The following is a 57,671-nucleotide window of genomic DNA, read 5'->3' as shown; positions in this document are numbered from 1 at the left end:
TCGGTTCCTTCGGGGAAGTCTTGGTATCCCCAGATAATGGCACGCTTATCCCACTCACCTATTCCTACGGCATAGGCATCTGCTACATTTATTTTACCTTGGTTGTCCATGCTAAAGCGAGGGAAGGGATAATCCATTACCGAAGCCCTGTTTTTCGTGCTGGAAGTAAAATTATGATATAGGCCGAGCGTGTGACCAATCTCATGAGCGGAAAGTTGACGAATACGCGCGAGCGCAAAGTTCTGCATATCATCATTTACTTCTTTTCCATCTTCATATTGCTGCAAAAGCCCCTCCACAATCAGGTAATCTTGCCGGTGCCTGTCTGCCCCCAATGTCACTACACCTTTAATAATTTCACCGGTACGGGGATCTATATGGGACATACCGGTTGAAAAAGCCCTGGGGTTTCCGGTACGGTTAATCCAATTGACAATGTTATATCGAATATCCATGGGATCGGCACCTTCCGGCAGTTCTTTGATCTGAAAGGCGTTCTTATATCCGGCCGCCTCGAAAGCTTGATTCCACCAGGCACCTCCTTCGATGAGCGCTTTTTTGATCAGTGCGGGCGCACCACGGTCAACATAGTACACGATCGGTTTTACCGGCTCACTGAGCGCGGCTGTAGGGTCTTTTTTCTCCAGGCGTTGCCTACGAGTAAAACGTTTAACGATGGGTTCTTTCATGGAAGCAGAAAAATCCATGTAGCTATACATATTAAAACCGGAGCGCGGATCAAATTTACGGGGCTTATAGCCAGCTTCGGGCAGCTCCACGAATGATTGATGCATCTTCACGGTAACTGCATTGGGGTCCGGCGCGATACCGGGGCCCATCCCCCAACCTCTGCCCTGGATGCTGCCTCCTGTAAAAGTGATGATGGCTTCGAATTCTGTGTTTTTTGGAAAGTTTTTAGTATTGTCTAAATAGATGGCCGATCTGCTTTCATCAAAATTATAAGCCGGGCCCATCTGTTGTGAAGCACCAATATGGAGACCGGGAAGGTTGTTACGCCCAATACTGGAAGCTATCTTCTGACTATCTCGTACCAAGAACGGGCTCAGGTCAATGAGTACTTTCCCCTGCCCTACCGCCAACACTTTGAATGACCAGATAACGGACTGAGCAAAGGCGTTTTCTACGGCTTTTTGCTCGTCTTTATTATCGGTTATCGCCCGGTAAGCATAGTTGGGCTCTACCAGCAAGATCTTCTGGCCTACTTGGATAAATTTAGCAATAACTGCTGTTGCCTGTCCCCTTTCCGGCCCGCCGGAACCTACCCCATCGGTAAGCGAGGTGTAATACAAAAATTCAGTCCCTAGCTTGTCTATTTCCAGATAAATCTTATCATTTTTTTCATCATAATAGAAATTAAAATAACCGGGGTACGCTTTTAGATTTTTGATGAAATCGGAGATACTTCCTGTTACAACGGGAGTAGCTATCGATTTCTGTGCCCGAAGGGTTTGGTAGGGTAGCAATCCACCGATAAGGGACAACGTTATCAGGAAACACCTTGTAATCGTTTTTTTTAGACACATCATGTTCTTCTTGTTTATAAATCTTTATTAGTTAATAGTTCTGAATTGGGCAAGGGAAAAATATAGGCTTCTTCTGTTGGTGAAACAGCTGGAGCAGTGCCCTTTGCAGGAATAGTCTGCAAAGTACGCAACAGATCATTAGAACGCAATCCTTCGCCTAAAAACTCAATTCGGCGTTCATGTAAAATCGTTTGGATCAGAGCGTCTACATTATTGATGGCACTTGTTGGGAACTGATAAGATGCATCAGCTCGGTTTCTAACATATGTCAGCAGATCGCGTGCTTTATCAAGATCTTCCACATGCGCTGCCGCCTCGGCATAATTAAGTAACACTTCGGCGTATCGGATCACAGGAATATAATCTAAAAATGGAGAAGGCTTGCTGTATTTTTTGAGATACTTGGTAGCTCCACCGGTAATGAACAGTCGGCGTTGATCGTTTTCGCGCCACTCCGTGTCAGCAATGATGCCCAGTGGGTTTAAATTATACTCCGAATTTCCTGGCGAGGTATTGAGATTGTATCCTATGGACGATTGACCGGTGGTAGAATCTAAATCAGTCATGGGCATACTAAAGATAGACTCTGTTGTGGTATAATTATTTGATAAAAAAGGAATAGTAGCGTCGTCTTGTAGCGCATGGGCAACACCTGTTTCGGCTCGGTACGGTGCATTGGCCGAAACGATTTTCTGCGCTTCTTGTATCACCATACTGTAATTTCCCATCGTAAGGTAAACACGCGTTTTGAAAGCAATGGCCGTGTTGCGGTGAGCGCGCGTGGTATTGAGTAGAGGCGTACCATAGGATAACGGCAGGCCCGTTTCGGCTTCATCGAGATCTTTTAGTATTTGTGCATATACTTCGGCTACTGTACTGCGGGCTAATGAATTGTTGGCCGAGGAAGTTTCGGCCAGTAGACGTAAGGGTAAACCCGGCGCATTGCCATTGTTCTCGATATAAGGTCTTGCGTATAGGGTTACCAGGGCGAAATAAGAAACTGCCCGCACGAATTTAGCTTCGGCAGCGTATGCAGTAGCTGCTTCGGGATCTACTTTATCTGCATTGTCAACTAATCCCTGTAAAAAAACATTGCATAAATTAATGGTACGATATGCTGCAGCCCAGAGGTTTTGCACTTCGTTGGAACCGGCATTTAAGGTATGATTCCAGGAATCAAAAGCCGTAAAAAGATTGGCGGTTCTATTAATATATTCTTCACCTCGTACTTCGCAGTAAATGTAATAACGACCGCCATAAAATTGCTGGTCTTTCATACCCCGATATAATCCATTTACCAAAGCCAGTACACGTTCAGGGGTGTCAAATGTTTGTTCTTGCGGAATATAAGTAGTGGGATCCGGATGCAGGTATTCCTGCTCGCTGCAAGAAATAAAGCATAGCACGGTAATCATGATTGATTGAATACCCTGTTTTAAAGTCTTATATTTTTTATTGTTCATAACCTATAATTTTATCGCTTTTTTTTAAAATGAGGTCTTGCTAGAAGCCTACGTTGACACCGAGTGTGAAAGTGCGTGCCTGTGGTACAGAATTTTTATCAACGCCCGGCGTTAGATTGTCGTTACCATTGGAAGAAAGTGCCGGGTCAGAACCACTATAGCCTGTAATGATGAATGCGTTGAACACCTGACCATAAAAACGCACCGAACTAATGCCGGATTTGCCCAGCAGTTTTGTCGGAAGCCGATAGCCCAATGACGCGGTTTGCAATCTGAGAAAATCTGCTTTTTCCACATTTTCTGATATGGGATAAGATGAGCCGTTTGAAATAACATCGCCATACACGAGGCGCGGGATATCTGTCTGCTGGCCCGGGCTTGTCCACCGATCATAGATTTCGGTGTAATTATTCCAGAAGCGCTGATCGCGCAGGGTAGCTTTGGTGCCATTTTGGATATAATTACCACCGGAATATACAAAACTTAAGTTGAGGTCAAAGTTTTTATACTGAAGTGTGTTGTCAAACCCACCATACCAGGTTGGAAGGGCATTTCCCAGCAGGTAATAGTCGGCGCCCGAAATTGCCTGAGCAGGTGAACCGTCCAGATAGGTCCATCTGCTTTCGCCCGCAGCCACCGCATGACTATATTGCACCCGCTCGCCGGCGCGGTTGATGAAAATACGCTGTCCTGTTTCGGGATTTACACCATCCGTTTTGGCTCCATATAAACTTCCAACGGAATAGCCAACCCGGGTAATATTAGTGGCTTCTGCCGCCGTACTGGTAGAACCAACAATGTCGGCATTGCCTTCTGCCAAGGCTGTAACACGGTTTTTAATCGTTGTAAAGTTAAACGATGAATTCCAGGTAAAACCGTTTTGTTCTAAAACACGGGCATTGAAGGTGAATTCAAATCCGCGATTGTACATAGAGCCAACATTTAACATAATGCCGTTATTGGGTATTCCTTTCGACGGCGTTTGCGGAGCATTGAGAATTAATCCATTTACGTTATTATAGAAATAAGTCATTTCTACTTGCAAACGGTCGTTGAAAAAACCTAAGTCCGCTCCAATATTGGTCTGGTCACTGGTTTCCCACTCCAAACCGCTATTTCCGGCTTGATAGTAGTTTAACATAGGCGCATCTCCATACAGGGCCGATTCATAAAGATTGAGCGAGGCAAACTTGTTTGGATTATTGGCATTTCCTACCCGCCCCCAACTACCACGCAATTTTATACTGTTTAAGGTTTCCGCTAGAGAAGACCCTTTATAGAAATTCTCCTCTGAAAGTGTCCAGCCAATGGAAGCCCCGCCGAAATTTCCGAATTTTGTTTTTTCTCCGAGTATGGAATTACCATCTCTTCGGAAGTTGATCGTTAAAAAATAACGCTTGTCGAAATCATAGTTTATCCTCGAAATATAAGAGATCAACGAAGATTCGGCATCTAGCATACTTCCAAAGGGTATAATACGTCCATAGCTTCCCTCAAAATTTTCATAATACTCATCGGATACCTGTGTACGGGTAGCACCCCATCGATTGAAATAAAAATGCTGCACTTCATAGCCACCTAATAAGGAAAGGTTGTGCTGACCAAAAGCTCTCCTGAAGGACATCGTATTGCTCCAATTCCAGGTGTTGATATTGTTAATTGTGTTGACAGCATTACCTTGAGGGGTAAAACCCGGTCCGTGTAGGGCACTTTCGAATGTTTTGTTTTCCACTTTAGTCCAATCCAATGCATAACTTGTTTTGAAATCTAAGCCTTTCAACAAGGTTACCGTAGCTCCCACATTTCCAATAATATGATCATTCTGTGCATCGTATCGGTTCAAACCCAATAAGGCGGTAGGATTATAGAAATTACTAACTACTGTATTGTTTCCCATCCCCATCGAATTGGTATTGCTAGCTATATTGTAAGTGCCATCGGGATTATACGGACTAACATTGGGGGCCGTTAGCCAAGCTAAACGAGCAATACCGGTGAGTAAGAAAGCGTTCCCCCGGAGTGATCCCGTGTTGGGAGATTGATTATTACTGCGCGTATAATTAGCTCCTCCTGTTAGTTTTAACCAGTTCGTTAAATTATGATCTACATTGAAACGCACGCCAATTCTGTCAAATTCGTTATTTCGGATAAAGCCTTTTTGATCTGAGTAATTGGTAGAAAAGAAATATTTGGTATCCTCTGAACCCCCGGTCACATTAAGACTATGATTATGGGAAAAACCGGTGCGATAAGTTTCATCATACCAGCGTGTGTCCACTAATGATCCATCCTCCTTATAAGTGGGGAAGAAATACGCACTCGCGACATTGTCGTTAGCAGCGTTCCCACTTAAAATCTTCGAATTCAGTACAGCTTCGTTTTTTATCTCCATAAATTGAGCAGCATTAAGCATTGTTGGCAGTCTTACCGGGTTGGATATGCCCGTCCATCCCTCATAATTTACGCGTGCTTTGCCGGTTTTACCTCTTTTAGTGGTAATGATCATGACACCTGCGGCACCTCTGGAACCATAAATGGAAGTGGAGGCCGCATCTTTTAATATATTAACCGATTCGATATCCGCCGGATTGATATCTCCTAAAGGGTTATTAGTAACATTGGCATTCGATGAGACACTTTCTCCTGCATTGATCGGAATTCCATCCACCACAATAAGTGGATAAGAACTTTGAGAAATGGAGTTAACACCTCTGATACGGATAACGGGAGCATTGTTTAATACACCATTAGGTTGCGCTATATTGACACCCGATGCCCTGCCGGCTAATGCCTGGTCGAAACTCTGAACGGGTTGATCGGCCAGTTTTTCTCCTCCTATGCGGGTTGCAGAACCTGTAAATTCTTCTTTTCGCTGTACACCGTAACCTACTACCACTACCTCATTTAACTCTGCAGCTACCGGTTCCATTTGTAGGTTTACCTCGGCTTTACCGGACACAGGCACTTCCGTTGGTCTGTATCCCATATAGGTAATGATTAAAATTGCATCAGGGGGTAAATTATTAATAACAAATTGGCCTTTTTCGTTTGTACTCGTTACCAAGGTAGTGCCCTTTATTTTCACTGCTGCAAATGGAATGGGTTGCCCCTGCTCGTCTGTCACTACACCACGTACGCTTCGCTGTTGTACATTTACCGGCTTTGATTGTACGGCAGCTACCTGGCTCGGTATATTTTTTTCGATAATGACGAAAAACCGATCATTGTTCTTCTTGAAGCTTAACTTTCGGTCTGCTAATGCGCTCGATAAGGCTGCTTCGATCGTGGATGCATGCTGAAGTACGGACATATCTATCTGATTATTTTTTAATAATCCGCTACGATATGCAATGGAGACATGGAACTTTTCTTCCAGCTTTTTTAAAGCCTCCTCGAGACTCACCGTTTGAAAAGAAGGGCTGAAGGATTCAGAACTAGCTGCCATCAATTTTATGAGCTTTGGAGGCATAAACACACTCAATACCATTGTTAGACATATGATTTTTAGAATTTTACGAGCCATAATATTTGTTTTAGGATTGTTTGTTAAAAGGCAAAACGGTTTCATTAACCAGAAATGGATATTACTGATTTGGGTAGTACAAGGTCAATCTTACCTGTTCTGTTGCTAATTAGACGGTTGGCTTAGCAGCGCATAATGATGTTGATTAGTAATGATCTCATGTTTGTGGGTTTGAATGTTAAAAAAAGACAATAAAGAGCCGTTACGCACAAAAATGCGTGTAGCTTTTTGCAATAATGATGGCTTTTATCGACTCCTATTGGTGTGTAATGTGTTGCTTTGACTGAAATAAGAATCGATTGTTCATTCTCTTAATATCCAGATCGTATAATAATGCAATGTTAGAAATCATCTCTTCAATATCCACATTTAAGGGCATAGATCCTGAAGCATCTCTCTTTAGTAACCTGTCATCTTTTAGGACGATTTCTACACCTTGAGTTGCTTTTAATACGGAAATCACTTCGTTAAGTGTGCTGTTGCTAAGTAATAGCTTGTGCTTTTGCCAAAGAAAAAACGCATCGATGGCAACATCGTTTTTCAGCTGATAATCACGACTGTTTTTAGCCAGCATAAAATGCTGCCCCGGTTGCATCTCGATTTTATAACTGTCTTGTTTACTAATACATCGAAAATTGATTTTACCTTCGCGTAATGCTATCAAAGTTTGGTTTCTATTTTGCACATTGAATTCTGTGCCTAGGACCTCAATAGAGGTGCTGTCGGATACATGTACGCTAAACCGTTGATTGTTTTGCTTATGTACAACAACAAAGCTTGCCTCACCATTTAACCAAACTTCCCGGTGGGCGTTAAAATTTCTTTTACGATAATATAAACGGGAATGGCCATTTAATTTTACTTGCGATCCGTCGGGTAAATGAATCATTTTGATCTCGCCATAGCCTGTTGTATATGTTATGGTAGGACCATTTTGTAAGAATACAAAGACCGCAAATAATAAAATAACAGTAGCGGCACACCAAAGCATTTGATTCGAAGGTTTATACTTCTTCGGGGACGATATATTTGCGCGTGTTTTGATCTGGAATAACATATCATTGCCAAGCGCTTGCTTTGTTTGTGCAGAAAGTGTTTCGGTATATGCTTTACAGTGATCTGCTGCATTATACCAAGCTTCAAAACGCCGGGACATCTGGTTTTCTTCTGCTCTATGTATGTTATTTTGATCCATTCGGGATGTAAATACAATTAATAGTAAATTTAACAGGCATAGTACCTCTACTTTTTTTTCGATTATTTTAACAAGATGGTAAATAATAGCCAAATGAAGTGTTTAAGCTCCTTCCTGATTACTTTAAGTGCTTTGATAATATGTTTTTCTACAGTACTGGTTGATATTTTTAGAACAGCAGCAATTTCAGGATAGGTTAACCCGCCTTCCTGCTTTAATTTATAGGCACGCCGGGTTTGATTAGGTAATTTTTCAATACTTTTTTTTAAGGCTTGATGTAGGTCGATGTAATTTATCCGCTCTTCTGTTAAATTATTTGTTGAATGGGGCCCATGATGCTTATAGATGAATTGTCTATAACGGTCTTGTACCTGCTGTGATTTGTAGTAGTTGTATATTTTAAATTTTAAGGCCTGGTGTAAATATGACGAAAGGGAGGTATGAATTTGTATTACCTCTCTATTCTGCCACAATTCTGTAAACAATTCCTGTATGAATTCTTTAACAATTTCTTCGTCAGCAAATCTTTTATAGGCTTGATCAAAAAGTGCGGACCAATATTTATGATAAATCAGCTCGAAAGCTTTAGTATTGCCCGATTTTAGTTTTAGGAAGATATCGATGTCCGACATTTTCTTGTTTACTGACATAAAAATGGAATATTTCTTTTAAAAACATATCTTTTAGTCAGTTTAACGGGGTTTTTATCGGTTAGTTGACACGAATTTAATTTAATTGCCTTATAAAAGCAACAAATCTGTTTTCTTTTTTTACATTTTAATATCGATTATTGTTGATACAGGCCATCGAAAACGACTTGCAGATAGTAAAGGAGATGGCTTTTTATCTATTAATGGAATTTTGTTCAGTTCTTCTTTGCTAAATCTGCACGGACTTGAATGAAGTCAACGGATACCTCCTCGATTTCTGCAGCCTCCTCATCGGTTTTTCCTCTTATTTAAAATTAGCAATTCATTCCACTTTTCTCTACTTTTAAAGTAGAGAAAGAAGGAAAACTGAAATTGTATTTGCTTAAGTCAGATCATATGAAAAGAATAACATTACTAATCGTATTGCTATGCATGCACGTCATCATGCTTATGGCGCAATCGAAAAAACCTAATATTCTAATTATTCTGGCAGATGATCTGGGATGGGGAGATTTAGGATATCTGGGCGGCACCATCAAAACCCCTGTAATCGATCAGTTAGCAAAAGACGGAATTCGCTTAAACCGATTCTATACGGCGGCAGTCTGCTCTCCTACCCGTGCCGGACTGATGACCGGTCGTTATCCGGACAGGTTTGGTTTAAGAGAAACCGTTATTCCACCCTGGTCTAAATTTGGCGTGAACACTGACGAGACCTTTTTGCCCGAATATCTGGCTAAAGCAGGTTATAAGAACAGGGCAATTATCGGAAAATGGCATCTGGGACATGCCTCCTTAAAATATCATCCCTTACATAGGGGCTTCACCCATTTCTATGGTCATTTAAATGGAGCGATCGATTATTTTACGCATAAACGAGAGGGCGAATTAGATTGGCATAATGATTTTAATTCAAGCTATGATGAAGGTTACGCGACAGACTTATTTGCGGATGAGGCGGTAAAAAGGATTAGGCAGTACAGTCAGGAAGAAAACCCATTCTTTATGTACTTGGCTTTTAATGCGCCTCATGGGCCGTTTCAAGTAAAAGAAGAAGACCTATTAAAACCTCGCGGAGAAGACGATCTTAAAAAGCAAACTTATTCAGCCATGGTCAGGAGTTTAGATGAGAACATTGGGAAGGTCTTAGAAATATTGAAAACATTGAACATAGAAGATAACACCATCGTTCTTTTCTTTAGTGACAACGGGTATGCCCCGGATTCTCCCGGGTCATCCGGAGAACTGAAAGGGTCTAAATTTACCGAATGGGAAGGAGGCGTAAGGGCACCGGCCATTATAAAATGGCCTGCAAAGTTAAAAGGAGGAAAGACTATGGAGCAGGTAACCGGGTATGTAGATGTTTTACCAACCTTGCTGGATATAGCCGGAATTACAGAAGCACCCGAGAACCCGTTGGACGGAATAAGCATATACCCGGTATTAAATGGAAGCAAATCAGGCATACAGCGAGATTTCTACCTTGGGGAGGGAGCGCTGGTAAACAGTAATTGGAAATTAATAGAAGCTGGTAACAACTCGAGAATGAAATTACAAACGGATGTTTTATTTAATATATCCCGAGATATAGGGGAAATAAAAGATTTAAAAGATACAGAAACCGCTATTTATAGAGATTTAAAAACAAAATTAGAAATGTATAATTCGATCAAAAGTTCGAAACAAGTTCCTCCCTATGGGCAGGGCAGAAAGGGATTTGTAGCACCAAAAGAGTGGAGTGTAAAAAAATAAGATCCATGTCGCTTTGTTTAATTAGGATTACCAACTACTGTTTTCGGCTTACGCCATTTCCACGGTGCAATGGGATTATGGTCATGCCATAGTCCTACCCTATTTAATCTGGCCTCTTGTTCGAGTTTTCCGATCGAACTAGCATATTCAATACGGATTCGGCTTTCGTCAAAGTCATATTTCATATCCATCTTTCGAGCTTGCTTTGCATATTTGCACTATTGCCGAGAGCGCCATAACAGGGTAAATACTTTAGCGGTAGCGCTGCAAAGATCTACCTTAGGAGAGATTACTTATGAAGAGTTGATGAAGGCTTCTTCATAGAAATATATCAACTTTTTAAAAAGAAAATGGTTTACTACAAAAAGGACTTCTTTAATAAATAATTAAGTATACAAAATAATAGCACCTTTGTATATATATGATAGAGCTTTTAAAAGGAGATATTACAAAACTTGAGGTGGATGCCGTTGTAAACGCGGCTAATTCATCCTTGCTCGGTGGTGGTGGCGTTGACGGAGCTATCCATCGTGCGGGTGGCCCAGCGATATTGGAAGAATGCCAGCGCATCCGTGCAAAACAAGGAGGCTGTATGGTGGGCGAAGCCGTTATCACCACGGGTGGTAATCTCCCGGCGAAGTTTGTGATTCATACAGTAGGTCCAACTTGGAATGGGGGCAAAAACAATGAAGAAGCATTGCTCGCCTCAGCTTACAGAAGCAGTTTGGCATTAGCGGTTGAACATCAGCTCCAGTCGATCGCTTTTCCTAATATTAGTACAGGTGTCTATCGATTTCCCAAAGATCGGGCTGCCGAAATCGCAATTGATACCGTCAAGGAATTTCTCAACTTCAGTAGCGCAGAGATTAAAGTAACGTTTGTATGTTATGATGAGGAGAATTATTGGATTTATGAGGAGCTGATATAACTTTCCAAAGAAATCAATGAAAGAGACTTATCATATCAGTTATTTAAAAATTGCGCACAAAGGCAGTTCTTCGCATAGACAAGAAATATTAAGCAGCAAATTATGTGGCTGTTTTTATTGTAAAGAGACATACCCTCCATCTGAGATTTTCGAATGGATCAATGATATTAACGGCGAAACCGCGATCTGTCCGAAATGTGGGATAGATGCTGTTTTGAGTTCTAAATATCCTATTGAAGACAATAGATTCTTAAACGAGATGAATAGGTATTGGTTTTAATGGAGGGCTATTTTAAAAAACGGCAGTCAAAGCGTGATACCTTCTCAACCTCAACAGTTATTTAAGCTGATTTTCTGTTGGATTTGGTTAATTTTGACTAGAATTTTATAAGAAACACGCCAGCTTATTTGTGAGGAGCCGGCAACATATTAAAATGTGTCCATTATAATGAATATTGTATCGATAGGAGTTAAAGATGATAGTTACAGAAAGTGAAGTAATCAATATCATTCTAAACTGTAAACATGAGCCAAAAGTTGTTTTAATGTGCGGACTGTCAGGCTCGGGAAAAACGACATTCGCAAAGAAGCTAGAGGGTTATAATTTTCATAGGTTATCCATTGACGAAGAGATTTGGAATAACTATGGGAAATTTGGAATAGATTATGCCGAAGAAGAATATGAAAAATTGCAAGATTCAGCTGACAAAGCATTGTTTGTCAAATTTTTAGAACTCTTGAAATCCAAGCGAAACGTAGTTGTCGACTTTAGCTTCTGGCAAAAAGAAAAGCGTGATAGCTTTAAACAAATAGTAGAAAATAACAACGGAAAATGGTTTCTTATTTACATGAATACTCCTATTTCAACGATAAAGGCTAGACTGAAAAGTAGAAATAAAAGATTTGAGGCCAATGCAGCGTTTCCAATTACAACGTCAATCCTAAATAAATATCTGAGCAGCTTTCAAATGCCTGACCAAGAGAACCAATTTGAAATAATCTCTAATACTGTAAATTAGGCAAAACTTTTGGTATGGAACTTCCGTTGGTTAATTTTTCCGTTAGTTCGTTATAGTTGTAACGATCGTTACTTGAAACAGGTGAACCGCTTCGCTCAACGACGAGACGGTGGAAAGGTTAGAGAATAACAAACAACAGCTCCGAAACAAATCGGGGCTTTTATTTAATCACTACCTTCAAAAATTGCTAATTATTTGTTCACCTCATTTAATAGCTGCTGTTCTGTTAGTAAGTAAATTTTTATGTTGGTAGCAACATTTTGCTTTTGCCATTTTGGCAATCGTGAGTTTTACCATGGCCCTTATGTCTGTTATGGATCAACTTATAGTCAATCTAGTACTTATTTATAGTTAGTTAAAAATACTTATTTACGGGTATTGTATCTAATAAGAATGTCTCTTTAGATTTGCGCTTTATATTAATCTATGTACGAGGCTCATCTTAGGCTGGCTTTTATTGATTGCGTCTACTTTTATTAGAAACTATTTTTGGGCTAAGTCAAAGGATCCAAATTGTATTTTCATGAAAACAAACAAAATAACGAACTTCTCCATTATAATATGCACACTATTTATACTTGCCGGACTATCCGCCTGTAATAAAAGCGATGGCGATATTGGTGATTCTGCAGAGAAATACTTGATTTGTAAGCTAAATGGTAAAGAACATCGTTTTAACTATCATGTAAATGCCAATGATAAACCCGCTGAAGAAACCATACATTTTGTGGTAATTAGCGGCTGGGAAGAAGAGAATACAGCGACATCTCCCGGTTTTGGTATTGATTTGGTTTTACCGGAGGGCGCAGAAGAAAAGACCTATTCGGTAGCCGGTGGAAGCACTCCAGAGCTGGATGGTCAGTACTATATACAGCATGCTAAGGATGGAAAGACTTGGACCACTGTATATAGTGGCGGCAGAAGCACGGGTACCGAATTTACACTTAACATCACAAGCTTGACAGATTGGGGCGTAAAAGGAACCTTTTCGGGAAAATTAAGGCTATCCGGCGGTGATGAATACATAACCGTAACTGATGGAAAGTTTTCGGCTCCTTACAATGGTAATTAACTTTATGAAAATCATTTTAGACAAAGTCTATCAATAATTTCTGTATGAGCAGGATACCTGTCAATTAACTTATCTTTTTCTCCAAGCTCGAATTCTGAGAATTCAAAACCTGGAGCAACCACGCAGCTTGAAAGAGAAAAACCACGGCGGGTGGGAATTTCCGCAGCAAACCATGCCCCGGCTTCGATGATTACAGATAATGACCCTGTCTCATTAATGGAGAGTTCCTTCCTTTCATATTGGCCATCCGGTCTGAGGATATGAATGTGAAGTGGGGAACCCACATGAAAGTACCATATTTCGTCTGATTGAAGTTTATGAAAACTGGAAAAATCAGCATTTTGTAGCAGGTAATGGATGGAAGTGCACGAATTTTTTAGTTGACTTTCTCCCTTCCTTGTTACTTGCTGCTCCGAGCGGAAGACTTCATTGTAATATCCTCCTTCCGGGTGTGGTTTTAATCTTAAATGATTTATCCAGTAATCTGCTTGTGCCGAATTCATGCTCATCTTAATTTTAGTAATATGCTGATGTTGGTGTAAAAATACTTTTTTCGACGAAAATCATAAGTCTCACCGGCTTCTACTTCCTTATAATCATCATTTCATTTTCTATTGTAACTACCGTTCCGGTTGAACCACTAAAGCCTATTGTTCACAACTTAAACAACATACTGTTCATCGAGCTTATATCAGAGAACAACAAAGCCGTTTAGAATACGGCTTTGTTGCAGCAAATCATTCTTTGTATTTTATAAAGGTTGCCCTGATTTTCTTTTCTTTTAAATCCATAGTGGTACTACTTCCAACAACGGTTGTTTTGTTCTTCTTTTTTTCATTTACGCTACCACCAGTTGAACTGGAGGTTCCAAGAACCTCTTCTTCAATCGAAAAAATGATACCATCAGCTCCTTTTTCTTTTGCCAAGTCGATAATTTTCTGCTGTGTTTTTTCCAATGAACGAAAACCTTTTGCAAGCTCAGTTTTCCCCATAACCGTGTATTCCTTTTCAACATCGGCAGGATCATAAAACTCATCGACATTTTTTGTAGCCGTGTAGGTTTTTCCGAAATACTTTTGTGCATACGACATGTTAAAAAAGAAGAATCCCAAAAAGACGCTTAAAATTGCTTTTTTCATTTTTCTTAAATTTTGTGTTAATATTAAGGCACAAAAGTAAACCTCCTCTCCATCGAGAACAGTTACTTTTTTGGTGAAGTGATTAAAGTTTAGCATAGAGTGGCGGATTGACACAGCAAACTGTAAAAGCGCAACGATACCTCGAGGAGTAACTTAGCCGATGGAGAAAGCGTTAGTTAATAATCTAACCACGATTTAAATAAAGGAGCTTTGGTTCTACTTACGATAACCTCGTCTGTACTGTCTTTTATGTGAAGCTTTAATTTGCCATTGAAAAAATTATAGACCTTTTCAATGGAGTTGACGTGAATGATGTATTGGCGGTTCGCCCTAAAAAAAAACCTCGGATCCAGTTCCTGCTCCAATGTTTCCAGGGTCTGCGGAACTACCACTCTTTCTCCGTTCATTAGATTGGCAAAACTGACGTTCATATGCGCATAAAAAAAAGCAATGTCCTCGACTTGAATCTTCCTATAACCATCACGATATGGAAGAAGAAAACGTGCGCGGTATACTTTCGGCTGGATATGGTTAAGTAACCCTTCGATTAATGCATACTGCTGGTATGGCTGCTGTACGGTGTTTTCAAATTTTAGAATGGCAGCTTCCAACTCATCCTTTTCTATAGGTTTGAGCAGATAATCCACACTATTATATTTGAATGCCTTAACTGCATATTCGTCGTACGCTGTTGTAAATATGACCGGGCATTTCACGTCTGTTAGGTTAAAAATCTCAAAACTTAGGCCATCTGCCAGTTGAATATCCATGATAATCAAATCAGGATTATCGTTTTCGGCAAGCCAATCCACGGTCTTTTTAACGCTAGGCAAGACATTGACAATCTCGATTTGTGGTCTTATTTTGCGCATTAACCGTTGGATTCGTTCGGCATTTAGCTTTTCATCCTCGAGGATCAATATTTTTCTTATTGTATGCTTCATGTGATAAGGGGTACTTTTACCGTAAAAGTTTTATCGCTTTGCTCCACGGAGGGCACTCTGTCGCTCAATAGCGCATAGCGACTGATGATATTTTTTAAACCTATACCTGTAGAATGAGGCTTTTTTATCAAAGGCAATAGGGAATTGGATACCACCAACTCGTCCTGGTCATTGGAATAAATATGGACGACCAAGGGATCTTCCTCCTCTGTACGATTATACTTTAGTGCATTTTCGATGAAGATTTGAAGTGTAATAGGTGGAATCAACATGTTAAGCTTCGATTCATCAATATTGATCTGAAAGACGCTCCCACTCCCCATGCGATTGTGAATAAGAAAGAGATAGGCATCTAGAAATTTAAGTTCTTCGGACAAAGGAACTAGCTTCTTTTTCGAGTTGACCAATAGATACCGATAAACTTTTGTAAAATTTTCCGTATAGGCGTACCCTAACTGTTGGTCTTTTAGTATTAATTCTGAAAGCACGCTCAGGTTATTGAATACAAAATGTGGATCAAGTTGTAACTTTAAGGCTTGCAGCTCAATCTCAGCTGCTAGTTGTTTGTGCTCTGCAGCTTTTATTTTATAGGCTGCGGCCGTCATTGTGGCGGTCTTCCAATTGACAAGTAAATAATATCCTGTGTTTAAACCGCTGACCATTAGCGCCCACAGTATGACCGCGATAACCGTATATAACCCTTCTCTTAGGCCTACATAAGGTGACTGATTAGTATTTTGTTTACCAAACACATAATAAAGAAAAACCAAACATATGATGAGGAACAGGGTGCCTAAGATGTGTAATAGTGTTTGGACCAGTAAGCGCCTTATAGGATGAGTTATCCATGATATTTTCTTATTTAATATGTGATCGATAAAGAGACTTAACTCTACGATTACCAAACAAAATACTAAATTGATCAACACGTCAATGACGAGCGAGAAAATTGGCATGCCGAAATAACTTTTCCAATAGGCATAGGGAAATATAGTGAACGAAGTTACATATGAACAAATAAAAGTAAACGCAACCAGAATAAACCGCTTTGCCTTACTTTTTCCTTTTACATGAACTGTTTCTTCTTGATTGCGCATCATTTTTAAAAGACAGAAAACCAAATTACCATTTACTTCTTGAATAAAACGATTGTCTTGTTGAAATATATTTCGCAAAGCAAGCATCTTTTGAACAAATTTTTAAATGCAATGAATTGAAGTGTCTGAATAGTGTATTGAAATGACTTTCAGCTTTATTAAAGCGAAATACTGAGCGTTGATCTTGATAGATGCCTTTAAAGGTCTGCTTACCTTTTGTTTACTACTACAATAATCAGGAGAAATCGAAACAAACCGAAAGGCCCCCGATTGCTATGTTAGGTTTCAGGAATGGAGTATATTGTATCTTACCCTACCTAGTTAAGAAAAGGAGCTTGCAAAATATCTGTTAAAAAGACTGGATAAAAAGTTGAAAGAAAATTTGCGAAACCGAAAAGTTGCACATATATTTGCAACCAATTGGTTTCTTAATTTAATAAAAAAATGAGAAGGGATGTTTTCCAAGCTATAGCCGACCCAACAAGAAGGGCTATCATAACGTTAATTGCCATACAGGCCATGACACCTAATGCGATTGCCGAGCATTTCGACACAACTCGCCAGTCGGTTTCCAAGCACCTGCGCATCTTGACAGAATGCGAACTCATAAAACATGAACAAAGAGGCAGAGAAATCTATTATCAGCTTGAGATTGATAAAATGAAAGAAATAGACAAATGGCTGGAACACTTCCGAAAAATCTGGGAAAACCGCTTTGATAATCTCGATAAATTATTGGCAAAAATGCAAAATAAGTAACCGATGGAAAACAGAAACAACTGAGCACATGAAATGACGAGAGCGGTAAAAGTGCTGATTGACCTCATTTGGAGTGTGTGAAAGAGTTAAAAAAGATGGATTTAATAGATTTTGAACGACGCAAAAAATATTTGAACATAAAAATGGAAATCATGAACAGCAATTTATTATTTGACTTTACCGTCAACAAGGAAAACATGACAATCGAAATCAAACGTGAATTTAATGCCGGCTTAAAATTAGTCTGGCAAGCGTGGACAACCCCGGAATTACTCGACCAATGGTGGGGACCACAACCTTGGAGGGCCGAAACGAAGACGATGGATTTTCGGGTAGGTGGCTTTTGGCTTTACGCTATGGTAAGTCCTGAAGGCGAAAGGCATTACGCTAGAACGAATTTCATTTCTATTGTAAAAGAAAAATCATTTGCGTCGAAAGGTGGATTCAGTGATGAAAACGGCACGATAAATCCTGCATTTCCCGTAAATTTATGGGAGAACAATTTTATAGAAGTGGGTGATAAGGTCCGTGTAGACATGTTACTGACCTATGATTCACTTGCCGACCTCGAAACGGAAATTGAGATGGGCTTTAAAGAAGGAATGACCGTAGATTTTCAGCAGTTGGATGAATTGTTATTGACCTTAACAAAGTAAGCGAATTAGCTTATAGCAAACCGGCAACTTGATTTTCTCGTATTTCTCAACCTACTGCTATCAAAGAGGACGCGTGTTGATTTTAATACGATAAAAAATTCATCTTTAAGTAAAACGACACGTTGCGTATTTGCTTTAATCAGATGTAATGATAGGACAAACAAAAGCAACATCTTGCGTGATTCAGGATGTTGCTTTATCGAACACCTTGGTTATGGTGCTGGAACAGGCATGTTGTTGTCACTCAAGGACCATGACTACGTCACAACCTTCTCCTGCAGCTCGGACAGATAGTATGATATCGCGTTCATTAAGCCTTATTGTACCTATCTCTATTAAAAACTCTTTACAAATTGTCTGACAGGTTCTATCGTGAACTTTGTTTTAATCGCATTAGTCATCTTTCAATATATAATATTTCTCAAGTTTTCATATTAAATTGTATACCATATTTAGGTTGTTTTATGGCTATCTTAGATAAAAACCTTATGAAAGCCAAATTTAACCTACCTCCACCCGGAATCAGACGTCTTCTTCTCGTTATTGGAGTTGTCCTTTGGATATCGCTTTTTGTATGGACTATTTCTGTGCGAAAAGAATTTTTGGTAGTAATCGTCATGCCAACCTTTTTCACTTTATTATATGGAATCTTAGCGGCCGTTGGCTTATGGATCTATGATGTTTTTTCTAAGGAGTAGCTAGTTCGAAGCCAGCTTGTTCATTTGAAAAATCTTAAAGGATTTATTAGTCTATGAACGATTGCGACGCAAACCTTAAAATGCGCTACTTGATGGTACAGCCAAATATCATTCTAATGATGTAGAAGTTTCTATCTCCGGTTATATAATTGTTTTACGGAACCGATGACATCGGCACCGAAGAACGGGTAAAAGCAAATATAAACCGAATGAGGTTGTTAATTATAACAAGAAACGCCTTATCGATTTTTTGGCTTAGATCTATTTTGCTTCTTTTATCTAAATTCGTTTTTGTTCGACCGGGGATGTTTCTCTGAAAGAAAGCTACGAAATCACCCGATCATCATTTGACTTATAAAAAGATTATTATGGCAAAAAGTAAATTACTGCGGATGGATAATATCGGCATTGTGGTAGAATCCCTCGATGAGACCATTTCATTCTTCGAAGAGCTTGGCTTAGAGCTCGAAGGGCGAGCCACGATTGAAGGGGAATGGGCAGGCCGCATTACGGGACTTGGCAACCAGCATGTAGAGGTTGCCATGATGGTCACACCTGACGGTCATAGCCGCCTTGAAATTTCACGTTTTCTCAGGCCAGCCGTCATCTCCGACCATCGGACCGCTCCAGTGAACGCATTTGGTTATTTACGGGCTATGTTTACCGTAGACGACATCGATGAATTACTCACTAGGCTACGACGGCACGGCGCTGAGCTTGTCGGCGAAGTAGTCCAGTATGAAAACAGCTATAGACTGTGCTATATCCGCGGACCGGAAGGACTTCTCATAGGATTGGCCGAACAACTTGATAATAAGTAAGAAGGAGATCTCAACTATTCCGTCTAATGAATAATTTGAGTTTGAGAGCGGGAAAGCAATGCTGATGCGAGTCAGTATAATTGATAGCAAAACGGTCGATATTGGGAATGAAACAGCGAACAGCCTTGTGGGGTATCAAAGAATATCATGTTTCACATTCATTTATTCTGGTTACCTTTGTCATCGACTTAATGTATTGAAAATTCATGGCTCCGATATCAAATCTTGTTGTAGAAAATGAGATTAAGAACTCTTTCTCCATCGAATATTTTACGGATAAATTGCACGATCAGCCTACGGTATACCGCTTTATTTATCACCATATTTTACTAGTTTGCTCAGGCTCGGGGGAAGTTAAGATAGACGAACAGTCCTTTGAAATTTCCTCTGCCAGGTTATTTTTAATTGCAAAAGGTCAGCTCGTTTCCTATAAAAAAAACTCGAATTTTACAGGATATGAGCTTAGTTTCGGTGACTGCTTCTGGGAAAAAACTCCTTCAAGCGCAAACAATTGTAAGGCTGTTCTTTTCAACAATGCTTCTGCAAATCAGACAATACCATTAATTGAAAATGAATTTCTGGATCTCAGTTTTCTTTTTAGTGCGCTGACGGCGGAATTCAAAAAAGACGAGTATATCAATAAATTAGACGCAATGGCCGCTTATCTGAAAATTATCATGATAAAAATTGCCAATTACAATCGATCCTTATTAAAAGGACCTGACAGTTATGAAAATCGGCTATATGCGCGGTTCCTTGAGCTGATTAGCACAAACTATAAAACTACACGCGAGGTAAATGATTATGCAAATCTTTTGGGAATCTCTACCAGAAAATTGACCGATCTTTCGAAACGGTGCGGCAACCGCCGAGCCAAGGAATTGATAAACGGACAAATAATAGCAGAGGCAAAACGTTCATTACAGTTTAGCTCTGTTCCGATAAAAGAGATTGCTTTTGAACTGAACTTTGCAAGCCCGGAACAGTTCAGCCATTTTTTCAAAAAAAACGTACGTATATCGGCCCATGACTACCGGGAGCTTTTCCTGAATTTGGGAACTTAGTCTGTCACAGCATCAATTGCAATTATTGACATGTGATCATCGGAATTTGACATTTCCAAAAGGTACTGACATGAATACCTTTGACAAAACAATAAAATATGTCAGTAAATAGATTAAAAACAGTCGCAGGAATAGCCATTCCTGATAGCTCAATTGCCAAACAAGCTACAGAACTCCTTTTAGAACATGGAACAGCGTTTATCTACAATCACTCGCTTCGTGTATTTCTTTTTTCGTCATTAAATGGCCAAAGAAAACAGCTTAAATACGACGCGGAATTGTTGTATGTTTCGTCTGTTTTTCATGACCTTGGTTTAACAAAACATTATAGCAGCCCTGACCTTCGCTTTGAAGTGGATGGTGCAAATGCCGCACGTGACTTCCTGAAAGGTCACGGGTTACCAAAAGAATCGCTTCAGTTAGTTTGGGATACAATCGCTCTGCATACCACGATAGGCATAGCCGAGCATAAGGAACCGGAAGTGGCCCTTATGTACTCAGGTGTTGGACTTGATGTAATGGGAGAAGGTTATGAAGACCTTAGTGATGCGCATCGAAACCAGATATTGGAAGCCTTTCCACGTACCGATTTTAAAAAGAATATTATACCTACATTTTTTAGCGGGTTTGAGCATAAGACAGAAACGACTTTCGGAAATATCAAGGCAGATGTTTGTGCCTACATGATACCTAATTTTCATCGCAAGAATTTCTGCGATTGTATCCTCCATTCGCCATGGAAAGATTAGCTCTTCACCTAAGCGAGTATTTCATTGGCGACTGTTATTGAAAAGCAAGGCTTATTTGAAAGTATTGCAGGTTAACTGCGAGGAGTTTCTTGATTTTTCGATAGGCGATGCCAACGCTTCTTTTTTTAAAGGAAATCTTGTGCGAAACCGAACAGAATGCGTCCGATTTCGCACAGGACTTTTATTTTATTTAAGCATAAAAACATGATTTACAATCACTTAGTTTTATGGAAGTATTTTGGTAAGGTATTTATTGAATAATTGAATTTAACCAATACTGTATATATTGGACAATAAGACTAATGATCTAAAACATACCGATTATTATCCAGATAACTAAAGCGTTATTAAATACAGAGATTATGCTGAAAAATTACTTCAAAATCGCTTGGCGAAATATATTTCGATATAAGGCTAACAGTCTGTTCAACCTGCTGGGGCTAGCCTTGGGCATCGTATGTACGCTATTTTTAACATTATATATTAAAGAGGAGCTCAATTATGACAAATCATTCCCAAAACACGACCGTATTTACAGAATGGTATATACGGAATGGTCTAAATCCGCTCCACCTTTGGCTGAGGGATTAAAAAATTATTTCCCTGAAATAGAGCAAACGACACGCTTCGCACAGGCCGGAACTAACGTCGCGCGCACAAATGATAACAACCAGATGGAAATAGAGGGTTTCTATACCGATAGTTCCACAGTCCATATGTTTGATTTAAACAGCATTATCGGAAATGCTTTTCAAGCATTGAAAGAACCTTCCACAATCGTATTAACCAAATCCGTTGCTAAAAAGCTGTTTGGTAAAAAGAACCCTTTAGGAGAACAATTGATCTTTCAGGACGAGGAAGCTTTTCGGGTTAAAGCGGTGATAGATGACTTACCCGAAAACACCCATCTTAAGTTTGATTTTCTTGTCTCCATGCCCACTTTTATGTCGCTTGTTGAAAAAACTTATCCAGGATGGACGCAAAGCAAGGGATGGATATTTGGGTGGACCTATGTGCAGCTTAACCATAAGGAGTCTATTAAACGTATTAAGCGAGACTTGACGCAATTTTATGTAAACTACCTAAAAGGAGAGGCTAGTGATGAACAAATAGCGGAATTTGCGCAGAGCGCTCGGGTACAAGCACTCACTGATATCCATCTTAAATCGAATTTAGCGCAGGAACTGAGCCCAAACGGTAGCATGACTTATATCTATATTTTTATTGCTATTGAAGCGCTTGTTTTGCTTATGGCCTGTGTCAATTTCATTAATTTATTCACCACACAAGCATTAAAACGCTTAAAAGAAGTCGGCGTCAGAAAAATTGTAGGCGCTAGCCGAAAACAGCTCATTCTGCAGTTTCTTTTAGAGGCCTTCTTACTCACCTTCATTTCTACCCTGCTAGCTGTTGTGGTATATTGGCTGATCCTTCCATTTTATAACCAATTAACCAGCAAATCCAATACGCTTTCGGATATCATGCAACACGGAAATTTATCAATTATACTAGCGATTCTTTTTACAATTACCTTAATTTCAGGACTATTTCCCTCCTTGTTTGCGTCTTCTTTCCTACCGGTAAAAGCTTTGAAATCGATTAAAACACCAAATACAACAGCAGTATACGTCAGGAAGTCTCTTGTTGTATTTCAATTTATCATAGCAGGCTTGTTGATTACTTCAACTTTATTGATTTATCAACAAATGCAATATTTTAGAAACAAAGAATTGGGATTTGATAAAGACCAAGTCATTGTGGCCAAATTATACGGAGATTTTAAAAAAACCTTAGAAAGTAACTCTTCGTTATTACAAACTGAGTTTCTCGCTAATCCAAATATTCTATCCGTCGCCAGAACATCAAACATAATCGGCGACCCCCTGAGCGTTGAGTTTATTGCTCCTACTAAAAACCCGGAAAATAAGGACTTTGGAACTTTAAAAGTGGTTCGCGTAGATGATAATTTTTTGAACGCTCTTAATATTACGTTAAAAGAAGGTCGAAACTTTTCAAAAGAATTTGGTGACTCAAGTGCTTTTATTCTCAACGAGCAAGCCGTAACGAAACTTGAACTCGAAAACCCGGTTAACCAGTCGCTCACGAATCACACAATTGAAAGACAAGGCAATATTGTGGGTGTTATTAAAGACTTTAATTTTGAATCCTTACACCATCAAATTGAACCGCTTGTATTGGAATATGCACCTCAAAAAACAGGTACCATGCTCATTAAAATAAGGGGAGGAAACGTCGAAAGTACGCTTGCTTTCCTTCAAAAGAAAGTGAGGCAAATAGCTCCCAATACCTTATTCTCCTACACTTTTTTAGATGAAAAGGTGAATTCTCTTTACAAGAAGGAAAATACAATGACATCTATTGTGTTGGCATTTACATTGCTTGGAATCATAATCTCGTGTTTAGGGTTATTAGGCCTTATTGGTTATACGGCTGAAATTCGGACGAAAGAAATTGGAATTCGCAAAATAATAGGTGCAAGCATCCAAAACTTGGTAACGCTTTTATCGGTAGATGTACTATTGATGGTTACTATCGGCAATGTGATCGCCTGGCCGCTAACTTGGTATTTTATTCATCAATGGCTTGAAAATTTTGCCTATAAGAGTCCCATCAATTGGTGGACATTTGCTATATCTTTACTGATCACCTTCATTATCGCTTTTACAACGGTTATCTGGCATTGCTTAAAAATCGCTTTTGCCAATCCGATACACGCTTTAAGAAATGAATAAACTTTAAGAACAACTACATTTATAGAACTTAACCAAGTTTTTTTCTCAACCATTTCCGCACAGGCTCGTCATACCATTTCAGGGCGACATAAGCCAAAACGATGGAGCCGCATAAAATAAGTAAGGCGTATGGCCAGGCCTGTAGAATGGTTACCCCCTTATTGTTACTGATCCAAGCAACATAAAAGTAAACAAAGGGATAATGCACCAGATAAAGTGGATACGAGATGTCGCCAAGAAATTTACATAGCTTACGTTCCGTTTTTGTAGAAACAATGCCACTAGCACCCAGATATACAATAAGGGGAAAAACGAAGATGATACATACAGATTCATAAACACCGTTCAGCCAAAGATGTTCCGCGCCACCAATCCTTGGCATATACAGTACCGTGGCTACTAAAATACTGCACCATGTAAAGGCGTTTCGGATGCGGGTTGGTTTCGCTACACGGGAAAGTAACAAGCCTGCAAAAAAGGGATATATTGTTCGTGTAATCCCAATGCGCATGTGTTCGACATTCAACGTCCAGCCGCCGCTTACATCACCTTTTGGGCTGGTAATAGCAAAATGAGCAAGTGCTACTGCTGCTATGAAAACAAAAACCGCTAATGCCTTATTTGAGAATTTTCTTACTATCGTGGCATAAAGGATGTTAGCAATATATTCAAAAAACAAAGACCAACCGACACTGTTGAGCGGATGCATTTCCTCCCAACCTCGAATATCGAGAGCTAATGGTACCGGTAATATTGTATATCCTATCAGCATGACCAGAAGTAACTTCCACAAGGGAACCGTATGGATAAGTGGCCAGATTGCCGAATCGGTAAAATAGAATCCGATCGCTCCGAGGGTCATTCCCAGAATTACCATAGGGTGAAGTCGCTCGACCCGACGTTTTAAGAAGCTTCCGAGCGTCATTTTATGCCAACGATCGTCATAAGCATAGCCGATCACAAAACCTGATAACAGAAAGAAAAAATCAACGGCCAGATAACCATGGTTCACAAGGTTGTCCAGATTTCCGGTCGACAGGGGTTCGCTCAAGTGAAAAGTAACTACAATTATGGCTGCAATACCTCGTAAACCGTCTAATATAGGGTAATGGGGTTTTGTGAAAAGATTATTGTTATTCATTGATTTTGGGAATAGAAACTAATATCGGCCATTAGTGAGCTGCTAAAATTAGATAAAAGGGATCACCGGATCTTACAAGATCTTATCAAAGTTCAGACATATTGTCTCATTTTGAATGGCATGCGAATAGCTCTCAGGCCGAATAGAAGAGACCATGAGAACTCAATGACATTAGCCACAAAAAAATAGCCTGAAGTTATGATTGCATCCAGCAGAAATTCTTTAAATTTTAAAACAATTGTTTCAAAAATATTTTATCTTTGTTTCATCATGGCAAGATTGATAGAATTCGATGAAGAACAAGCCATACAGAAGGCAATGGAAGTCTTCTGGAAAAAAGGTTATGCGGCTACTTCTATGCGCGACTTAACTGATGCTATGCAAATTAATAGTAGCAGTCTTTATAACACGATAGGCGATAAACATCGCTTGTTTGTTAGGTGTATCAAGCATTATATAAAAATGCGAATTGATGCGGTTGAGCAGCGTTATATAAGTTTCGCCTCGCCGATCCAGGCTCTTGAAAGCTTTATTAAAGATGCAGCAGACATCATTACGACTGAACCGAACAGCTGCCTGTGCGTAAAGGCGACTTTTGAAATAGAAGGAGACGACCCGGAAATACAGGCGATCATAACATCCTATGATAATTTTACACACCGGTTTTTGAAAGATTTAGTAGAAAAAGCACAAAGCCAGCATCAGATTGGTCAAAACGAGAACGCAGATACTGTTGCGGATTATCTTGTTAGTACATTTATCGGTTGGTACAATTCATTCATTTTACATCAAGATCGAAATAAAATTTTAAATATGGCAGATTTTATCATTCGCCAATTAAGGTGTTAAATTTTTTTTGACTTATTTTAAAACAAACGTTTCAAAATTAATATAAACATTCAATTCAAGTATTCATTATGAACAGTTTTTTAGAAGGACAGATTGCCTTGGTAACAGGCGGTACAAAAGGTATCGGAAAAGCGATCGCGGACAAATTAAGCGACGGAGGCGCTCAAATTATTGTAACTGCCAGAACCGAACCGACGGAAAATCCAAACGGGTATTATTTTATTGCTGCCGATCTTGCTCAACCCGAAAGTGCAAACATCGTCGCAAAAGAAATTTTGGATAAATATGGAAAAATCGACATTATCGTGAATAATGCTGGGGGTAATCTGGGACCTGGTGGCGGTTTCAGCACACTTTTGGACGAGCATTGGAACAATGAATTACAATTGAACTTAATGTCCGCCGTCCGTATTAACAAAGCATTATTGCCGACTATGATTGAACAGCAAAGTGGTGTAATTATCAACATTTCCACTTATGTTGCACAACAGCCGATTTGGGATATCACAATGACTTATTCTGTAGCCAAAGCGGCATTAAATGCATACAGTAAAGCATTGGCGAACGAAGTTGGCTCAAAAGGTATACGTGTAAACACTGTTTCACCCGGAGCGGTGAGAACTCAATTGATGCAGGACTTTATTGAAAATTTAGCAAAGTCATCAAATACAACGGTAGATGAAGCCTTTAAACTCGTTATGAGCAAAATTGGGGATATTCCGTTGGGCAGAATGGCTACCCCAGAAGAAATTGCTAATTTGGTGAGGTTCCTTGCGTCTCCGGAAGCACAATATATCACAGGTTCCAATTACCTGGTAGACGGCGGCGTTAGTTCGGCAATATGATTTAACCGTTATCTTCCTGCCCGCCTGGTTGCGGGCAGGGATATGTTGGACTCAGTTTAGCAAATTGCAAAATATAGGCTTCCAGCCCTTTCATAGCAGCAAATTAGTAACTGGTCTACACACTATCATCATTTGGTAGAACAACTTCCTTAATCCTCCGGTTTCTCGCGTGCATCTGCCATTCTGACTATTCTTGGCTCAAATTTAGCCAACACGTCAACCAGATCATGTTGAGCGGCCATTACTGCATGGATATTCTTATATGCCATAGGTGCTTCGTCGAGATCGCTTCCCAGCAAGGTGATGCGTTTGTCAACTAAGTCAGCAGCAACGACCGCTCTATCCAACGTTTTTAAAGCTGCGCTACGACTCATGGCCCTGCCCGCGCCGTGACTGGCCGAGTTGATGCTTGGCGCATGACCTTTACCGCGTACTAAAAAGCCGGGCGTACTCATACTACCTGGAATAATTCCCAACACACCCTCACCTGCCGGCGTAGCACCTTTACGGTGTACCATTACTTCGGTACCATCAGCCAGCTGCTCTTTCCAGGCAAAGTTGTGATGGTTCTCGATCATCATGATGGGTCTAAGTCCTAAGGCCCGTGCTATTTTGTTATGGATTTCATGATGGTTGGCACTGGCATATTCCCCTGCCAAGTTCATGGCTATCCAGTATTCCTGTCCTTCGTCTTTATCCAGATCAAGCCATGCTAAATGTTTAGCTTCGCCTGGAAGTTTGGTTTTAGTCATCGCTATCCTACTGTAATGATTTGCAATTGCACCTCCAAAGCCCCGAGAGCCGGAGTGCGAAAGCAGCGCTAAATACTTACCCGCCGGTATATCATTCAAGGCACCTTCGCCTAAGGTCAGTTCACCCCATTCTACAAAATGGTTACCGGTTCCACTGGTTCCTAATTGAGCGTACGCCTTATCCTTTAAACTGCGGATTATCTTGGTCTCTCCCCAGGTTTTACTATCGAATAAGGAGCTATCAAAATATGATTTGGTAGTACAGCCCATACCAAAATAGGTGTGATCAACTAACAGATTCTTTAATTTATCGGTTTCGGTATCGAGTGTCTCAGCAGGTAGATCAAATATACTTAAACACATACGGCATGCAATATCGACACCCACAGCAAATGGAATAATCGTGTTGGCCGTAGTGGCCAACACTCCGCCAATGGGAAGCCCATAACCTTGATGAGCATCCGGCATTAAGGCACCGGCGACCGCAATCGGTAATTGTACCGCTGTCCGCATTTGTGATAAGGCTCCTACTTCAATCTGTTCCAAGCCCCATACCGGGAAGTCAACTATTTCTTCTTTCAGTTTAAAGTTGCTACGTTCTTGTTTAACAAACTTACCCTCTTTTCGCAAAGCAATCACATCTTCTGCCAGGTTTTTGAATTTACCACCTTTCTTTAATGTATATGGCATAGGATCATCAATTAAAGCTTCTAGATTAGCCAATATTTCGGGTTTATTCATTACGTTATGCTTTAACAAACCATTGGCTACGCGGCTAAAATTGACTAGTACTTCCACAGCATTGATCCCTAATGCCTTTAACTCGTTGTTGCTTATCTTTTCCTTTTCCATATCTATTAATTTTATTGTATGCTTAAAGTCTCTAAACTAATCTCGCTTTTCCGGTTTGGAAACGGAGTTTCATCAAATGTCTCTGCTTTTGATAATACAAAGAGAAATAACAAGTACGCAATCTATTTGCGCAGTAAAGAAATATTATATAAATTCATTCAAAATATTTGCTGATACTATGCCGATTAACCGCAACGCCTTGATTCGCTACCGCACGATCGATCAATGTCTCCAAAATCGTTTTAAAAAGTGGACACTTGAAGATTTGATTGAAGCTTGTAGCGATGCCATTTATGAATACCATGGAATCGATACGGGCGTAAGTCGTCGTACCGTGCAGGCGGATATAGCCATGATGCGCAGTAACAAGTTAGGTTACGAAGCACCTATTGTAGTGGTTGATAAGAAATATTACACCTACAGCGACAAGAATTATAGTATTACCAGTATCCCGCTGAATCAACAGGACATGGAAGTGTTGAGTGAAGTGTCCGGATTATTAAAACAATTTAAGGGCTTGAACCATTTTACCGATCTGAACGAACTGGTAAGTAAATTGGAAGACAAGATATATTCGCAAAAAACGCAAAGTACGCCTGTAATTGATTTTGAAAAGAACGATGGCCTGAAGGGTCTGGAATGGCTAGAGGTAATACGTAAAGCGATTGCAGCCAAGAAAACCATCTGTATTACCTATCAATCCTTTAAAGCCCGGGAGGCTAGTAGCTTCTGCTTCAGTGGGTACCTATTGAAAGAATATCGCAACCGCTGGTTTGTATTGGGCATGCCGCATAAACGGAATGCGCACATTATGAATTTGGCTCTGGATCGGATACAAGCCGTGGAAGAACGCGAAGAACCGTATAGGGAAAATAGAACATTGGATCTGGCAACCTATTATGATAATTGTATTGGTGTAACGAAAACACCCGACCAACGGGAGTGCGAAGTAGTTTTTTGGATCGATGCAGATAATGCACCTTATGTTATAACTAAACCCTTGCATCACACGCAAAAACTATTAAGCGATCAAGATAACGGTAAGATCTTTAGTATCAAGGTAATTTTAAATTTTGAGCTCGAGCGGGAATTATTGGGTTTTGGCGCTAAAATAAAGGTATTAGGACCGAAAATCTTGGTAAAACAGATAAAGCAGCAACTAGTAAAAGCATTAGAACGATATGGGGTAAAGGAAACTTAAGACGAAATCAAATCCTTATGCATTATACACGTTTCACTTAACTCCTATAAAGATAATTGATTGCATAATTTGATAAAATTGGTATTTGATTATGCCAAATGGCCGCAAACTCTTATATTCGTAGCATTTAAAATAAAAGACTCTGTTATTTTGAAACGTCTGGCCATTATATTTTTAATTCCAATTGTGCTATTGCAAAGCTGCGCCGGACTATTCATCATGACTGCATTTTATGCCAACCGATCCTATATAGCTAATAATCTGTGTGAGAATAGAAACACCGCTATGGCTCCGTCTTGTGCGGGGACATGTCTTTTGATGAAAAAGCTGAAGAAAGAACGCGAACGGGAAAACAAAAACCCTGAGCTAAAATTAAAGGATTTTCAGGTGCTTACAGCTCCGATTGATTTCAGAACAGTGAAACATCCTGTCACCACCGTCAAAAAGGAGACCTTCATCTATGGGGGAAATCTGCTATACCAGCCCCCCGTGCTGGGGTCCATCTTCCACCCTCCTCTCAGCTAAACAATTTTTCTTTTATTCGTCCATGTATAAAGACAACCATCCTTTACATGGCTGCGTAGCTTTTTGTTTATTTATATTTTTTCGTCAGCTGCAATTCGGCTGATCGAAATCGCTTTACACACTGGAAATGGTCAGAAAAACACTGGTCTATCTGTTATTATTTACATTGACGTTTCAATGTCTTGGAAGTCTTGGTGTATTGACTTGGTTTCAGGTTAACAGAAATTATATTATCCGGGCTCTATGTGAAAATCGGGATAAACCTGAGATGCAGTGTAACGGACAGTGTGTCCTGATGAAAAAACTGAAGAAATTGGAAGAGTCTGAAAAAGGTTCGCGGAGTGCCGCTACCTCTAAGGCGGAAGTTACGATGGTGGTTTCAGAGATGCTCCATTTGCAAAGTCCATTTCCGGTACATCTATCGGAGAACCATCCGTCCTACGGCATCCTCTATAGATATCTCTATACAAACAAGCCATTTTTACCTCCTAAAATAATCTAACATTCCTCAATTTATATTTTTCGAAAGCATTATGTAGGTTATACCGGTTGTACAAGCCTATTGCCTGCACGTGGATAATTCATGCCTACTTACGTTGGCACTGAACCCCTATGCCTATACGCTATTGAAAGAATCGATTTTTAACAAAAAATTTAATAATAGAAAATGACAAACTTAATAAAATGGAAAATGATGGCATGGATAGGCTTATTCATGCTAACTGTAGTCAGTTGTAAGAAGGTGGAATCTCCGGATATCGATAGCACGAAAACGGGTGACTTTTCGATCGAGTTCGATAACCTAGTGGGCGATTACGGATTACAATTCAACAATACCAATAAACCGTATATAAACGCCAAAGGTGAAGCCTTCACTGTATCCCGTGTACAATATTATATCAGTAATATTAAGGTAAAAAAGGCGGATGGATCGGAATATGCCGTGCCTCAGGATCCGGTTGAAGAAAGTTATTTTTTGGTATATGGTGATAATCGTGGCTCCCGTTTTGCAAAAGTGAAAGTTCCTGAAGGGGATTATACTCAGGTTTCTTTTGTATTAGGCGTGGATAGTGCGCGCAGTACCATGGGGCTTGATGCACGCACAGGCGTACTTGACCCGACCACAGGTGACCACGAAACGCAGGGCATGTACTGGGGGTGGAACAGTGGCTATATTTTCTTCAAGTTTGAAGGTAATTCGCCGGTAATATCAGATGATCAACAGGGCGACCCAACAGGACGGAAGCAGTTTAAATATCATATCGGTGGCTTCGGCGGATACAATGCGCCTACCTTGAATAATATCAAGACAATTACGATTGACTTAACAAAAGCAGGCGTTGCGCAGGTAAGGGCTGGCTACCGCAGCAATGTACATCTTTTTGTTGATCTGATGAAAGTGTTTAATGGCACACATACTTTCAGCATCGCTGAACACCCTAATGTTATGTTCAGCGAATACAGCCAATACATCGCCGATAACTTTCTGGATATGTTTACGCATGATCATACCGAAAATGGTGTAACCAGTGAGGATCAATTATAATAAAGCCATGAAAAAATGGATTGTTTTAATCGGGCTGGTAATTGTTGCATATGCCTGTAAAAAAGCGAATGAAACCTTGCCAGACGTTGACGAATTATTTCCCGGTTTTTTAAAACCGGGACATTTTCCCGAACCTGTTTACAAATTCACCGAAAACGAAGTAACGGAGGCTGGTTTTGAATTAGGTAAGCGCCTGTTCCATGAACCACGTCTATCTCGCAACAATACGATTGCCTGTGCCAGCTGCCATATTCAATCGGCCAATTTTACCCACCACGGACACGATGTTAGTCACGGGATTGACGATCAATTGGGTATCCGTAATCCCATGCCTATCATGAATCTCGCTTGGAACAAAGCGTTTTTTTGGGATGGTGGGGTGTTTAATCTCGACCTCCTTTCCATTGTTCCTATTGAAAACCCGGTTGAGATGGATGAAAGGGTGCCGAACGTACTAGTAAAGCTGAGAGCGCACCCGGATTATCCTACACTTTTTGAAAAGGCCTTTGGAAGCAGAGAGATCACTTCGGCGAAAATGTCTAAAGCATTGTCTCAGTTTATGCTAATGGCAGTTAGTGATAACAGCAAATACGATCAGGTGATCCGCGGGGAAAAGGGTATCTCTTTTACTGAGTCGGAACAGCGTGGCTACCTATTTTTCCAGAACAATTGTTCTCGCTGCCATAGCGAACCGCTGTTTACTGATGGCGATTTTCATGACAATGGACTGGGACGAAATCCAGCAGGTGACGAGGGGCGCTATGCCGTAACCTTGAACCCTACAGATAAACTAAAATTCAAGGTACCCAGCTTGCGTAATTTAAAATGGTCGGCTCCCTATATGCATGATGGCAGTATTTATACATTGAGCGGTGTACTGGACCATTACCGGAAATTTATGCAGCATACGGAAAATCTGGACATGGGTTTCCGGCACATGGACGGAACACGAGGGGTTGCTATGACAGATGTCGAGAAGGAGGATTTATTGAATTTCCTTAACACATTGAATGATGAAACTTTTGTAAAAAAACAACTGCTATCGGAACCGGGCGGTGGCTTTGTTATCAATTAAAGAAAAATGAGAAAACTACTTTTGATTTGTATTATGGTTTCATGTTATGTTTCCGCAAAAGCTTGTGACATCTGTGGCTGTGGTGTCGGAAGCTACTACCTGGGCATTTTGCCTGACTTTAATAAACGCTTTATTGGCTTGCGGTATCAATACAATACCATGCAAACGCATCTTGGCCCTGAGGGCCGGCATACACCACTCACTGCGGATGAAACATATCAGATAGTGGAGCTATGGGGCGCTTACAACTTTGGTGATCGGGTCAGGGTGATGGCTTTTCTACCGTTCAATTTCAACCAACGTCGGGTTAATGCCATGGAAGAGTCCGGTGAAAAGAGCGGATTGGGCGATATTGCGGCAATGGCCTATTACCGTATCTTTGAAGGGGGTAACACCACCACCAAATTCAAGCTGTTCAACCACTCCCTATGGGCGGGCGCAGGCGTGAAAGTGCCCAGTGGCGAATATGATAACTCCGAACGTGCAAGCGTCTCCGCCGATTCGCCCAATAATTTCCAATTGGGAACAGGCAGCACAGACTTCACGTTCAACGTAACTTACGACGCGCGTCTGATGGACATGGGATTTAACCTGAACTTATTATATAAATTCAATACCGAGAATCAATACGAATATCGCTATGGAAATAAATTCACCGGTAATGCGCTTTTTTACTACAAATTCTTAATCGATCAAAAGCTTAGAATTGCGCCGAATATAGGAATACGTTACGAAAAAGCGGAACAGGATGTATCTTATAGACGCTTTTATATAAACCAGTCGGGAGGAAACCTTACCTCGGCCATTGCAGGGCTTGAGTTAAACATTGGCAGATACGCTCTCGGTGTTAATTATCAGCTACCGGTTGATCAGCACTTGGCAGATAAGCGCGTTCACGCGGGGAACAGATTAATGACTCACCTTTCTGTCTCTTTTTAAGCAACAAGGAAAATGAGGCAATTAAATAAAATCCAAAGGTTCAGTCCTAATGGTCGCCTGCTATTGATCATCCATTTGTTCGCCATGCGCCTACATGAGGAAATCTATTGATTGTAAAAATAGACACGGCTTCATTCACGATTATAAAAAACTGTTTGCCGGATAATTAAGTGAATCAATTATCCAGCAAACGTCTGTGATAATTGATTTGCCCGAGGTGATATGAAAGATGCATAGCAAGATGTGTTAAGAAATAACCGTTCGTAACTTTCTGATCCAATACATCTTGTGGATATTCTGCTGTCAGTTGCTCATCACTTAATTTACTGAAAGCAATTTCTATCACCGATATGGTTTCATCAATGCGCCTGATCAGTTCGGATCTTGGCACATCCTTAGCGGAAAACTCAAGTGGGCGATTCCGAACATAGCCCGTTTGCGCAAATTCGGCACCTATGTAGGTATTTAAATTGCCTATGAGGTGCAAGCACAGATTACCGGCGGTATTAGCAATCTGCTTTTCAACATGCCATATTCTTTGCTCGTTTTGGTATAAGGTTATTTCTGTTTTCAACTTGCCGAGGTCGCGCAAGAACAATTGTTTCAATACAGTTACCATCATTGATATTTGAATGGGCAAGGTAATAATTTATAACAATTAAAAAAACCAGCGATAAGTCAAAAAAGGCAATTACTGAAAAATCGGAGGCTGGTTTAGAAATTCATTCTAAATCAATACAAGAAGAAAATCAAAAGCACCGCTAGTAAGGACGGTTTTTGTTTGTTATTTTCGTTTACGTAATCAAAACTGACAGTATATGACCTTTAGGCCGCGCGATCAAAATCAACCCCCGATTGAAGAAATGTATCAAATTGCGAAACAATACTCTCGTCGGCCGGAAGAAGTGGATGATTTGGTACAAGACCTGCTTCTTGAAGCGGTTAGAACGGGAAAGGATTTCCTGGACGCTCGTTTTATGGCTTGGGGAAGAGGTTTTTTACGTAACCATGCCGCTTTCATTGCCCGTACAGAAGGCCGGCGTAGAAAGCGGGAAGAAGGGTATCAGGGTGATGATCCGAACCGTACTGATACTGATATAGGTAGACTTCCGGAAAACTTTATTGTTCCGCTCCGCCCATCCCTCCGAATACTGGCACGACTAATCAACGGCGGCCTGAGCAAAAAGGAAATTTTATATCTACTGGACATTCCGGATACCGCCCTGCGCCAGCGATTAACCGCCTTACGAAGAGAATGGAAAACTTATGCCACCGTAGGTTTTGAATCGGAAGGACCTGAAATTTTAACGCATACTCTACCTAGCGGATTAATGCGCCAATCTCTTTTACAAACATTCAAGCATGCCAACGATATAAAGCAGCAATTATTCGGGCGAGTTATTGGCAGCCACGACCCTGATGGACATCTATTTAGAATATCTTCTTCTCCTGCTCACAAAAAAGAATTTCCCGGCAACAATGACCATGATAAATCGGGTTAAGATCCTGGACAATATTTAAAACTTTAAAAAAATCAACATGGGAGTAAAACTTAAAAAAGGTATCGCAGTTCTTTTCAACGTGGGCGATATCAGTCGTACCGAACGTTTTTACAGAGAAATTTTGGGAATCGAAGTGGAACGCCAACCTGGAGGCGATGAACCGGATTGGCTACTGGCTACGATAGGTAATGGTGTCGAACTACTTTTTTTTGAAGGAAAAGAAGAAATCGGCCGTTCGCCGATCGTAGTGTTCGAACTGGAAGAGGGTTACATTGAAACGGTGGTGGAAAATCTGGCTAAAGAGGGCGTAGAAGTGGTTACGCCGGTAACGGAAGCTCCGGGTGGTTGGAGCGCCGATTTCTCGGATCCTGACGGTCATCCGCTCGCATTTTACCAGTCTGGCGACTTGCCCTTAAGAAAATAGCAGGCCATACCAAATTAGTACTCTTATGAAAAGCCCGACAGACTTCGGTATGTTTCGGGCTTTTTTCCCTTAACTTTCGAATGAATGTCTGCGAGACAGCTTTCTCCTACTTGTTGTAACCGTTACACCTCGTTCGTAACCCTTGCAAACCTATTTCTATACTCAATGGGCGTAAGGCCAGTAATCTTTTTAAATATGTCTCTAAATGCCTTTGTATCCGTATAGCCTACATCAAACATGGTTTCTGTCACATTTTTTCGTGATGCTTCGAAGAATTTTTTTGCAGCTTCTATTCTTACTCGTTGTATGTACTCAACAGGGGTATTGTTGGTTGCATCTTTAAATTTTCTTTCAAAAGTTCTACGACTTGTATTGATTAGGTTTGCCAGCGTTTCAATGGTTATTTTATTTTGATAATGTTTCTCGATATAATCTTGCACTTTTTTAATATCATCATCACCATGATTCCGTTGACCTTTAAATATTGCAAACTGAGATTGACTATCTCTCCCTATATCTAAAGCAAAATATTTTGAAATCATGATGGCTGTTTCTCTGTCGGCGAACTTTTCAACCAGATATAATATTAAATTCCACAAGCTGCTTGCTCCGCCGCTGCTGTAGATGTTGTCATGTTCGGTTATTATCGCACCATCCTCTACCTCCACTTCGGGATATCTTTCTTTAAATTCGTTGATATAAGCCCAATGTGTGGAGCATTTTTTCCCATTGAGTAAACCCGTTTCTGCTAAAAGAAATGCACCGATACATAAGCTGGCAATACTCGAACCTTTTTCATGCAATTTTTTAAAATAAGGTATTGCTTCTGCGTTGGCTTGTACGCCCTTGGCAGTGTCACCATAGGCAGGCGGGATGATAAGTAGGTCCGTTTTCGACACATCTTTGAGCAATCTATTGGTTTTGATTGTGTATTCGCCGTTATTGGCAGGTACATATTCTTTTAAACCTACATATTCAACCTCGAAGATCGGCTTTTTACCAAAAGTGTTTAAAAACTCATTAGCAGTATTAAAGGTTCTAAATGGTGGTGTAACCGCTTCAATTACGCCATACTCCGGTACAAAAACAGAAACTTGCATAAATTAAATCCTTACTATTAAGTCGCAAGATAAAAAAAAGTTTGTCACAATTCACCCCTAAAGTTGTCATTTTCACAACAGCCATAACTGGCTAAGCCGTTGTAATTTTGGATTATAAGATTTTAACAAATAAAAATTAAAAACAATGACACAGGCATCAAAAATTACAGTAGAAGCAACAGCAAATGCTCCCTTGGAAAAAGTTTGGAAAGCATGGAATACACCAAATGATATTATGCAATGGAACACTCCTGATCCAAGTTGGCATTGTCCAAGCAGTGAAAACGACTTGAGAACCGGTGGTAAATTCAAGAATAGAATGGAGGCTAAAGATGGCAGCTTCGGATTTGACTTCGAGGGTGTTTATGACAAAGTGGAACTACACAAGGAAATTACTTATACCATGGCTGATGGAAGAAGAGCCACTACACTGTTTACCGAGCAAAATGGTAAAACGAATATTGAAACTATGTTTGATCCTGAAACGGAAAATGATCCCGAATTTCAGAAACAGGGATGGCAGGCTATCTTGGACAATTTTGTAAAATATGTTGAATCGATCCATTAATTCATTAGCAAAGTGAAAAAGAATAAAACAATCTTTTGGGTAGCAACCACCATCATCATACTTTGGGAAGGTGTAATGCCCCTTGGCACCCTACTATTTGCGCCGGAATATGTAAACGCGGGTACAAAACCGTTGGGTTATCCCGATTACTTTGCCTATACGCTTATTATCTGCAAAGCACTGGGAGTGTTGGCGATTTCTCTCCCCAAAACACCGAACAAGCTAAAGGAATGGGCCTATGCAGGGCTTACCTTTAATTTGGTTTTCGCATTCATCAGCCACGCATGTGTAGATAAAAACATTGGTTTTATGTTAATGCCATTGGTGGTACTGGCTATTCTAGCAGTTTCTTACATTTATAACAACAAAATCCATGCAAATGGCTAAGACCAATTATCAAACTATTGATGAGTATCATCAGGATTTTAGCGGTGAAACCCTCGTGCGAATGCAAACCATCAGAAAAATCATTCACGAATTGGTGCCTGATGTAGCGGAAAGTATAAGCTATCAAATACCTTGTTTTAAATATAATGGTTACCTGATCTACTATTGCGCTTTCCCGAAACACATCACCTTGTCGAATCCCTACAGCGAAGTATTTTGGGAACATTTCAAGGCTGATCTCAAAGGGTATAAAACCAGTAAAGCGGCCATTCAGATTCCAATGGATAAACCACTACCCGAAGCATTGATTAGAAAAATCGTATCATTCCGAAAAAAAGAGAATGAGGAAAGGGTGGAGGATAAAAATGGCAAGTAATATGATTTCGCAACGTAAGCTAACGAAGGCAAGCCCCGAGAAGGTGTTTCAGGAATTTGCTACTGGCAAATTAGTGTCGGCCATTTTCATTACCTTTTCGGGTAATTGCAGAAAGGCCCTCACTTTTTATCAAACCTGCTTTGGTGGCAGATTACAATTTGAAACCTTTGAAAAAGAATTACAAGGATATACAGAAATACCGGTAGTTGTAGGATCGCTCGTTTCCGACAACATCATTATTTACGGCTCCGACTTGGTACACAACGAAGGAAGGACCATTGGAAATTATATATCTATTTTTCTACATTGCACCAACGTTTATGAAAGAAAAGCGCTGATAAAAAAATTGTTAGCAAATAAAAAGGACCGGATTATACCCGATCCTGACGATCAAAAATTAATCGAAATAACCGATGCTTTTGACGTGGGATGGGTATTGGGCATCTGACTTAGCGCCATCCCAATTCCGGCGCTACATGTTCCAATATCGCGGACAAGAGATGTACATTATAATCCACTCCCAGGGTATTGGGTATCGTTAGAAGAAGTGTATCCGCTTCTTGGATAGCTTCGTCCTGCTCCAATTCCTTGATGAGTTTATCAGGTTCGGCTGCATAACTTCGCCCGAAAATTGCACGTTTATCTTTTTCAATCATTCCAATTTTATCGTCACGACTAACTTCCTGTCCGAAGTAGTAGCGATCTTGATCGTTCATTAAGGCAAATATTGATCGGCTAACAGACACCCTTGGTTCACGTTGGTGACCCGCCTTTTTCCAAGCTTCTTTGTACAACCGAATCTGTTCTGCTTGCTGAACATGAAAGGGTTTCCCACTTTCGTCGTATTTCAAGGTAGAGCTTTGCAGGTTCATACCATTTTCGGCGGCCCAAACGGCTGTACTGTTGGATGCAGCGCCCCACCAGATCCGCTCTCGTAAACCTTTAGCATGTGGTTCCAAGCGTAACAGTCCCGGTGGGTTCGGAAACATAGGATATGGATTGGGTTGTGCAAAACCGACACCGTCTAGCCTTTTCAAAAATTCCAGCGCTTTACGGCGTCCCATATCCGCATCAGTTTCTCCTTCCATCAATTCATAACCGAAATAGCGCCAGCCGTCGATTACTTGTTCCGGCGACCCCCTACTGATTCCCAATTGCAACCGGCCACCTGAAATAAGGTCGGCAGCACCCGCATCTTCCACCATATACAATGGGTTTTCGTAACGCATATCGATTACACCGGTGCCGATCTCTATTTTTTTTGTTTTAGCACCAATGGCTGATAGCAATGGAAAGGGGGATGCTAATTGAGCAGCAAAATGATGCACACGGAAATAGGCTCCATCCAGGCCAATCTCTTCCGCAGCTACAGACAGATCGATGGATTGAAGCAGGGTGTCACTAGCTGTGCGAGTGCTATATGCCGGATGATTAGACCAGTGCCCGAAGGATAAAAATCCTATTTTTTTCATAAGTAACTATAGTAAAAACGATCTCAATTATTTTCGTTACTGCCAAATATACTCAAATACTGCTTGCTACCGCAAGCTCGCTTTGTTAAACGAGACATTTCCTTTACAAAAATACGCTCGTTAGATTTTAGCAAAATTAATCTTTCTAAAGTGAACGGTGCTCTCCCAAAGTGACTCTTTAAAGACAGCATCATTTTGATATTCGAGACGAGGAAGGATTCTGTACTCAAGGGTAAGCTCAAATTCGTTATCCGTAAAAGGCCAGGGATCAACACTTAATATACTACCGCTTTTGTCAAAAACATAATAACTGCGGGCTTCCGGACCCTGACTGACTTCCAACTTTCTCCCTTCGGGGGGAATCTGATCTTGGCAAAGGATCAGTGATAGCGCATCGCACCATTGCAAAATCGCATAATGGGCTTGTACTGTATTCCTATCGATCCCAAGCTCCGCCATCCATTTGTGCTGCAACGGTTGTAAACTTTTACAATATTGCGCCGATTCATCGGATTCAGTTGCATACAAGAATTGAATATGAAAAGATAACAAGAGCGCAACGTATAGACTTCGGGTAAGACCTTTCTTCAATAAAGCCTCACAACGTTGAAGGTTGAAGGACTCCATTTTGAAATCTTTTGGCCCTTTAAACCGGTTGATAATCCCTTCAACCTCGAATTCATTATAGGTGTCGTCGTGTATTCCCGTCGCAAACAGCACATCCAGTTTGAAAGGATCTGCTTCTAACCATTTAAGCTGATTTAAAATGGCCGCTGCTAATCGCCCGTGATGCCTTTGGAGTACAATTTCGAATCCCCTATCGGTATAAGTTACAATCATTTTATTCGGTAATAAGTCTATTCACTTCGCTTTTTTTTTTTCGGTGTCGAGTTTTCTGCGAGCCACCGCTTCTCTTTTTCTCCAAGTGTTAATATGCGGATCTTCATAGGTAGGCCTTCCTTTGTCATCCAAGAGGCCAAGTGATTTAGCAAGGCTTCGGCTAACGGTAGCAGAGCGGCGATTCGCTTTCTTCCAAGCCATCTGATCATCCCATAGATCTTTTTCATAGGCATCAATGCCCTGCTTGATAACAACGAGTTCATCCCGATATTGCTTCTGTCTTCGATAGATAATCATCAGGCGATTGTATGCTGCCGAGTGTAGTGGATCGGTTTGTATGATGCTCTTATATATCTTGACAGCGGCGGACATATCTCCTTCACGCTCTAATTCGCGGGCTTTCGTCATCTTTTCTTTTACGGACAATTTTTCTTTGGTCATTCGATATAAACGTGATACTCAATCAACAAGTATCGGGCAAAGATGTTTATGTTATGATCTATGCTGGGTAAAAACGTCTTTAGTTGCTGTCCCTTGCCAACTCTGTTGTTCGACACGCATTCGAAGGCTTACCTTGAAGTGCTAAACAATATGGATTGGACGACGTTTATTAAGTCATATGGATCATGAGCTTAAAATAACAGTTGCCATTGTCGGATCGGGTGCCAGTGGTGTTACCTGCTTTATACAACTTGTATTAAAATATATAATAACCAAGCCGTCCAAGATACTTTCGATTATACTATTCGAAAAGAAAGGTGAATTTGGCACTGGTTTGGCCTATGGAACCGGACAAGAAGGACATTTATTAAACACAAAGGCTGGTTTAATGGGATTGTTTCCGCAAGAACGATTGCATTTTGTACGATGGATGCATGATCATAAAGACAGGATTGAGCAGGAATTCCCTCAAGTAAGTCCTCATCCCGATGCCTACCCGCCGAGAATGCTTTACGGTAAGTATGTTCAGGCCATGCTGGACGAGTATTGGCAGCTAGCCCGGCAAAAGGGCATTGAGGTGAGTAAACAGCAAGTAGAAATCGTTGATGCCGAAGTGCAGAAAGATAAGCGTGTTATATTGAGATCGGCCTCCGATCATAGCTACCTTGTCGATTATGTTATATTGGCGACCGGCACGCCCGAAGCGGCAACTTTTGAGAACCTAAAGGGCTTGGAAAGGTATATCGGTTCCCCCTGGCCCTCAAAAAGAATTATACAAACCATTCAGGATAAATATGCGAAGATAAGTATTGTGGGTAGTAGTCTGACAGCCATTGATGCTTTGATTACTTTGGTTGCAAACGGGCATAAAGGTCCGATTACGTTTTTTTCATTGAGAGGGCTTTTACCGCGGGTACAATCGGCATCGGAAAAACCATTTCAGCGAAAAGTGTTAACGCTATCTACTATCAAGACCCTGATCCGTGAGAATCGCCGGTCATTGCGAGTTAAGGATTTAATACGCCTATTCCGGAGTGAAGTAGAAGGTTATCTTGAACGCAAGCTGGACTGGGCGACCGAAGAACGAGTCAATAAAAATCATCTTCAATTATTAGAAGAAGACATAAGACAAGCTATGAATGGTGACAGTTTGTTTCAAAATATTCTGTATTCTTTACGGGAAGAGACTTACGCTATATGGAAATTATTACCCGTTGATCAGAAAAATTTGTTCGTTAAATGGATAAAGCCCTATTTTGACATTAACCGGCATGCGGTACCCATGGAGAATGGCATTAAGATAATGAACCTATTGAAATCAAAGCAGTTGGAGGTTATCGGCAATAGCGAGGACATCAAATGGAAAGGAAATAAATTTGTATTGAAGACGGAGGACGGCCATACTTACGAAGCGGACTTTGTCATCAATGCCTCCGGACCGGCGAGCGTCATTCATAAGATGGAAGATCAAAAGTTGTTACAAGCTTTATTAAGCAAAAAGTATATTCAAGAGTATGGCGCCGGTGGACTGATAGTGGATCTGAATACGCTGCGGGTCAAAGACCTTTCATCAGAGGAAAGGACGCCGTTCTACGCGCTTGGGTACCCACTTACGGGATTGCAATTGGATGTAAATTCGTTATGGTTTAATGTGGAACAAGCAGATCTCCTGACGGATGATCTCATTCGTCAATTTCAATAATGGAGTTATTGCAAGAACTTCTTAACAAGGTACTACCTCTCTACGGCTTCATTCTTATTGGGTTCTTTGCTAAAAAAAGATGGCAGTTGGGCAGTAAATGGATTTCAAAAATTCTTTTATACCTTTTAATTCCCTTACTTATCATTGAAAATATGCTCCAGGCCGAGCTATCGGAAAGCGCTGTGGTTGGATCTATAATCTTTGTTCTTGCCTTGGCAATGAATATACCTGCTATTATCTGTAAACGTTTTGTAGCAAAAGATTTTAATGGTAGTCTTTTGAAAGGTAGCTTTTCCTACTATAACATTGGATGGTTTGGGATCCCGGTTGTAATGGCTCTTTTTGGTAATGAACAAATGCCATTAATTATCAGCGCGTATGTAGGCAATGTATTTTACGGTGACACCATAGGTTATTATCTGATATCGCGCACGAAAGGTCTTCCTGTGAAAGAGGCTGCGAAAAACGTTTTTCGTATACCTGCTCTGTATGCCTGTATTATCGCGGTGCTATTGAACTTGTTTAGCGTGAACTTATCTCAAAGGGCTGAACTTATTGGCGATGTGGTAGGCTGGACAGTTTCGGCTTCCGGAATGTTCATCATTGGCCTCACGCTGGCGGACATCAATTTCCAACAGATACGATTATGGAATTTTGCCAAAATATTAGGCTTGCGCTACATCTCGGGCGCGGTACTTCTGGTCCTGTTGTTATGTCTTGAAAAACAATTTATGCAAATACTTGACGATGATAAATCGAAATTAATGGGGCTGATTGCTAGTTTTCCTATTGCTGCAAACCTTGTGGTCTTCGCGTCCTTTCTGGAAACTGAAAAAAAGAATTCAGCCCTATTGGTTGGGATTTCTTCTATCATTTCACTTGTTTTGGTTCCTATATTGTGCTTGCTGCTATTTTGATTCGGCGAATAAATCAAAAACAGCCGTGATGCTAATTCTTTTTTTCCATAATCTCTTTTAACTTACCAGCCAGTTCAGCCACTTTATCAGGATATTTGCCGGCTAAATTTCGTTGTTCCCGGGGATCGTGCTTTAAATCATATAACTGCGGCTCTTGTTGCAGACCCGTTTCAACCGTTTTATTATCCAACCAATCGGGCGTTTTTTTGGAGACCGGTTCAATATACTTCCAGTTCTCCTCTCGAATAGCCATCGTAAACGATTCCTGTAACATAACGCGACGCCCTTCCTTTGACTTTCCCGTTAATGCATCAAGTAAGTTTTCGCTATCAGGTGCGATTGTCTCTCGATCGATTTTAACTCCAGCAAGGTTTGCCAAGGAAGCAAAAAAATCGATCTGATTAATGACCGCATCGCTAATTCCGGGCTGTATCTCATTTGGCCAACGAACAATCATCGGCATCCGCAATCCGCCTTCGAAGGCGCTGTACTTCCCTCCTCGGTATATACCGGCCGGCTTATGGTTGCCAATCAATTCTTCTGCATGATCGCCATAACCATCGTCAAGTACCGGCCCATTATCGCTACTGAAAATGACGAGTGTGTTTTTATCGAGATTTAAATCTTTCAGCGTTTTCATAATCTCCCCCACCATGGCATCCATTTCAACAATGAGGTCTCCCCTAGGTCCCATGTTGGTAGTGCCCACGTATTTACTATTCGGCATACGTGGCACATGAATATGTGGCAGTGCATAATAGAGAAAAAAGGGCTCATTCTGATGTTGATGGATAAACGCTTTCGCCTTATCTGTAAATACGTCAGCAAAATCTTCATCTTTCCAATAAGCTTGATGCCCGCCCGTCATATAACCTATACGGCTGACTCCGTTAACAATAGTTCCGCTGTGTTGGGTGTCAGCCGCCATCTTCAGCATTTTGGGATGTTCGAGACCAATGGGATCTTTTCCTATTTTTTTATTATAATCCACCTGGATCGGATCTCGATGGTCTAAATTAACAACACGACGATTTTCTACATATACCGTAGGCACACGATCAGCCGTGGCCGGTAATAAAAAACTATAATCAAAACCTATCTCCAAGGGCCCAGGCTTTATGTCCGCATTCCAATCCGGACTTCCGGTGCCCAAACCTAAGTGCCACTTACCAACTACGCCTGCAGTATAGCCAGCCTTCTTCAACATCGACGCCAAGGTTTCACGATCGGGTTCAATGATCAAAGGTGCATCACCGGGTAAAATAGCCGCGTCGTTTCGAAAAGCATATCTTCCCGTCAGCATCGCATAACGTGATGGTGTACAGGTTGAAGCCTCGGAATAGGCATTGGTGAAACGTAAGCCTTCCGCTGCCAGTCTATCTATATGGGTTGTTTGCACTGCGCTTGCTCCATAGCAACTTAAATCGCCATAGCCAAGATCGTCTGCATAAATAATAATGATATTGGGCTTTTTTAACGGCGAAGTGTTCTTTTGCTGGCAAGAGCTGAATACAATCGGGATGACAAGGGTGTAAAAGATATTTTTTATCATCTTCTTTGAATGAAAATCAATGCCTAATAGTAAAAATTCATATTCTTCAGGTTATCTTTAAACCAAGCCTGCTTTTAGCAGGAAACAAATAAGCATCCTTGCTGTTCATCATTTCTCTGAATTAACGGTTGAATAGAAATCGGCTGCGGCTTTAATATCAGGCTTTAGTCGATTGTCTTCCCACTTTACAGGCACAAGAGCGGGGCGGCAGGTTTGGGAGAATTTCTTACCCATAGCGCCGCGTGGATTAAAAAAGATGGTTGACCACCAATGGCCGCTTTTATCCTGAAACAGATTATTATGTCCTCCTTCCAAAATAGCGGGGTATCGCGGTCCGTAAGGTCCGTAAATATAATCCGATTCTGCCACGACCACATCATAGCTATGTAATTGTTCACCGGGTGTTTCCTTTCTTAAATATGTATAGCGACCATTGGAAATCGGTACAGACCATACCGTTTGTAATAACTGGTATTTGCCATGATGCTTGGTCAACCACACGCCTTCGATATAAGGTTCTTTAGCATAAGGTGTTTCTTTAAGTTGCTTAAAAGGCTCCGCGATATCACTCAGATCATTCTTCATACGAGCGATATAATGATCATGACCGACGAGATAAACCTCGCCGTCCTCATCTTCGAAGGCGCTGAGGTCAATGTTATCGAAAATAGCATGCTGTTCATTTCCTTTGATATTGCGATAAGGCCCTTCCGGTTTTCCTGAGATACTCTCTAAAACGAAAGATCCCTGATTACCATTTAAACAGGCAATGAGCAACCATTTCTTCTTGCTTTTTATATAGTGTAATTCAGGCGCCCATACGGCTCGATACATTGAATCAAGGGGATCGCCGTTTAGGGATACTGATCCCTTTTTGATGGGTTTACCAACCCTCTGCCAGGTAGCGGCATCCTCGTCGAACGACCAAATTCTACCCATTGATTCCCAGTTCTTAAGGTCTGGTGAACGCCATAAATATAGACCATCATTATAGTCCCAGCAATGCACTTGTCCGGCAAACCGCCTCCCCGGGGAGGCGGTTGTTCCAGTTAAATAATAATTCCCGTCAGGTCCGAGCATCACATAAGTATCACGCATCCATACGTCTAACAATGGTTTTACGGTTGGAGGAACTGTAAGCAATGGATCTCCCACGGGTGCGCAAGGATCACTGAAAGATTGACGCTTGCTCCGGTTTTGAGCGTGACCAATGCAATAGCTTAAACATAATATAAGGAGTATGAATTTTATCCGTTTGGTTAACATAGCCGTCTTAGTGTGTTAATAAAATCTCTAATTATACCCCTTGTTCTGTACGCAAAGTTTATTCGCTTGGATTTCGGATTGTGGAATGGGGAATAGAAGTTTATCTGGCGTTGCTAAAGCAGCTGACACTCCCCTTGCTATTGCTGACGACAAGAAGGTTCCTTGCCGGATTAAATCTTCCCTCCTTTTACCTTCAGAGATAAATTCCCAGCCTCTCTCTTTAAACAGAGCTTCTCTGAAAAGTTCTTTTGTTCCTGCTTCGGTAAGTGTTAAATCGGGCAAACCGGCTCTTTTGCGTATCTGATTAATAAGTGTAAATGTTTCTTCCGAGGGCCCGGATAGCTCATTCAACGCTTCTGCGCGCGATAATAAAATATCTGCGTAGCGCAATACAGGCACGTCGTTTCCGCTGTTATTTCCGATGGTGCTGTTATCCCAATATTTAAAGCTTCGGGCATTATCGTCATTGAGTATATTTACTGTTACGTTGTTATTATTTACATAACTGGTGCAGATCAACGCACGCCGCTGGTCGTTTTCCGCCATACTATTTACAAAGGCAGTCCTTAAACGGTATTGGGTTGCGAAGTTAGACATAGATGCCTGGTAAACAAACTCAGGAAGTTGAGCTGTGCTTTTAAAATTTGGCGGAAGGGCTCCGGCCATAAACCAGTTTCCGAAATCTACTTCATTACGACAAGGTAATACTAATAGCATTTCGCGGTTGTTCATTCCTTCGTTTTCTACTCGAAAAAGATCTTTAAAGGCATATTGACCGATGCTATAGTAATTAAAATCAATAATGGTTTTACAAGCATCTGCCGCTTTTTGCCATTGCTTAGTATTTAAGTAAAACTTTGCCAAAATACCGCTTGCGTTTCCTTTATTGAAGCGACCAAAGGCTTCCTCCTGTCCTGGATCCGGTAGATCGGGGATCGCTGCAAGAAATTCTGATTCGATGAAGTTTTTTATTTCTTCCTCAGTTGCTCTTGCTAAATCACCTGTTTGTTCAGTGGAAAGGCGAAGAGGTACCGGCCCAAAGAAATTATATAAAATAGCAAAAGCCTGTGCACGCAGTGCGCGCGCTTCCGCTAGAATCAATTTCTTACTTTCTTCCGAAGCATTTACTCCCTCTATATTTTCAATTACTCCGTTAGCGTCGCGGATACAGCGGTAATTCGGTGCCCACATATCACCTTCAAAAGTACCTAAAGTAGGCTCCCAGCTAAAATTAATTAAGTGTAATAATTGTCCGTTTTCTGCTCCGCCCGAATTGAAAGCCATATCAGTGCATACCTCCGAATCGTTAATAATAAAGCGCGAATTCTGCTGCGTTTGTTGTTGCGCATAGGCGGAAAATAAAAGTGACTTGATACCAGCTTCTGTTGTGAGCACGTTGCCTGGTGCAAATTCAGAATTCGGCGTTACATCTAATACATCGCTACAGGACGAAAGGCTTCCCAAAAGCAACAATGTAATATATTGAGTGATTTTTTTCATCTGCATAAATTTTTCTATAAAAAATATATTTACATACTTTACCAAACTAAAACTGCACATTAATCCCCGCCGTAAATGTCCTTGTAAGTGGGTATGAATTATAATCTACCCGCAGGATATCATCTCCGATTGCATTAACCGCAGGGTCTACTCCTGAATAGCTGGTAAACGTGTATAAGTTCTGTCCGTTAACAAATACCGTTGCCTTGCGAATAAATAGTTTTTCAGGTAAAGGGATCTGATAAGATAAGCGAACGGATTGTATACGTAGATAAGATGCGTCTTCTACGGTTTTATTCGTTATTTGTCTGGCACCCTGTACATCACCCGGAATAAAAGAGGGATACTCGTTACTTGGATTGGCTGCTGTCCATCGGTTAAGATATAGCTCAGCCAGTTTATTACGGCGAAAATCAACGGCATAATAAGAATCTACCAGACTACTATTGAGCATCTTAGCTCCTTTTGAGCCTTCTAAAAAAATAGATAAAGCTAGTTTTTTGTAGCGCATGTTGGCGTTAAAACCATAAAAGAAGTCTGGCAACGATTTACCTAAGATGACGCGATCATCTGCATTGATGATTTTGTTGTTATCGAAGTCCCTGTATTTCAGATCACCGGGTCTAACACCCGGTTGAGCTAACGAAAAATCGTCCCCTTCTTGCCAAACGCCATCCACGATGTAACCATAAAACGAGCCCATTGACTCTCCCGGTTTTAATATGCTATACTGACCGATATTTCCAGGACCTGAGCCGATAAATTGTTCGACATTTCCTAAGCTCAACACCCTATTTTTTAACGTTGTAATATTAAAATTGGCATCTACCTTTAAATCCTCGCTTTCAACAATTACACCATTAACCGAAAACTCCATTCCTGTATTGCGCATACTACCCACATTTTCTGTCCGACCAGCGAAACCTGAACTTAAAGGTTGAGGAACGTTATACAGAAGGTTGGAAGTTTTTCGGTTATAATAGTCGATGCTTCCAGAAAGTTTAGAACTGAAAAAGGCAAAATCCAACCCAATGTCGACCTGATGGGCAGATTCCCATCTTAAGTACGGATTTGAGCTTCTCGTAGGGGCGATACTGGTTACTTTCTCTCCATCAAAAACGGCAACTCTACCTGCAGCATAGGTTGAATAATAAAGGTAATTTACATTAGGTTGGTTGCCGGTAGCGCCATAACTAGCTCTAAACTTCAAGTCATCTATAAGGTTCATGTTCTTCAAAAAATCTTCTTGCTTCATTTTCCAAGCAATTGCCGCAGAAGGGAAATACCCGAAGCGATGCTCCGGACCGAACCGAGCCGAGCCGTCGGCACGTATCGATCCGGTGAACAAATATTTACCGGCATAGGAGTAGTTTACCCGTCCGAGGTAGGACAATAAAATATTTTCCTGCGCTCCGTTCCCCACCCCATTCAGCATTGCATCTCCTGATCCGATACCGAAATAGGTTAAATCCGGTAAAGCAAAATCCCGTGAATTGGCGATGAGTGAGCTAGAAGTATAACGTTCGTAAGTTGAACCGACCACTGCAGACAAATTATGCTTTCCGAAAGTTTTATTGTAGTTCAACGTACCCTCCACTAAATAATAAGTTCGTTTTCCATCACGGGCATCAGCATAACCATTATAGGAAGCGCCGGTTAGAGTAGAAGGATCAATCCAGAAATTACGCTGTGAAATATTGATATCGGCTCCTAATCTTGCCTTTGCTGATAAGGATGGAAGAATAAAATATTCAGCATAAAGGTTTCCAAAGGTACGATAGGTATCTCCTACTGAATATTGCCCATTAATTACGGCTAACGGATTATCCATTGGCGCCATTAAAGGGGAACGATAATAGGACCCATCCGAATTGTAAGGAGGTACTGTTGGATCATAATTCTGTGCCATATAAAGCGCACTGGCATTATCATTTAATCCGGTTCCGTTTGCATTGTAGTGGTCTTTGATATAGGCCGTGGCGAGGTTAATGCCTACGTTATACTTCGATGCCACACCCGTTTCCAGATTAACTCGCGCATTATAACGCTTGGTAGATGAGTTCAACATTACCCCTTCTTGATCAAAATAGCCTGCCGAAATGTGAAACTTGGTAAGCTCATTTCCACCACTAAAAGAAACATCATGACTTTGTATGGGTGCGTTTTTCAATAAGAGGTCCTGCCAATTGGTATTGTAAGTGCTCGCCTCTACGGGTTGATATACGCTGCCGTTCAACTGTCCTTCTTTAATGATGCCATTAACGGCAGAGGTATATTCTTCAGCAGTCATATAGCGTTGTGTTTTGGCAACCTGCTGTTGTCCGTAACTCGCGTCATAAGTAACCGCAATTTTCCCTGCTTTTCCCTTTTTGGTGGTAATTAACACGACGCCATTAGCTCCACGTGAGCCATAGATAGCTGTTGCAGAAGCGTCCTTTAATATTTCGATCGAGGCGATGTCTGCCGGGTTAAGAGCGTTTAGTGGTGTACGGTTATTCGGATTGTTCGTCGCTCCTCCTACACCGGCTGCGCCAATAGCAGCGGCATCATTCACGGGCATTCCGTCAATCACATATAAGGGAGCGTTATTTCCGGTGATGGAAGTGATACCACGGATTTGTACACTCATTGCTGCACCAGGCTCGCCACTTTTTTGGTAGATCTGCACGCCTGGCGTTCTTCCCTGTAAAGCTTGCTGCATATTAACATTTACACCTTTTGTCAAATCTTCTGCCTTTACGGAAGACACAGAACCGGTGAGATCACTTTTTGCCACCGCTCCGTAACCTATAACAACAATCTCGTCTAAAGCGGTACTTTCAGCTATCAGGGTTACTGACAGGTTATGTCTCCCGTTTAAGCCTAATTCTTGTGTTTTGTAACCTACATACGTGAATTTTAAGGTTGCGTTTGTTTGGACGCCATTCAATGCAAACCGGCCCTTTTCGTCCGTCATCGTTGCCAAAGATGCCCCTTTAACGGATACACTTACACCGGACAGTGCCTGTCCTACTTGATCAGTCACTTTTCCGTTAACGCTTGTCTGTTGAGCTGCAAGTTGATGCATATGTACTAGCATCAGGCTTATCCATAGGAAGTGCTTTAGCCTATTGGTAAGCTTTTCTATTTTTAATCGATCCATAATTATTGGTTAGGTATTATCAAAGTATTTATACTCTCGTCATTTTAGTCAGAATAAATGCCTTCCTACCCACCGATAAGGTGGGATTCCATTATATTTCACCCGATACAATGATGACTCGCTATCTAGATGGCATCATGCGTCTTAAGGTTTCGGAAAAACGCTGTACCGGTTGGCTAATTCTTCCCATTTTTTCTTCATAGCTTCCATTCTTTGAGGATAAGTAGCCGACAGGTTTTGGGTTTCTGAACGATCTTTCGCTAAGTCATAAAGTTCCCATGGCGCATTGATATCTACCCGAACAATTTTCCAATTGCCCTGTCGCAGGGCAGCAGCACCGTTGTGTTCCCAGAACAATTCGTCATGAAGATGTGCTTTCTGCTTACCGGTCCACAGAGGCAATAGGCTTTTTCCCGGTGTAGGTGTGATACGATGTCCTTCAAAGGTCTCAGGGTATATTGCCTCCGCGATATCGGTACAAGTGGACATCAAATCAATAATATGTGCGGGTTCGTCGCTGATTTTATTTTGTGCCTTTATCTTATTTGGCCAATAAGCGATAAATGGCGTGGCGATTCCTCCCTCATGTTCTTTAGATTTCCAATAACGAAAGGGTGTACAGGATACGTTTGCCCACTCTGGTCCGATGCCGAAGTGTGTTGTTTGCGGACCAGGCATTACATCCTTGTTGACAGAAAAACTGATCTTCCTACTATCTCGCGTCGTTCCTGAGCGATCGAAACCTGGGCCAAATTTAGCGGGTTGCTCGGGGCTAGCACCATTATCTGAAAGGAAAACAATAAGCGTATTGTCAAGCTGGCCCGATTTCTGAAGCGCATCCATCATCTTGCCAATATTTTGATCCAGACGGTCTACCATTGCCGCATGAACCGCCATTGCACGCGCATCCCAAAGACTGTCAGCGTTTTTCTCCCAGCCCCTTTCTGGTGTCATAAATCTCGAAAGCTTTACTTGATTAGGCTTAATCAGTCCCAACTTCAGCATTTTTTGATAACGTTTTTCACGAATGTAGTTCCAGCCCTTTTTATATGTATTTTCGTATTTGCGGATATCACTTTCCAATGCTTGTAGTGGCCAATGGGGCGCCGTAAAGGCGACATACATAAAAAACGGCACCTCTTTTTGTGCGAATTGCCTTATATAAGAGGCCGTACTATCCCCGATAGCATTAGTGTAATAGAAATCTTTGGGAACTGACTGAATCGGCCGCGTGCCATTCACCAAGGAAAATGGGTCGAAATAGTCTACTACGCCCCAAATATTACCATAATATTTATCAAAACCTTTATGTACAGGATATGACAAAGTATCTGAAAAGTCGCGATTAGTGATCTGATGATCGAGCCAAGCCAATTGTTCCTCTTTAGTTGGTAAGGGTTCTGTTTCAGAAACATGCCATTTACCTACCATTCCTGTTTGGTAGCCGGCTCCTTTTAATACCTGAGCGATTGTGACTACATTGGGTTGTAAAAAACCTCTGTATCCAGGTTGCCCTTGATCGCTTGTCATATTCCCGATACCAGCTGTATGTGGATATTGCCCGGTTAGTAGGGAGGCCCGTGTTGGGCAACATCGACTGGCATTATAAAAACTCGTCATTCGTAAACCGTGTGAAGCGAGTCGATCCAAATTAGGCGTCTTAATTTCTCCTCCATAACAGCCTATGTCTGAGAAACCCAAATCATCTGCCATTACAATAATGATATTAGGTTTATTTTGCGCCGAGACCCCGGCTGCATAAATTAACCAAATAAACAATAAGCATAGAATTTTTGCGTGTCGAAAAAAAGCCATAAGTGCATGATTGGTTTGCAAGAGCAATGTTAGACGAAAAACGCTATCATCAGTAGCACACATGTTAAATTTTATAGGACATTCGTTCAAAAACCGTATCTTAAACCCATTTAAAGCGATTTTCTATTTTTTTTGGAATTTCGTCGGATCTCGATAGACTAATCAATGCGTAAGCAATTCTACACCTGCGTTTTCTTTTTATTGTTGCTGATACAGGCAACGAAAGGTAGCGATATACGCTTCCGTAAAATAACCTCAAGCCAAGGTTTGTCGCACAATACGGTTTATGCTATCACCCAAGACGAACAGGGCTTTATGTGGTTCGGCACCCGAGAAGGCCTAAATCGATTCGATTGTCGTCATGTTAGAAGTTATTATATTGATGCTGCACCACCTGGAACGTCAACCAATCAGATTAATGCTTTACTGAGCCATCAAAAAAACATATATGTGGGTACCAATCACGGACTTTACCGCTACGATCTACGTCAAGATCGATTGATAGCCCACCCTTTAAATTCGGAAAGGCCTGCTGTAATTTTCATATCGGAAGAACAAAGCGTGCTTTATATAGGTACATCTAGAGGCTTATTTCAAATCAAAAACGGTAGAACGAGTCTACTGCTTAAGGGATTCGCGAGAGCCATTTGCCCTCTATCTACAAACAGATTGTTGATTGCTATCGACCGGCGTATTCTTCTTATCAATGAGGCAGGTGATATTGAGCATACCTTCACTACGAGCTCTTTTCCTCCGCTGTCATTCTCCAATTTTACCATCTTCCAAATGCATCGCGATTTGAAAAATCGTAGTTGGCTGGCTACATCGCGTGGACTTTATCTTTATAACGATGAAAAGCGACAATTTACTTCACTGCCCTTTACGAATGAAGAAAACACCGAGAACAGTACCGTTCGATCAATCACAGCAGACAAAGATGAACTTTTATATATAGGCACCGAAAATGGCCTTTATATATATGATATTAAAACAGGCCGAACGGAGAATCATTCGCAATCCTTCAATAACGAGCCTAAAAAGCTAAATGATAAAGCTATCTATTCTACCTTTATCGGTAAAGAGGGTACAGTTTGGATAGGCACTTATTTTGGCGGAGTCAACTACATCCCGGTAGGAAGTGATGGTTTTCAGAGCATGCTACCAACCGATAAAAATAATGGTTTGGGAGGAAAAGCTGTCAGTCAATTAATGGAAGACAGCTTGCACCGATTATGGATTGCAACCGAAGATGGTGGTATTTCTATCTACGATCCATCTACCGCAGCTTTTAGTCGAATTAATAAAAACACCGCCCCCTTTTATCTCAATACCAACAATGTCCATGCACTCCATGCAGATTCTTATGGAAATGTATGGGCTGGAACCTTTTTTGGAGGCTTGCACCGCTTTGACCTTAATAAGCGAACGACCACTATTTATGCGAAGAATCCGGCCGATCGCAACTCACTTTCCAACAATCAAGTATATGCGATATATCAGGATAGTCGCGGCATACTCTGGGTGGGTACTCAACAGGGCTTGAATCAATTTAACTATATAACAGGCAAGTTCACTTTACTTGCTCCGGAAATTTTAGGCGATAAATTCATATATGATCTCACCGAAGACAAAAATGGTGATTTATGGATCTGTACCAGACAGGATGGCATTTACCGATACAACCCGCTATCTAAAACCATGAAACACTATACTAACACGGGTAAAAATGCGCCTTTATTAAGCAATCAGCTAATCAGTGTGTATAAAGATCGTCACCAGCGTTTATGGTTCGGTACGTTAGACGGCGGCGTATGTGTTTATCATGCTGAAACAGATGCTTTTCAACATTATACCACAATTACCGGCTTGGCTAATAACAATGTCTATGGCATACTGGAGGACGATGCCGGTTTTATTTGGCTCAGTACCAACTTAGGTATTTCCAGGTGGAATCCAAACACGAAAAGATTTATAAACTATGATAATAGGCATGGCTTGAGTACGAATCAATTTAACTTTAAATCTTTCTTGCGAGGCAGCGACGGCACTTTTTATTTCGGCAGCATTAATGGCTTATGCTATTTTAATCCATTGAAGATGCAGGTAGACAGGCAATCCTATCCCTTGGTTTTTACAACCTTTCAGTTATTTAATAAGGAAGTACACCCGGATTCCGATTCTACAGTTTTGAAGCATCAGCTCGGTTACGCCCGTCAAATTAGTTTATCTTATGATCAGAATGTATTTACCATAAATTATATCACCATCAACTATGCAAACCCAACAAGCACCAACTACGCTTACTATTTAGAGGGATTTGAGGATCGATGGAATTATGTTGGTGATAAAACGAGCGCAACCTATACCAACTTGTCACCAGGCCGCTATACACTGCATGTCAAAACCCTAGATGACGCAGGCGGTTTTACCGGCCAGCAACAAAGTATTAGTATCCATGTGGCTCCTCCTTTTTACCGCACCAACCTGGCCTACCTCTTTTATGCATTTCTCTTATGCCTATGTATTTATATATATGCCCGTTTTGTACGCTTTATTCATGAAAAGCGTTTGGAGATTCAACTCGCGCATATGGAGAAGGATAAAACAAAAGCACTTACACAACATCGAATTAACTTCTTCACTTTTATATCCCATGAATTTAAAACGCCTTTAACACTTATTCTTGCATCCATCGACAAATTTATAAATGAGAAGAATATCGATCTCAAGCAACATGTGGAGCTATCACATATCAAAAAGAATGCATCCAAATTATTTAAGCTCATTCACCAGCTAGCGGAATTCAGAAAGGTAGAGGGAGACGACCTGTCTGTGCATTTTAATCGATTGGATATGACCGCTTTTGTACGGCAAATCGTTAACGCTTTTGAGCCCTTGGCAAAGGAAAAAGATATTGTTATTTCTTTTGAGACGGAGATAGACGGACTTAATGTTTTTTTTGATAGCGATAAACTGGAAAAAATAATATCGAACATCTTGTCAAATGCTTTGAAACACACCCAAGCGGGTAGTGTTTCGGTATCTATGCGAACAACTCTTCAAGACGGACAGAATAGAGCAGATTTTGTCATCAGTGATACCGGAACAGGCATGTCTACGACCGATTTGAAACACCTATTTGACCCTTTTTATCGCTCGCCCTCCCAGACTGACATCTCAGGTTCGGGAATCGGTATGGCCTTAGTGCACCACTTGGTTAAAAGCCTTGAAGGCAGCATTGAAGCTTCCAGCACACTTGGCAACGGTACGACGATTTTTTTCAGTCTTCCAGTATACGAACAATTAACTGAACAACAAAGCGAACAACAAAATCCATCGGAAACTGACGTCAATATGGATGTCATCTCCCCGCCTATTGAAAAAAAAGAGCAACGACTAGACCGGCATTATACGCTACTTTTAGTAGAAGATAATAAAGAATTATTGAAATTTCTGGCACAACATTTTCAGAAGACGTACTCGGTAATAACTGCCTCAAACGGAGATATAGCATGGAAAAAGATCTGTAAAACATCTCCTGACATTATTATCAGTGATGTTAAGATGCCTAAAACCACTGGGCTGGACCTATGTTTAAGGATAAAACAAAATAAACAGTTTGATCATATTCCGTTTATCCTTTTGTCTGACAATCAGGATGAACAGATCAGGGTAAACGGATTGGATGTAGGCGCCGATGCCTATATCGGTAAACCGTTTAACTTAAATGAACTGGAGTTGGTAGTAGCCAATATGGTCAAATCAAGAATTAGTTTACGGGAACATGTAATAGGACTAGGTGCTTTTATTGATAACCCTGTTGTTGGCAATAACCGGGATCAGGACTTTCTTACCAAATTAAGTAGCGCTTTGGAGCGGCATTATAAAAACCCGGACCTATCCGTAGAAGATTTAGCGAATGAACTGAATACAAGCCGAACCTCTTTACATCTCAATCTTAAGCGTATTCTGCAAAAAAACGCAACAGAATTACTGAATGAATATCGCCTAAAAAAAGCATTGATGATGTTGGAAAAGGATGTCCCCGTTAACGAGATCTCTTACCATTGCGGCTATCGCGAACCGAATTACTTTAGTAGGGTCTTTAAAAAGCACTATCAGCTTTCTCCTCAGAAATACAAAGAGGTGCATTTTGATAAAAGTAAAGATTAGTGATATAGTAACATTTGCTTATAATGCTATACAATATTTTTGGCCTTGTAAGAACCGATTTATACTCTGATTTCGTTAAATGATGTTAAGCCTTTCGACTACAAGCTTCTTTATTGCTAATTTAGAGCCTATGACTAGCTATCGGTCCTTTCTAATTCTTATAATTCTATCTTTGACGGCAGGTGGTCTGTATGGTCAGATGCAAAAAATAAGTGGTACGATTGTGATAAATGGGGTCAAGAGCAGTGGTTATCAGATAAAAGTAACAGAAGCGGATATAAGGAACATGAAGAAAAAGATTTCTACTAGACCTGATAATCTGGGCAATTTTTATATCGATGCCCAGATTGGTGACTCGTTGGAAGTATACCTCCGAGGCTTTTCCAAAAAGTATGTCATAATAGGTAGTCATGATCATATGACCGTGTATTTAGACAATACTATTCTTTTGGAAGAAGTTGATATAAACGCAGCTATTAACAATAAAACCTTTTTGAAAAAGACTGCAGTTGATTACAACAAACAAAACAACATTTACTTCGGCGGAAAACCGCCGATAACGTTGCTATCACCTTTTGGAGGGAGTCCAATAACTTTTTTTCGTGAGCTACTCGGTAAGGACGGCGAAAAAGTGAGGAGATTCAATAAATATATTAACCAACAGATTGAACTTGAGGAAGTTGATGCTAAATTCAATACACAGACGATCAACCAGGTGGTTGCCATGGAAGATTACGAAATCAACGCATTTAAAGCTGCGTACAGACCAACTATAGAGGACGTTAAAAAATGGACAGGCTACGAACTGTACGATTATATTAAACGATCTTACGAGGACTTTAAGAAAAGTAAATAATTAAAAATGTATCTTTAATCAGGGATCTGCCAATTATCGATGTTAGCGGTTGTAGCAAAGTGACTTCGGCCAGACATTTTGTTAGGC

The 57,671-nt window shown here is 40.8% G+C and carries 52 protein-coding genes (2 of these 52 cut by a window edge); 29 read left to right on the top strand and 23 right to left on the bottom strand.

Annotation, left to right across the window (positions count from 1 at the left end; translation table 11 throughout):
• The 5 genes from M1D52_RS07100 to M1D52_RS07080 form a co-directional block, all read right to left on the bottom strand.
• Positions 1–1,547 carry the 5' portion of a zinc-dependent metalloprotease gene (locus M1D52_RS07100; protein WP_437391960.1) on the bottom strand. 997 nt of this gene lie to the left of the window's left edge, so the window shows 1,547 of its 2,544 coding nt (coding positions 1–1,547); the start codon lies at positions 1,545–1,547; the stop codon falls past the left edge of the window.
• 11 nt (positions 1,548–1,558) lie between these two features.
• Positions 1,559–3,007, bottom strand: coding sequence for a RagB/SusD family nutrient uptake outer membrane protein (locus tag M1D52_RS07095; RefSeq protein WP_377477747.1), 1,449 nt, complete (start codon positions 3,005–3,007; stop codon positions 1,559–1,561).
• Positions 3,008–3,047: 40 nt separating this feature from the next.
• Positions 3,048–6,530 (bottom strand): SusC/RagA family TonB-linked outer membrane protein, encoded by a 3,483-nt coding sequence (locus M1D52_RS07090; protein ID WP_437391959.1) that lies wholly within the window; start codon positions 6,528–6,530, stop codon positions 3,048–3,050.
• A gap of 256 nt (positions 6,531–6,786) precedes the next feature.
• Complete coding sequence (locus M1D52_RS07085; RefSeq protein WP_377611398.1) at positions 6,787–7,725, bottom strand: FecR family protein; 939 nt, start codon at positions 7,723–7,725, stop codon at positions 6,787–6,789.
• A gap of 62 nt (positions 7,726–7,787) precedes the next feature.
• A complete protein-coding gene (locus M1D52_RS07080) occupies positions 7,788–8,375 on the bottom strand; it encodes an RNA polymerase sigma-70 factor (RefSeq protein WP_130856578.1) in 588 nt (195 codons plus the stop codon).
• A 396-nt stretch (positions 8,376–8,771) separates the two neighbouring features.
• Here M1D52_RS07080 and M1D52_RS07075 point away from each other — a divergent pair, with 396 nt between their 5' ends.
• Positions 8,772–10,127, top strand: a complete 1,356-nt coding sequence (locus M1D52_RS07075) for a sulfatase-like hydrolase/transferase (RefSeq protein WP_437391958.1) — start codon at positions 8,772–8,774, stop codon at positions 10,125–10,127.
• 17 nt (positions 10,128–10,144) lie between these two features.
• Here the strand turns inward: M1D52_RS07075 and M1D52_RS07070 are convergent, their stop codons facing one another.
• The gene (locus M1D52_RS07070; protein WP_157622304.1) at positions 10,145–10,318 is read right to left on the bottom strand and encodes a hypothetical protein; all 174 of its coding nucleotides are present in this window, start codon (positions 10,316–10,318) and stop codon (positions 10,145–10,147) included.
• A gap of 230 nt (positions 10,319–10,548) precedes the next feature.
• Here M1D52_RS07070 and M1D52_RS07065 point away from each other — a divergent pair, with 230 nt between their 5' ends.
• From M1D52_RS07065 to M1D52_RS07055, 3 genes are all read left to right on the top strand, one after another.
• The gene (locus M1D52_RS07065) at positions 10,549–11,055 is read left to right on the top strand and encodes an O-acetyl-ADP-ribose deacetylase (protein ID WP_013668217.1); all 507 of its coding nucleotides are present in this window, start codon (positions 10,549–10,551) and stop codon (positions 11,053–11,055) included.
• Positions 11,056–11,531: 476 nt separating this feature from the next.
• On the top strand, positions 11,532–12,074 hold the full coding sequence (locus tag M1D52_RS07060) for an AAA family ATPase (RefSeq protein WP_013668219.1): 543 nt from the start codon (positions 11,532–11,534) through the stop codon (positions 12,072–12,074).
• A 523-nt stretch (positions 12,075–12,597) separates the two neighbouring features.
• The gene (locus tag M1D52_RS07055; RefSeq protein WP_289552250.1) at positions 12,598–13,146 is read left to right on the top strand and encodes a hypothetical protein; all 549 of its coding nucleotides are present in this window, start codon (positions 12,598–12,600) and stop codon (positions 13,144–13,146) included.
• Positions 13,147–13,157: 11 nt separating this feature from the next.
• Here M1D52_RS07055 and M1D52_RS07050 read toward each other — a convergent pair whose 3' ends face one another.
• From M1D52_RS07050 to M1D52_RS07035, 4 genes are all read right to left on the bottom strand, one after another.
• Positions 13,158–13,649 (bottom strand): cupin domain-containing protein, encoded by a 492-nt coding sequence (locus M1D52_RS07050; protein WP_437391957.1) that lies wholly within the window; start codon positions 13,647–13,649, stop codon positions 13,158–13,160.
• A 234-nt stretch (positions 13,650–13,883) separates the two neighbouring features.
• On the bottom strand, positions 13,884–14,285 hold the full coding sequence (locus M1D52_RS07045) for a hypothetical protein (protein WP_130856574.1): 402 nt from the start codon (positions 14,283–14,285) through the stop codon (positions 13,884–13,886).
• Between the two features lie 176 nt (positions 14,286–14,461).
• Complete coding sequence (locus M1D52_RS07040) at positions 14,462–15,229, bottom strand: LytR/AlgR family response regulator transcription factor (RefSeq protein WP_437391955.1); 768 nt, start codon at positions 15,227–15,229, stop codon at positions 14,462–14,464.
• Complete coding sequence (locus M1D52_RS07035; protein WP_165446997.1) at positions 15,226–16,404, bottom strand: sensor histidine kinase; 1,179 nt, start codon at positions 16,402–16,404, stop codon at positions 15,226–15,228. The genes M1D52_RS07040 and M1D52_RS07035 overlap by 4 nt, the downstream gene beginning before the upstream one ends.
• A gap of 366 nt (positions 16,405–16,770) precedes the next feature.
• On the opposite strand from M1D52_RS07035, the gene M1D52_RS07030 reads away from it, so the two are divergent.
• The 7 genes from M1D52_RS07030 to M1D52_RS07000 all read left to right on the top strand — a co-directional run bounded on the left by M1D52_RS07030 (position 16,771) and on the right by M1D52_RS07000 (position 23,826).
• On the top strand, positions 16,771–17,085 hold the full coding sequence (locus M1D52_RS07030) for an ArsR/SmtB family transcription factor (protein ID WP_013668221.1): 315 nt from the start codon (positions 16,771–16,773) through the stop codon (positions 17,083–17,085).
• Between the two features lie 152 nt (positions 17,086–17,237).
• The gene (locus M1D52_RS07025; protein ID WP_437391952.1) at positions 17,238–17,741 is read left to right on the top strand and encodes an SRPBCC family protein; all 504 of its coding nucleotides are present in this window, start codon (positions 17,238–17,240) and stop codon (positions 17,739–17,741) included.
• A 488-nt stretch (positions 17,742–18,229) separates the two neighbouring features.
• Positions 18,230–18,439, top strand: a complete 210-nt coding sequence (locus tag M1D52_RS07020) for a hypothetical protein (RefSeq protein ID WP_130856570.1) — start codon at positions 18,230–18,232, stop codon at positions 18,437–18,439.
• 368 nt (positions 18,440–18,807) lie between these two features.
• Positions 18,808–19,260: a VOC family protein gene (locus tag M1D52_RS07015; protein ID WP_013668224.1), complete on the top strand. Its 453-nt coding sequence runs from the start codon at positions 18,808–18,810 to the stop codon at positions 19,258–19,260.
• A gap of 206 nt (positions 19,261–19,466) precedes the next feature.
• Complete coding sequence (locus M1D52_RS07010; protein WP_437391950.1) at positions 19,467–20,324, top strand: AraC family transcriptional regulator; 858 nt, start codon at positions 19,467–19,469, stop codon at positions 20,322–20,324.
• A gap of 98 nt (positions 20,325–20,422) precedes the next feature.
• Positions 20,423–21,073 carry an HD domain-containing protein gene (locus M1D52_RS07005; RefSeq protein ID WP_437391949.1) on the top strand — a complete coding sequence of 217 codons (651 nt, stop codon included), beginning with the start codon at positions 20,423–20,425 and terminating at the stop codon, positions 21,071–21,073.
• Positions 21,074–21,435: 362 nt separating this feature from the next.
• Positions 21,436–23,826, top strand: coding sequence for an ABC transporter permease (locus M1D52_RS07000; protein ID WP_437391948.1), 2,391 nt, complete (start codon positions 21,436–21,438; stop codon positions 23,824–23,826).
• Positions 23,827–23,854: 28 nt separating this feature from the next.
• On the opposite strand, the gene M1D52_RS06995 is transcribed toward M1D52_RS07000, so the two are convergent.
• A complete protein-coding gene (locus M1D52_RS06995) occupies positions 23,855–24,967 on the bottom strand; it encodes an acyltransferase family protein (protein ID WP_437391947.1) in 1,113 nt (370 codons plus the stop codon).
• Between the two features lie 270 nt (positions 24,968–25,237).
• Here M1D52_RS06995 and M1D52_RS06990 point away from each other — a divergent pair, with 270 nt between their 5' ends.
• Together M1D52_RS06990 and M1D52_RS06985 are read left to right on the top strand one after the other, a co-directional pair.
• Entirely contained in the window at positions 25,238–25,816 is a 579-nt protein-coding gene (locus tag M1D52_RS06990; RefSeq protein ID WP_041388747.1) for a TetR/AcrR family transcriptional regulator, read from the top strand.
• Between the two features lie 68 nt (positions 25,817–25,884).
• The gene (locus M1D52_RS06985) at positions 25,885–26,661 is read left to right on the top strand and encodes an SDR family oxidoreductase (protein ID WP_013668227.1); all 777 of its coding nucleotides are present in this window, start codon (positions 25,885–25,887) and stop codon (positions 26,659–26,661) included.
• Between the two features lie 149 nt (positions 26,662–26,810).
• Here M1D52_RS06985 and M1D52_RS06980 read toward each other — a convergent pair whose 3' ends face one another.
• Positions 26,811–28,265, bottom strand: coding sequence for an RtcB family protein (locus M1D52_RS06980; RefSeq protein WP_437391946.1), 1,455 nt, complete (start codon positions 28,263–28,265; stop codon positions 26,811–26,813).
• An 88-nt stretch (positions 28,266–28,353) separates the two neighbouring features.
• Here M1D52_RS06980 and M1D52_RS06975 point away from each other — a divergent pair, with 88 nt between their 5' ends.
• The 6 genes from M1D52_RS06975 to M1D52_RS06950 all read left to right on the top strand — a co-directional run bounded on the left by M1D52_RS06975 (position 28,354) and on the right by M1D52_RS06950 (position 33,551).
• Positions 28,354–29,466 carry a helix-turn-helix transcriptional regulator gene (locus M1D52_RS06975; RefSeq protein ID WP_457941726.1) on the top strand — a complete coding sequence of 371 codons (1,113 nt, stop codon included), beginning with the start codon at positions 28,354–28,356 and terminating at the stop codon, positions 29,464–29,466.
• 60 nt (positions 29,467–29,526) lie between these two features.
• Positions 29,527–29,991, top strand: coding sequence for a hypothetical protein (locus M1D52_RS06970; RefSeq protein ID WP_437391942.1), 465 nt, complete (start codon positions 29,527–29,529; stop codon positions 29,989–29,991).
• Between the two features lie 127 nt (positions 29,992–30,118).
• Positions 30,119–30,493 (top strand): hypothetical protein, encoded by a 375-nt coding sequence (locus M1D52_RS06965; protein ID WP_013668232.1) that lies wholly within the window; start codon positions 30,119–30,121, stop codon positions 30,491–30,493.
• A gap of 165 nt (positions 30,494–30,658) precedes the next feature.
• Positions 30,659–31,537: an MbnP family protein gene (locus tag M1D52_RS06960; RefSeq protein ID WP_013668233.1), complete on the top strand. Its 879-nt coding sequence runs from the start codon at positions 30,659–30,661 to the stop codon at positions 31,535–31,537.
• A gap of 7 nt (positions 31,538–31,544) precedes the next feature.
• Complete coding sequence (locus M1D52_RS06955; RefSeq protein WP_437391941.1) at positions 31,545–32,612, top strand: cytochrome-c peroxidase; 1,068 nt, start codon at positions 31,545–31,547, stop codon at positions 32,610–32,612.
• A gap of 6 nt (positions 32,613–32,618) precedes the next feature.
• Positions 32,619–33,551: a transporter family protein gene (locus M1D52_RS06950; RefSeq protein ID WP_013668235.1), complete on the top strand. Its 933-nt coding sequence runs from the start codon at positions 32,619–32,621 to the stop codon at positions 33,549–33,551.
• Between the two features lie 175 nt (positions 33,552–33,726).
• Here M1D52_RS06950 and M1D52_RS06945 read toward each other — a convergent pair whose 3' ends face one another.
• Positions 33,727–34,173: a DUF1572 family protein gene (locus M1D52_RS06945; protein WP_130856561.1), complete on the bottom strand. Its 447-nt coding sequence runs from the start codon at positions 34,171–34,173 to the stop codon at positions 33,727–33,729.
• A 196-nt stretch (positions 34,174–34,369) separates the two neighbouring features.
• Between M1D52_RS06945 and M1D52_RS06940 the strand changes: the two genes are divergently transcribed.
• Both M1D52_RS06940 and M1D52_RS06935 read left to right on the top strand, forming a co-directional pair.
• Positions 34,370–35,053, top strand: coding sequence for an RNA polymerase sigma factor (locus M1D52_RS06940; protein ID WP_377611426.1), 684 nt, complete (start codon positions 34,370–34,372; stop codon positions 35,051–35,053).
• Between the two features lie 37 nt (positions 35,054–35,090).
• A complete protein-coding gene (locus M1D52_RS06935; protein ID WP_437391939.1) occupies positions 35,091–35,477 on the top strand; it encodes a VOC family protein in 387 nt (128 codons plus the stop codon).
• Between the two features lie 122 nt (positions 35,478–35,599).
• On the opposite strand, the gene M1D52_RS06930 is transcribed toward M1D52_RS06935, so the two are convergent.
• Positions 35,600–36,577, bottom strand: a complete 978-nt coding sequence (locus tag M1D52_RS06930) for a GlxA family transcriptional regulator (RefSeq protein ID WP_377611428.1) — start codon at positions 36,575–36,577, stop codon at positions 35,600–35,602.
• A 145-nt stretch (positions 36,578–36,722) separates the two neighbouring features.
• Here M1D52_RS06930 and M1D52_RS06925 point away from each other — a divergent pair, with 145 nt between their 5' ends.
• Genes M1D52_RS06925 through M1D52_RS06910 form a run of 4 tightly spaced genes read left to right on the top strand, consistent with a single transcriptional unit; the run spans position 36,723 to position 38,356 of the window.
• Entirely contained in the window at positions 36,723–37,145 is a 423-nt protein-coding gene (locus tag M1D52_RS06925; RefSeq protein WP_130856559.1) for an SRPBCC family protein, read from the top strand.
• Between the two features lie 12 nt (positions 37,146–37,157).
• Positions 37,158–37,532 carry a DoxX family protein gene (locus M1D52_RS06920; protein ID WP_013668241.1) on the top strand — a complete coding sequence of 125 codons (375 nt, stop codon included), beginning with the start codon at positions 37,158–37,160 and terminating at the stop codon, positions 37,530–37,532.
• On the top strand, positions 37,525–37,908 hold the full coding sequence (locus M1D52_RS06915; RefSeq protein WP_013668242.1) for an iron chaperone: 384 nt from the start codon (positions 37,525–37,527) through the stop codon (positions 37,906–37,908). The genes M1D52_RS06920 and M1D52_RS06915 overlap by 8 nt, the downstream gene beginning before the upstream one ends.
• 1 nt (position 37,909) lies before the next feature.
• Positions 37,910–38,356 carry a glyoxalase gene (locus tag M1D52_RS06910; RefSeq protein ID WP_013668243.1) on the top strand — a complete coding sequence of 149 codons (447 nt, stop codon included), beginning with the start codon at positions 37,910–37,912 and terminating at the stop codon, positions 38,354–38,356.
• 1 nt (position 38,357) lies between these two features.
• Here M1D52_RS06910 and M1D52_RS06905 read toward each other — a convergent pair whose 3' ends face one another.
• The 3 genes from M1D52_RS06905 to M1D52_RS06895 form a co-directional block, all read right to left on the bottom strand.
• On the bottom strand, positions 38,358–39,380 hold the full coding sequence (locus tag M1D52_RS06905; protein WP_437391938.1) for an LLM class flavin-dependent oxidoreductase: 1,023 nt from the start codon (positions 39,378–39,380) through the stop codon (positions 38,358–38,360).
• A gap of 120 nt (positions 39,381–39,500) precedes the next feature.
• A complete protein-coding gene (locus M1D52_RS06900) occupies positions 39,501–40,220 on the bottom strand; it encodes a DUF3891 family protein (RefSeq protein ID WP_013668245.1) in 720 nt (239 codons plus the stop codon).
• 21 nt (positions 40,221–40,241) lie between these two features.
• On the bottom strand, positions 40,242–40,661 hold the full coding sequence (locus tag M1D52_RS06895; protein WP_437391937.1) for a tetratricopeptide repeat protein: 420 nt from the start codon (positions 40,659–40,661) through the stop codon (positions 40,242–40,244).
• Between the two features lie 178 nt (positions 40,662–40,839).
• On the opposite strand from M1D52_RS06895, the gene M1D52_RS06890 reads away from it, so the two are divergent.
• Together M1D52_RS06890 and M1D52_RS06885 are read left to right on the top strand one after the other, a co-directional pair.
• Positions 40,840–42,363, top strand: a complete 1,524-nt coding sequence (locus M1D52_RS06890; protein WP_437391935.1) for an FAD/NAD(P)-binding protein — start codon at positions 40,840–40,842, stop codon at positions 42,361–42,363.
• A complete protein-coding gene (locus M1D52_RS06885) occupies positions 42,363–43,280 on the top strand; it encodes an AEC family transporter (RefSeq protein WP_437391933.1) in 918 nt (305 codons plus the stop codon). Before M1D52_RS06890 ends, M1D52_RS06885 begins: the two co-directional genes overlap by 1 nt.
• A gap of 31 nt (positions 43,281–43,311) precedes the next feature.
• On the opposite strand, the gene M1D52_RS06880 is transcribed toward M1D52_RS06885, so the two are convergent.
• From M1D52_RS06880 to M1D52_RS06860, 5 genes are all read right to left on the bottom strand, one after another.
• On the bottom strand, positions 43,312–44,832 hold the full coding sequence (locus M1D52_RS06880) for a sulfatase family protein (protein WP_437391931.1): 1,521 nt from the start codon (positions 44,830–44,832) through the stop codon (positions 43,312–43,314).
• A gap of 108 nt (positions 44,833–44,940) precedes the next feature.
• Positions 44,941–46,098: a family 43 glycosylhydrolase gene (locus tag M1D52_RS06875; RefSeq protein WP_437391929.1), complete on the bottom strand. Its 1,158-nt coding sequence runs from the start codon at positions 46,096–46,098 to the stop codon at positions 44,941–44,943.
• Positions 46,099–46,125: 27 nt separating this feature from the next.
• Complete coding sequence (locus M1D52_RS06870; protein ID WP_437391927.1) at positions 46,126–47,598, bottom strand: RagB/SusD family nutrient uptake outer membrane protein; 1,473 nt, start codon at positions 47,596–47,598, stop codon at positions 46,126–46,128.
• A gap of 46 nt (positions 47,599–47,644) precedes the next feature.
• Complete coding sequence (locus tag M1D52_RS06865) at positions 47,645–50,740, bottom strand: SusC/RagA family TonB-linked outer membrane protein (protein ID WP_013668252.1); 3,096 nt, start codon at positions 50,738–50,740, stop codon at positions 47,645–47,647.
• Positions 50,741–50,884: 144 nt separating this feature from the next.
• Positions 50,885–52,555: an arylsulfatase gene (locus tag M1D52_RS06860; protein ID WP_437391926.1), complete on the bottom strand. Its 1,671-nt coding sequence runs from the start codon at positions 52,553–52,555 to the stop codon at positions 50,885–50,887.
• Positions 52,556–52,720: 165 nt separating this feature from the next.
• Here M1D52_RS06860 and M1D52_RS06855 point away from each other — a divergent pair, with 165 nt between their 5' ends.
• Complete coding sequence (locus tag M1D52_RS06855) at positions 52,721–56,728, top strand: hybrid sensor histidine kinase/response regulator transcription factor (protein WP_437391925.1); 4,008 nt, start codon at positions 52,721–52,723, stop codon at positions 56,726–56,728.
• 130 nt (positions 56,729–56,858) lie between these two features.
• Complete coding sequence (locus M1D52_RS06850; RefSeq protein WP_437391924.1) at positions 56,859–57,584, top strand: hypothetical protein; 726 nt, start codon at positions 56,859–56,861, stop codon at positions 57,582–57,584.
• Between the two features lie 81 nt (positions 57,585–57,665).
• On the opposite strand, the gene M1D52_RS06845 is transcribed toward M1D52_RS06850, so the two are convergent.
• Positions 57,666–57,671, bottom strand: partial view of an ROK family transcriptional regulator gene (locus M1D52_RS06845; protein ID WP_437364665.1) — the final stretch only. It continues 1,215 nt past the right edge of the window; only the last 6 of its 1,221 coding nucleotides appear in the window; its start codon lies off the right edge, out of view — the gene reads right to left on this strand; the stop codon is at positions 57,666–57,668.

The sequence above is a fragment of the Olivibacter sp. SA151 genome, from assembly GCF_054130995.1.
The sequence above is the reverse complement of the archived record's forward strand: the minus strand, read 5'-3'. Positions and strand labels throughout refer to the sequence as shown.

Coding starts and splice junctions, on each gene's coding strand:
- M1D52_RS06875 (WP_437391929.1), bottom strand. CDS start 46,098: ATGTTAACCAAACGGATAAAATTCATACTCCTTATATTATGTTTAAGC.
- M1D52_RS06945 (WP_130856561.1), bottom strand. CDS start 34,173: ATGATGGTAACTGTATTGAAACAATTGTTCTTGCGCGACCTCGGCAAG.
- M1D52_RS06990 (WP_041388747.1), top strand. CDS start 25,238: ATGGCAAGATTGATAGAATTCGATGAAGAACAAGCCATACAGAAGGCA.
- M1D52_RS06935 (WP_437391939.1), top strand. CDS start 35,091: ATGGGAGTAAAACTTAAAAAAGGTATCGCAGTTCTTTTCAACGTGGGC.
- M1D52_RS06940 (WP_377611426.1), top strand. CDS start 34,370: ATGACCTTTAGGCCGCGCGATCAAAATCAACCCCCGATTGAAGAAATG.
- M1D52_RS06960 (WP_013668233.1), top strand. CDS start 30,659: ATGACAAACTTAATAAAATGGAAAATGATGGCATGGATAGGCTTATTC.
- M1D52_RS06895 (WP_437391937.1), bottom strand. CDS start 40,661: ATGACCAAAGAAAAATTGTCCGTAAAAGAAAAGATGACGAAAGCCCGC.
- M1D52_RS07005 (WP_437391949.1), top strand. CDS start 20,423: ATGTCAGTAAATAGATTAAAAACAGTCGCAGGAATAGCCATTCCTGAT.
- M1D52_RS07065 (WP_013668217.1), top strand. CDS start 10,549: ATGATAGAGCTTTTAAAAGGAGATATTACAAAACTTGAGGTGGATGCC.
- M1D52_RS06930 (WP_377611428.1), bottom strand. CDS start 36,577: ATGCAAGTTTCTGTTTTTGTACCGGAGTATGGCGTAATTGAAGCGGTT.
- M1D52_RS06865 (WP_013668252.1), bottom strand. CDS start 50,740: ATGGATCGATTAAAAATAGAAAAGCTTACCAATAGGCTAAAGCACTTC.
- M1D52_RS06950 (WP_013668235.1), top strand. CDS start 32,619: ATGAGAAAACTACTTTTGATTTGTATTATGGTTTCATGTTATGTTTCC.
- M1D52_RS06885 (WP_437391933.1), top strand. CDS start 42,363: ATGGAGTTATTGCAAGAACTTCTTAACAAGGTACTACCTCTCTACGGC.
- M1D52_RS06905 (WP_437391938.1), bottom strand. CDS start 39,380: ATGAAAAAAATAGGATTTTTATCCTTCGGGCACTGGTCTAATCATCCG.
- M1D52_RS06850 (WP_437391924.1), top strand. CDS start 56,859: ATGACTAGCTATCGGTCCTTTCTAATTCTTATAATTCTATCTTTGACG.
- M1D52_RS07030 (WP_013668221.1), top strand. CDS start 16,771: ATGAGAAGGGATGTTTTCCAAGCTATAGCCGACCCAACAAGAAGGGCT.
- M1D52_RS07090 (WP_437391959.1), bottom strand. CDS start 6,530: ATGGCTCGTAAAATTCTAAAAATCATATGTCTAACAATGGTATTGAGT.
- M1D52_RS06995 (WP_437391947.1), bottom strand. CDS start 24,967: ATGAATAACAATAATCTTTTCACAAAACCCCATTACCCTATATTAGAC.
- M1D52_RS06880 (WP_437391931.1), bottom strand. CDS start 44,832: ATGATAAAAAATATCTTTTACACCCTTGTCATCCCGATTGTATTCAGC.
- M1D52_RS07070 (WP_157622304.1), bottom strand. CDS start 10,318: ATGGATATGAAATATGACTTTGACGAAAGCCGAATCCGTATTGAATAT.
- M1D52_RS06985 (WP_013668227.1), top strand. CDS start 25,885: ATGAACAGTTTTTTAGAAGGACAGATTGCCTTGGTAACAGGCGGTACA.
- M1D52_RS07060 (WP_013668219.1), top strand. CDS start 11,532: ATGATAGTTACAGAAAGTGAAGTAATCAATATCATTCTAAACTGTAAA.
- M1D52_RS07015 (WP_013668224.1), top strand. CDS start 18,808: ATGGCAAAAAGTAAATTACTGCGGATGGATAATATCGGCATTGTGGTA.
- M1D52_RS07085 (WP_377611398.1), bottom strand. CDS start 7,725: ATGGATCAAAATAACATACATAGAGCAGAAGAAAACCAGATGTCCCGG.
- M1D52_RS07020 (WP_130856570.1), top strand. CDS start 18,230: ATGAAAGCCAAATTTAACCTACCTCCACCCGGAATCAGACGTCTTCTT.
- M1D52_RS06870 (WP_437391927.1), bottom strand. CDS start 47,598: ATGAAAAAAATCACTCAATATATTACATTGTTGCTTTTGGGAAGCCTT.
- M1D52_RS07095 (WP_377477747.1), bottom strand. CDS start 3,007: ATGAACAATAAAAAATATAAGACTTTAAAACAGGGTATTCAATCAATC.
- M1D52_RS07055 (WP_289552250.1), top strand. CDS start 12,598: ATGAAAACAAACAAAATAACGAACTTCTCCATTATAATATGCACACTA.
- M1D52_RS06855 (WP_437391925.1), top strand. CDS start 52,721: ATGCGTAAGCAATTCTACACCTGCGTTTTCTTTTTATTGTTGCTGATA.
- M1D52_RS07075 (WP_437391958.1), top strand. CDS start 8,772: ATGAAAAGAATAACATTACTAATCGTATTGCTATGCATGCACGTCATC.
- M1D52_RS07050 (WP_437391957.1), bottom strand. CDS start 13,649: ATGAATTCGGCACAAGCAGATTACTGGATAAATCATTTAAGATTAAAA.
- M1D52_RS06980 (WP_437391946.1), bottom strand. CDS start 28,265: ATGGAAAAGGAAAAGATAAGCAACAACGAGTTAAAGGCATTAGGGATC.
- M1D52_RS07040 (WP_437391955.1), bottom strand. CDS start 15,229: ATGAAGCATACAATAAGAAAAATATTGATCCTCGAGGATGAAAAGCTA.
- M1D52_RS07010 (WP_437391950.1), top strand. CDS start 19,467: ATGGCTCCGATATCAAATCTTGTTGTAGAAAATGAGATTAAGAACTCT.
- M1D52_RS06955 (WP_437391941.1), top strand. CDS start 31,545: ATGAAAAAATGGATTGTTTTAATCGGGCTGGTAATTGTTGCATATGCC.
- M1D52_RS06860 (WP_437391926.1), bottom strand. CDS start 52,555: ATGGCTTTTTTTCGACACGCAAAAATTCTATGCTTATTGTTTATTTGG.
- M1D52_RS06900 (WP_013668245.1), bottom strand. CDS start 40,220: ATGATTGTAACTTATACCGATAGGGGATTCGAAATTGTACTCCAAAGG.
- M1D52_RS06915 (WP_013668242.1), top strand. CDS start 37,525: ATGGCTAAGACCAATTATCAAACTATTGATGAGTATCATCAGGATTTT.
- M1D52_RS07045 (WP_130856574.1), bottom strand. CDS start 14,285: ATGAAAAAAGCAATTTTAAGCGTCTTTTTGGGATTCTTCTTTTTTAAC.
- M1D52_RS06890 (WP_437391935.1), top strand. CDS start 40,840: ATGGATCATGAGCTTAAAATAACAGTTGCCATTGTCGGATCGGGTGCC.
- M1D52_RS07000 (WP_437391948.1), top strand. CDS start 21,436: ATGCTGAAAAATTACTTCAAAATCGCTTGGCGAAATATATTTCGATAT.
- M1D52_RS06925 (WP_130856559.1), top strand. CDS start 36,723: ATGACACAGGCATCAAAAATTACAGTAGAAGCAACAGCAAATGCTCCC.
- M1D52_RS07025 (WP_437391952.1), top strand. CDS start 17,238: ATGAACAGCAATTTATTATTTGACTTTACCGTCAACAAGGAAAACATG.
- M1D52_RS06965 (WP_013668232.1), top strand. CDS start 30,119: ATGGTCAGAAAAACACTGGTCTATCTGTTATTATTTACATTGACGTTT.
- M1D52_RS07080 (WP_130856578.1), bottom strand. CDS start 8,375: ATGTCAGTAAACAAGAAAATGTCGGACATCGATATCTTCCTAAAACTA.
- M1D52_RS06910 (WP_013668243.1), top strand. CDS start 37,910: ATGATTTCGCAACGTAAGCTAACGAAGGCAAGCCCCGAGAAGGTGTTT.